Origin of the sequence: Enterobacter sp. GER_MD16_1505_Eko_090, from assembly GCF_003331015.1 — a bacterium.
Classification (GTDB): domain Bacteria; phylum Pseudomonadota; class Gammaproteobacteria; order Enterobacterales; family Enterobacteriaceae; genus Enterobacter; species Enterobacter roggenkampii.
In genome coordinates, this window is the sequence record NZ_PUQF01000008.1 from 1 (window position 1) to 57671 (window position 57671).

50 protein-coding genes, 5 tRNA genes and 1 pseudogene (1 of these 56 running past the window's edge) are annotated in these 57671 nt (G+C 54.6%); 22 read left to right on the forward strand and 34 right to left on the reverse strand.

The window, feature by feature from the left end:
- The 11 genes and pseudogenes from vgrG to tssB form a co-directional block, all read right to left on the reverse strand.
- On the reverse strand, positions 1 to 1781 hold a 1781-nt coding region (gene vgrG, locus C6A40_RS10690; protein ID WP_114191280.1), incomplete at its 3' end, for a type VI secretion system tip protein VgrG.
- 671 nt (positions 1782 to 2452) lie between these two features.
- Positions 2453 to 2758, reverse strand: a complete 306-nt coding sequence (locus C6A40_RS24920) for a hypothetical protein (protein ID WP_129694129.1) — start codon at positions 2756 to 2758, stop codon at positions 2453 to 2455.
- A 93-nt stretch (positions 2759 to 2851) separates the two neighbouring features.
- Complete coding sequence (locus C6A40_RS10695; protein ID WP_058657739.1) at positions 2852 to 4066, reverse strand: hypothetical protein; 1215 nt, start codon at positions 4064 to 4066, stop codon at positions 2852 to 2854.
- On the reverse strand, positions 4059 to 6578 hold the full coding sequence (locus C6A40_RS10700) for a type VI secretion system Vgr family protein (RefSeq protein WP_045334235.1): 2520 nt from the start codon (positions 6576 to 6578) through the stop codon (positions 4059 to 4061). Before C6A40_RS10700 ends, C6A40_RS10695 begins: the two co-directional genes overlap by 8 nt.
- On the reverse strand, positions 6575 to 9229 hold the full coding sequence (gene tssH / locus C6A40_RS10705; protein ID WP_045334233.1) for a type VI secretion system ATPase TssH: 2655 nt from the start codon (positions 9227 to 9229) through the stop codon (positions 6575 to 6577). The genes C6A40_RS10700 and tssH overlap by 4 nt, the downstream gene beginning before the upstream one ends.
- 158 nt (positions 9230 to 9387) lie before the next feature.
- Positions 9388 to 9879, reverse strand: a complete 492-nt coding sequence (gene hcp, locus C6A40_RS10710) for a type VI secretion system effector Hcp (protein ID WP_023325816.1) — start codon at positions 9877 to 9879, stop codon at positions 9388 to 9390.
- A 5-nt stretch (positions 9880 to 9884) separates the two neighbouring features.
- Positions 9885 to 11591, reverse strand: a complete 1707-nt coding sequence (locus C6A40_RS10715; protein WP_045334231.1) for an OmpA family protein — start codon at positions 11589 to 11591, stop codon at positions 9885 to 9887.
- The gene (gene tssL, locus C6A40_RS10720) at positions 11588 to 12277 is read right to left on the reverse strand and encodes a type VI secretion system protein TssL, short form (protein WP_045334230.1); all 690 of its coding nucleotides are present in this window, start codon (positions 12275 to 12277) and stop codon (positions 11588 to 11590) included. Before tssL ends, C6A40_RS10715 begins: the two co-directional genes overlap by 4 nt.
- Positions 12274 to 13614 (reverse strand): type VI secretion system baseplate subunit TssK, encoded by a 1341-nt coding sequence (gene tssK, locus C6A40_RS10725; RefSeq protein ID WP_025912766.1) that lies wholly within the window; start codon positions 13612 to 13614, stop codon positions 12274 to 12276. The genes tssL and tssK overlap by 4 nt, the downstream gene beginning before the upstream one ends.
- 17 nt (positions 13615 to 13631) lie before the next feature.
- Positions 13632 to 15175 (reverse strand): annotated as a pseudogene (gene tssC, locus C6A40_RS10730) (type VI secretion system contractile sheath large subunit).
- Positions 15176 to 15207: 32 nt separating this feature from the next.
- On the reverse strand, positions 15208 to 15705 hold the full coding sequence (gene tssB, locus C6A40_RS10735; protein WP_008501580.1) for a type VI secretion system contractile sheath small subunit: 498 nt from the start codon (positions 15703 to 15705) through the stop codon (positions 15208 to 15210).
- A 789-nt stretch (positions 15706 to 16494) separates the two neighbouring features.
- Here tssB and lpxP point away from each other — a divergent pair.
- Positions 16495 to 17415 (forward strand): kdo(2)-lipid IV(A) palmitoleoyltransferase, encoded by a 921-nt coding sequence (gene lpxP, locus C6A40_RS10740; RefSeq protein ID WP_025912768.1) that lies wholly within the window; start codon positions 16495 to 16497, stop codon positions 17413 to 17415.
- Positions 17416 to 17772: 357 nt separating this feature from the next.
- The gene (gene ypdK, locus C6A40_RS10745) at positions 17773 to 17844 is read left to right on the forward strand and encodes a membrane protein YpdK (RefSeq protein WP_099458937.1); all 72 of its coding nucleotides are present in this window, start codon (positions 17773 to 17775) and stop codon (positions 17842 to 17844) included.
- A gap of 52 nt (positions 17845 to 17896) precedes the next feature.
- Here the strand turns inward: ypdK and alaC are convergent, their stop codons facing one another.
- Positions 17897 to 19135 carry an alanine transaminase gene (gene alaC, locus C6A40_RS10750; protein WP_008501582.1) on the reverse strand — a complete coding sequence of 413 codons (1239 nt, stop codon included), beginning with the start codon at positions 19133 to 19135 and terminating at the stop codon, positions 17897 to 17899.
- A 386-nt stretch (positions 19136 to 19521) separates the two neighbouring features.
- Here alaC and C6A40_RS10755 point away from each other — a divergent pair, with 386 nt between their 5' ends.
- Both C6A40_RS10755 and C6A40_RS10760 read left to right on the forward strand, forming a co-directional pair.
- Positions 19522 to 21228 (forward strand): sensor histidine kinase, encoded by a 1707-nt coding sequence (locus C6A40_RS10755; protein ID WP_023325822.1) that lies wholly within the window; start codon positions 19522 to 19524, stop codon positions 21226 to 21228.
- Positions 21229 to 21231: 3 nt separating this feature from the next.
- Positions 21232 to 21963 (forward strand): LytR/AlgR family response regulator transcription factor, encoded by a 732-nt coding sequence (locus C6A40_RS10760; protein ID WP_021241782.1) that lies wholly within the window; start codon positions 21232 to 21234, stop codon positions 21961 to 21963.
- Positions 21964 to 21998: 35 nt separating this feature from the next.
- On the opposite strand, the gene glk is transcribed toward C6A40_RS10760, so the two are convergent.
- Complete coding sequence (gene glk, locus C6A40_RS10765) at positions 21999 to 22964, reverse strand: glucokinase (protein WP_045334229.1); 966 nt, start codon at positions 22962 to 22964, stop codon at positions 21999 to 22001.
- Positions 22965 to 23169: 205 nt separating this feature from the next.
- On the opposite strand from glk, the gene C6A40_RS10770 reads away from it, so the two are divergent.
- Complete coding sequence (locus C6A40_RS10770) at positions 23170 to 24405, forward strand: ion channel protein (RefSeq protein WP_008501586.1); 1236 nt, start codon at positions 23170 to 23172, stop codon at positions 24403 to 24405.
- On the opposite strand, the gene ipdC is transcribed toward C6A40_RS10770, so the two are convergent.
- On the reverse strand, positions 24406 to 26064 hold the full coding sequence (gene ipdC, locus C6A40_RS10775) for an indolepyruvate decarboxylase (RefSeq protein WP_045334228.1): 1659 nt from the start codon (positions 26062 to 26064) through the stop codon (positions 24406 to 24408). It lies immediately after the preceding gene.
- Between the two features lie 185 nt (positions 26065 to 26249).
- Between ipdC and mgrA the strand changes: the two genes are divergently transcribed.
- Together mgrA and C6A40_RS10785 are read left to right on the forward strand one after the other, a co-directional pair.
- Complete coding sequence (mgrA, locus tag C6A40_RS10780; protein ID WP_045334227.1) at positions 26250 to 27248, forward strand: L-glyceraldehyde 3-phosphate reductase; 999 nt, start codon at positions 26250 to 26252, stop codon at positions 27246 to 27248.
- Between the two features lie 127 nt (positions 27249 to 27375).
- A complete protein-coding gene (locus C6A40_RS10785; protein ID WP_008501589.1) occupies positions 27376 to 27717 on the forward strand; it encodes a DUF2502 domain-containing protein in 342 nt (113 codons plus the stop codon).
- 32 nt (positions 27718 to 27749) lie between these two features.
- Here C6A40_RS10785 and C6A40_RS10790 read toward each other — a convergent pair whose 3' ends face one another.
- Positions 27750 to 28988: an Nramp family divalent metal transporter gene (locus C6A40_RS10790; RefSeq protein ID WP_008501590.1), complete on the reverse strand. Its 1239-nt coding sequence runs from the start codon at positions 28986 to 28988 to the stop codon at positions 27750 to 27752.
- A 348-nt stretch (positions 28989 to 29336) separates the two neighbouring features.
- Between C6A40_RS10790 and C6A40_RS10795 the strand changes: the two genes are divergently transcribed.
- Positions 29337 to 30524: a NupC/NupG family nucleoside CNT transporter gene (locus C6A40_RS10795; RefSeq protein ID WP_008501591.1), complete on the forward strand. Its 1188-nt coding sequence runs from the start codon at positions 29337 to 29339 to the stop codon at positions 30522 to 30524.
- 44 nt (positions 30525 to 30568) lie between these two features.
- Here C6A40_RS10795 and C6A40_RS10800 read toward each other — a convergent pair whose 3' ends face one another.
- From C6A40_RS10800 to C6A40_RS10810, 3 genes are all read right to left on the reverse strand, one after another.
- On the reverse strand, positions 30569 to 32758 hold the full coding sequence (locus C6A40_RS10800) for a sensor domain-containing phosphodiesterase (protein WP_032675286.1): 2190 nt from the start codon (positions 32756 to 32758) through the stop codon (positions 30569 to 30571).
- A gap of 215 nt (positions 32759 to 32973) precedes the next feature.
- Positions 32974 to 33049 (reverse strand) — tRNA-Ala (locus C6A40_RS10805).
- A gap of 41 nt (positions 33050 to 33090) precedes the next feature.
- A tRNA-Ala gene (locus C6A40_RS10810) sits at positions 33091 to 33166 on the reverse strand.
- Positions 33167 to 33383: 217 nt separating this feature from the next.
- Here C6A40_RS10810 and C6A40_RS10815 point away from each other — a divergent pair.
- Together C6A40_RS10815 and C6A40_RS10820 are read left to right on the forward strand one after the other, a co-directional pair.
- A complete protein-coding gene (locus tag C6A40_RS10815; protein WP_045334226.1) occupies positions 33384 to 33746 on the forward strand; it encodes a YfeC-like transcriptional regulator in 363 nt (120 codons plus the stop codon).
- Position 33747: 1 nt separating this feature from the next.
- On the forward strand, positions 33748 to 34140 hold the full coding sequence (locus tag C6A40_RS10820) for a YfeC-like transcriptional regulator (RefSeq protein ID WP_045334224.1): 393 nt from the start codon (positions 33748 to 33750) through the stop codon (positions 34138 to 34140).
- A 45-nt stretch (positions 34141 to 34185) separates the two neighbouring features.
- Here C6A40_RS10820 and gltX read toward each other — a convergent pair whose 3' ends face one another.
- Positions 34186 to 35601, reverse strand: a complete 1416-nt coding sequence (gene gltX, locus C6A40_RS10825; RefSeq protein WP_045334222.1) for a glutamate--tRNA ligase — start codon at positions 35599 to 35601, stop codon at positions 34186 to 34188.
- A gap of 257 nt (positions 35602 to 35858) precedes the next feature.
- Here gltX and C6A40_RS10830 point away from each other — a divergent pair.
- From C6A40_RS10830 to C6A40_RS10845, 4 genes are all read left to right on the forward strand, one after another.
- Positions 35859 to 35934: transfer RNA gene (locus C6A40_RS10830), tRNA-Val, on the forward strand.
- A 29-nt stretch (positions 35935 to 35963) separates the two neighbouring features.
- Positions 35964 to 36039, forward strand: a tRNA-Val gene (locus tag C6A40_RS10835).
- A gap of 4 nt (positions 36040 to 36043) precedes the next feature.
- A tRNA-Lys gene (locus C6A40_RS10840) sits at positions 36044 to 36119 on the forward strand.
- A gap of 126 nt (positions 36120 to 36245) precedes the next feature.
- Complete coding sequence (locus C6A40_RS10845; protein WP_039024777.1) at positions 36246 to 36587, forward strand: FlxA-like family protein; 342 nt, start codon at positions 36246 to 36248, stop codon at positions 36585 to 36587.
- Here the strand turns inward: C6A40_RS10845 and C6A40_RS10850 are convergent.
- Entirely contained in the window at positions 36584 to 37519 is a 936-nt protein-coding gene (locus tag C6A40_RS10850) for a LysR family transcriptional regulator (RefSeq protein ID WP_023294241.1), read from the reverse strand. The two genes, C6A40_RS10845 and C6A40_RS10850, sit on opposite strands and share 4 nt — an antisense overlap.
- An 89-nt stretch (positions 37520 to 37608) precedes the next feature.
- Here C6A40_RS10850 and C6A40_RS10855 point away from each other — a divergent pair, with 89 nt between their 5' ends.
- A complete protein-coding gene (locus tag C6A40_RS10855) occupies positions 37609 to 38604 on the forward strand; it encodes a bile acid:sodium symporter family protein (RefSeq protein WP_008501598.1) in 996 nt (331 codons plus the stop codon).
- On the opposite strand, the gene C6A40_RS10860 is transcribed toward C6A40_RS10855, so the two are convergent.
- From C6A40_RS10860 to zipA, 3 genes are all read right to left on the reverse strand, one after another.
- A complete protein-coding gene (locus C6A40_RS10860) occupies positions 38601 to 38816 on the reverse strand; it encodes a DUF3820 family protein (protein WP_045335284.1) in 216 nt (71 codons plus the stop codon). The two genes, C6A40_RS10855 and C6A40_RS10860, sit on opposite strands and share 4 nt — an antisense overlap.
- A gap of 1 nt (position 38817) precedes the next feature.
- Entirely contained in the window at positions 38818 to 40833 is a 2016-nt protein-coding gene (gene ligA / locus C6A40_RS10865; protein WP_045335286.1) for an NAD-dependent DNA ligase LigA, read from the reverse strand.
- 69 nt (positions 40834 to 40902) lie between these two features.
- Positions 40903 to 41886 carry a cell division protein ZipA gene (gene zipA / locus C6A40_RS10870; RefSeq protein WP_021241791.1) on the reverse strand — a complete coding sequence of 328 codons (984 nt, stop codon included), beginning with the start codon at positions 41884 to 41886 and terminating at the stop codon, positions 40903 to 40905.
- 230 nt (positions 41887 to 42116) lie between these two features.
- Here zipA and cysZ point away from each other — a divergent pair, with 230 nt between their 5' ends.
- From cysZ to crr, 5 genes are all read left to right on the forward strand, one after another.
- Positions 42117 to 42878 carry a sulfate transporter CysZ gene (gene cysZ / locus C6A40_RS10875; protein WP_008501602.1) on the forward strand — a complete coding sequence of 254 codons (762 nt, stop codon included), beginning with the start codon at positions 42117 to 42119 and terminating at the stop codon, positions 42876 to 42878.
- Positions 42879 to 43041: 163 nt separating this feature from the next.
- Entirely contained in the window at positions 43042 to 44013 is a 972-nt protein-coding gene (gene cysK / locus C6A40_RS10880) for a cysteine synthase A (protein ID WP_014884739.1), read from the forward strand.
- Positions 44014 to 44330: 317 nt separating this feature from the next.
- Complete coding sequence (gene ptsH / locus C6A40_RS10895; protein ID WP_000487600.1) at positions 44331 to 44588, forward strand: phosphocarrier protein Hpr; 258 nt, start codon at positions 44331 to 44333, stop codon at positions 44586 to 44588.
- A gap of 44 nt (positions 44589 to 44632) precedes the next feature.
- Positions 44633 to 46360, forward strand: a complete 1728-nt coding sequence (gene ptsI, locus C6A40_RS10900; protein WP_008501604.1) for a phosphoenolpyruvate-protein phosphotransferase PtsI — start codon at positions 44633 to 44635, stop codon at positions 46358 to 46360.
- Between the two features lie 40 nt (positions 46361 to 46400).
- A complete protein-coding gene (gene crr / locus C6A40_RS10905) occupies positions 46401 to 46910 on the forward strand; it encodes a PTS glucose transporter subunit IIA (RefSeq protein ID WP_003861316.1) in 510 nt (169 codons plus the stop codon).
- A gap of 44 nt (positions 46911 to 46954) precedes the next feature.
- On the opposite strand, the gene pdxK is transcribed toward crr, so the two are convergent.
- From pdxK to C6A40_RS10955, 10 genes are all read right to left on the reverse strand, one after another.
- Positions 46955 to 47791: a pyridoxine/pyridoxal/pyridoxamine kinase gene (gene pdxK, locus C6A40_RS10910; RefSeq protein WP_008501605.1), complete on the reverse strand. Its 837-nt coding sequence runs from the start codon at positions 47789 to 47791 to the stop codon at positions 46955 to 46957.
- Positions 47792 to 47796: 5 nt separating this feature from the next.
- Positions 47797 to 48708 carry a cysteine synthase CysM gene (cysM, locus tag C6A40_RS10915; RefSeq protein ID WP_021241793.1) on the reverse strand — a complete coding sequence of 304 codons (912 nt, stop codon included), beginning with the start codon at positions 48706 to 48708 and terminating at the stop codon, positions 47797 to 47799.
- A 118-nt stretch (positions 48709 to 48826) separates the two neighbouring features.
- Positions 48827 to 49921, reverse strand: coding sequence for a sulfate/thiosulfate ABC transporter ATP-binding protein CysA (gene cysA / locus C6A40_RS10920; RefSeq protein WP_008501607.1), 1095 nt, complete (start codon positions 49919 to 49921; stop codon positions 48827 to 48829).
- Positions 49911 to 50786 (reverse strand): sulfate/thiosulfate ABC transporter permease CysW, encoded by an 876-nt coding sequence (gene cysW / locus C6A40_RS10925; protein WP_008501608.1) that lies wholly within the window; start codon positions 50784 to 50786, stop codon positions 49911 to 49913. The genes cysA and cysW overlap by 11 nt, the downstream gene beginning before the upstream one ends.
- Positions 50786 to 51619 carry a sulfate/thiosulfate ABC transporter permease CysT gene (cysT, locus tag C6A40_RS10930; protein ID WP_008501609.1) on the reverse strand — a complete coding sequence of 278 codons (834 nt, stop codon included), beginning with the start codon at positions 51617 to 51619 and terminating at the stop codon, positions 50786 to 50788. The genes cysW and cysT overlap by 1 nt, the downstream gene beginning before the upstream one ends.
- Positions 51619 to 52632 (reverse strand): sulfate ABC transporter substrate-binding protein, encoded by a 1014-nt coding sequence (locus tag C6A40_RS10935; RefSeq protein WP_045335288.1) that lies wholly within the window; start codon positions 52630 to 52632, stop codon positions 51619 to 51621. The genes cysT and C6A40_RS10935 overlap by 1 nt, the downstream gene beginning before the upstream one ends.
- 174 nt (positions 52633 to 52806) lie before the next feature.
- Positions 52807 to 53706 (reverse strand): Dyp-type peroxidase, encoded by a 900-nt coding sequence (locus C6A40_RS10940; RefSeq protein ID WP_008501611.1) that lies wholly within the window; start codon positions 53704 to 53706, stop codon positions 52807 to 52809.
- Positions 53707 to 53798: 92 nt separating this feature from the next.
- Entirely contained in the window at positions 53799 to 54374 is a 576-nt protein-coding gene (locus C6A40_RS10945) for an RpoE-regulated lipoprotein (protein WP_045335290.1), read from the reverse strand.
- 63 nt (positions 54375 to 54437) lie between these two features.
- A complete protein-coding gene (locus tag C6A40_RS10950; RefSeq protein ID WP_045335291.1) occupies positions 54438 to 54887 on the reverse strand; it encodes a DUF2919 domain-containing protein in 450 nt (149 codons plus the stop codon).
- A complete protein-coding gene (locus tag C6A40_RS10955; protein WP_008501614.1) occupies positions 54874 to 55299 on the reverse strand; it encodes a GNAT family acetyltransferase in 426 nt (141 codons plus the stop codon). Before C6A40_RS10955 ends, C6A40_RS10950 begins: the two co-directional genes overlap by 14 nt.
- Positions 55300 to 55511: 212 nt before the next feature.
- Between C6A40_RS10955 and amiA the strand changes: the two genes are divergently transcribed.
- Together amiA and hemF are read left to right on the forward strand one after the other, a co-directional pair.
- Positions 55512 to 56387 (forward strand): N-acetylmuramoyl-L-alanine amidase AmiA, encoded by an 876-nt coding sequence (gene amiA, locus C6A40_RS10960; protein WP_008501615.1) that lies wholly within the window; start codon positions 55512 to 55514, stop codon positions 56385 to 56387.
- The gene (gene hemF / locus C6A40_RS10965; RefSeq protein ID WP_045335292.1) at positions 56387 to 57286 is read left to right on the forward strand and encodes an oxygen-dependent coproporphyrinogen oxidase; all 900 of its coding nucleotides are present in this window, start codon (positions 56387 to 56389) and stop codon (positions 57284 to 57286) included. The genes amiA and hemF overlap by 1 nt, the downstream gene beginning before the upstream one ends.
- A 79-nt stretch (positions 57287 to 57365) precedes the next feature.
- Here the strand turns inward: hemF and maeB are convergent, their stop codons facing one another.
- On the reverse strand, positions 57366 to 57671 hold the 3' end of the coding sequence (gene maeB, locus C6A40_RS10970) for an NADP-dependent oxaloacetate-decarboxylating malate dehydrogenase (RefSeq protein WP_114191281.1). The gene runs 1974 nt beyond the window's last position; 306 of the gene's 2280 nt are visible here — the last part of the coding sequence; its start codon lies off the right edge, out of view — the gene reads right to left on this strand; it ends in the stop codon at positions 57366 to 57368.

The window sequence follows — 57671 nt, forward strand, 5'->3', positions numbered from 1 at the left end:
GCATCATCGGAGATGGACGTCATCTGCTCCCGGGCATCACCCAGATTGCTGACCGCTGGCTGCATCTCCAGAACCTGGCCCTGTGCTTTCGTCTGGCCATCAGCGCTGATGAACATCCCTTTCTGTGCCCGGATGGCTCCCCAGCTGTCCGTTCTGAGCTCAAAACCCTCACCGCGCTGCTGTTTCTCGCTGTCGACCAGATGCCCGAGGTTCAGCTGGCTCTTGCCGCCGTACTCCGTGCTGACCTTGATATGCTCTTTCCCGCGCTCATCATCCAGGCGGATTTTGTTATTCGCCGGGGTGCGCAGGACGTTACGTTTGTAGTTGCGGATGGTGACGTGGTCGCCGTGCGCCGAGTCGTGCAGCACGCCGGCAATGTACGGCCGGTCCGGGTTACCGTCCTCAAAACCAATCGCCACTTCGGTTCCCGCCAGCAGCGGCAGGTGCAGGCCGTAGGTATCTCCTGCGTACGGGCGGGACTGGCGCACCCACAGGCTTTCGAATCCGGTTTCCCAGTTATCCCGGTCAAACAGCATGTTGACGCGGTAGCGCCCGTCCTTATCGATATGCCCGTAGGTGTCATTTTCGGTGGTACTGGTGATGCGTGCCGGTAAGGTGCCGGCCATCACCGGGCGCGAGCCAGGCTCCGGGCGGAAGCTGAAATCCGGGCTGTCCGGGATACCGTCAAACCTGACGCCGAAGTCCTTATCACGCCGCGCATGGCTGTGCATTGCCGTGACGACCACCCCCTGCGCAAACACGTCCGCCACTTCATACCCGCCGGTGACTTTCAGCCGCATCCCCGGAGAGAGCGTCGGACAGCTGGTGACGGCCCGGGTCTGCGTCTGGCCATTCAGGTAGCACTCATGACGGATGCGGGCATAAAACGCCCCGGACTCCGGCGCCGGGTTGCGGTCGTGGGAATTCCCCGCGGTCAGGTAGTTATCCGCCCAGTGATAGGCATCACCATACGTGGTGGCATCCCCGCGGGTCGCATCCACCAGGGTATTCATGTCCTCCGTGGCCTGACGGTAGTTGTAGTCCCGGGTGCTGACCTGCTTCTGCACCACGTTATGGTGGCTCTCCATCTCCCACACCGAGTCCACACCCTTCGAGTGCTGCCCTGACGGCGGCACCGACGGCAGCGTCAGACCGTTCTCATACCCCTGCTGGCTGTCGTAAAACTCCACCACGTCGATGTTCAGCCGTGTGTCGGTGGTAAAGCGGAACCAGATACCGACCTCGCCCAGCAGGCGGGTGATAAAGTGCAGGTCGTTCTCACCGTACTGCATCACCTGCTCGCGGCGCGGGTACTCTTTTGACAGCGAGAACAGAAAATCCTGGCCGCGCATGCCGTGGCGCTCGCGCAGGATTTTTTCCACGATTTGCGGGACAGCCATGTCCTGATAAATGGCGTTCTGGTGCGAACGGTCAAGCAGCGCCAGGCGTGGCTGGAGGGTCAGGGCGTAATGCGTTTCGTCTTTTGACGTGCCCAGGCGCTCAAAACCGGTCACCACCCCCTGAATCACCCGCACCGGCTGCTGGACTTTGATGCCGTAACCCTGGTCAACCGGGGCCTGCAGCGTCAGCGAGCCGGGCTTCATCAGCATCATCTCCCTGCTGATGGCGTGGTTACCGCTGGTGAACTCAATACGGTAGCTGAAAGGCGTGCTCAGGGCTTCATCACCTTCAAACGCCAGCACATCGGACTCTGCGTCACAGCCCTTCACCGAAAGCAGGTGGTGGTTATGACTGAATCTTAACGGAGGATTGTTGCTCATTGTATTCCTTCACATCGGCAGAGAAATTATGTTCTGAAAGACCAGACATGCATTAAGTGAGTTAGTCACCGACTGATCTTTTAGCGCTCATGAAGAAAGATCATGACTCTTTAAAATTGTTTAATATACAAGGTAAGATCTTATTATTAGTTTATTTCTGAACATTAATCTCATATTTTTTTTGAAAATACTGCCCAGCACTAGCAACAACCCCCCTAATATTGATGGTTACAATTCCTTGTAACTTAGGCTTTCCTTCTATAGTAAAATTATCATATATATGTTTGGTGTAATATTTTTTTCAGCGAACACCAGTTTCAGTCCAGAATCTGATGGATGAATTTCATAACTTAAATCAACAACCGGTCCTGTACCTCCAGAGATGGTGATTGGGACATAATACTCCTGACCTATATATCCATCTGGCAACTTGTTGGGTTCAAATCTAAGGTGATTGCTACACCCAGTCAAAAACAAAGAAATTACAAAAGCTGTTAGACAATGATTCATTTTTGATTATGGTATTTTTTTAAATACCATTCCCCCAAAAGTATGGCTTAGAAATTCACCTAATGTTAATGATACTAGAAGAGAATTATCTTTAACTTCATCCCAAGAAAAAAGCTTCAGTTCAATTAAAACATCACTAATCGATCGAGCTGGTCTTGAATTTATTTAATCTCTAATGAATAGGTTTTATCAATTCTACTAGTTTTCGTGTACATAGAGCCATAAGTATAGCCAGATATAGAAACCTTCACCTCACCTGATTTTAATGGCACCCCAGTAATAATAATATGATTGTATATAGGCAATCCATCTTTTCTTTTATTTGTAGTTACTACATACAATCCTATATCAGAGGGATAGATATTTACGCTTGCATTTTTATCAGTCAGAAATGCTGGATTATCCTCTAGACCAGCTCCGATAGTAATCTCTTGTTTATAAATCACACCGACTTTTCCATTCGGCAAGGAATCTCCAGGTGGATTATAATCAACATGAGATGAAGAGCATGATGCACTCAATAAAATAATGGAACATATAACCATTTTATAAAGCATATATTATTTAATTGGTCTAAAAACCAACCCTCCAAATGTATGTTTTATAAAAGAATCCAAACTAATGTTATTCTTCAGTTGACTTCCAACAGTCCCCCACGAGAATAGATTTAAATCCACAACATCTTCACTGGAGGTGCGTTCAGATATAACTACTCCATTACTGCACTTCACTTGTTCAGTCCAAACTATCCAATGATTCTTTGATGAGCTATCACCAGGAAAATCCGATAGCATGCCAGCAGAGATTAAGCTTACAACTTTATATCCTTTGCCAATAAAGTTATTCATATTTATAATATCTTTTAGATTTGAATGCGAGAGACTTATATTGTCGAATATTTTCTCATATCCTGCTTTCTCAAACCATTCACTCAATTTCCCCCACATAGTTATTCCTGCGACCTGATCATTCACTTCATCATAACTCATTAGTGAATTTTCAGAATCCCTCAAGCTAGCCAATGTAATCCAGTCCAGGCCTGATACTGTCTCTCTACCGTAATCATCATAAAAACAACCTTTGGGATGCCTACATCCGTCTCCTGGCAAGATCTCCAATGCGCTTATTTTTGTTTTCCCATGCAACCAAAGTTCAATAGCTGCTTGTTTATAAACATCCGGCCTATCCATCTGCAGACAATAAAAAAATGATGCAGGTCCGCACAAGCTAGTCCCCCCTTGATTAGGATAACTGACATAATTCATTCTTGATGCAATCTGGCTCTCGATCTTTTTTCTATCGAATGGATCATCAGCACTACCGATAGGATGTTCTTTTGCTATAAATGCTCTTTCCAGACAAGTTATCTGTACGCTATGGATATTGTCATCTTCGTTATCATTAACCGGCTTTGTCTGCGCTTTAGTCTCAAAATAGCAGACGTTTTCGCGTTTATTTTTAGAGTACGCTTGCCCTGATGCCATTTCACCAAGTGTGTACATTTTTTTCGCAGGCGATGAAAGCACAGAAACCAACTTACCGCCGTGCTTGCGATACAAGTTCATTTCCATAATGTAGATTACAGACAGATCATCCTCAGTTTCATTCGTTTCATGGGACTGAGTTTGATAATTTGGGGTTACTGGTTGTTGCGCCACTGACAGTAGCATATGTTTTTTATTATTGGCATCAGTTCTATACACATTGAGATCATAAAAAAGGTCGACTGCTGAAACATTCGATTCAATTTTTGTATAAATATTATACTTAGGCATTAATAGCCTCCGGCATCATATGTAGCAGAACATCCTGAGTCTGTGCAGACGTAAACAACTTCGTATACCCCTCACCATCACTAACACCCTCTATTACTGAACCATCAGCCAGAAATGCCTTGTATGGGGTATTAAGCATCGGTACTCCATTATCATCTACACACAAATAACGAATATTATGGCTGCCATCATCTATAGCATTGGCTAAAGGTGAAATATCAGGCTTATGCTGCGCTCTCGTCTGTCTCGCGTAATGCCCTGCTCTTGTCCTGAAATCTCCCATAGTGGCTGATTCAATAGCATTGACATCCAGAGTTATGTAACTCCCCCCACCGTTTACCGTCAGCTTCTTCTTCGCGATGATTTTGATTTCATCTTCCGTGCTGACGATGCTGATTTCTTTTCGTGCCAGCAATGCCATCAGATCGTTCTGGGCCTGTACCTGCACCGGCCCCTGGTTCGCGATGAGCTTGATCCCCAGCTTACGAACAAACACGCTCAGGGCATTGCCCACCCCGATGAACAGATTTTTCACCACGCTGACGTCTGCATTTTTTCCGGCAGTGGCTATCAGGTTCTGCCCGGCAGATACCTGCAGATGCTGTCCGCTGGTCAGTGCCATTCCATCCGGCGCGCTGAGCAGCAGCACTGATTTTTTGAGATCCGTCAGTTGCTGTTCCAGCAGCTTGATTTGCGCCTGGAGATCGGCCGGGTTTGCGGTCGCCTTCTGCGCATCATCGGAGATGGACGTCATCTGCTCCCGGGCATCACCCAGATTGCTGACCGCTGGCTGCATCTCCAGAACCTGGCCCTGTGCTTTCGTCTGGCCATCAGCGCTGATGAACATCCCTTTCTGTGCCCGGATGGCTCCCCAGCTGTCCGTTCTGAGCTCAAACCCCTCACCGCGCTGCTGTTTCTCGCTGTCGACCAGGTGGCCGAGGTTCAGCTGGCTCTTCCCGCCGTACTCCGTGCTGACCTTGATATGCTCTTTTCCGCGCTCGTCATCGAGGCGGATTTTGTTGTTCGCCGGGGTACGCAGGACGTTACGTTTGTAGTTGCGGATGGTAACGTGGTCGCCGTGCGCCGAGTCGTGCAGCACGCCGGCAATGTACGGCCGGTCCGGGTTACCGTCCTCAAAGCCAATCGCCACCTCGGTGCCCGCCAGCAGCGGCAGGTGCAGGCCGTAGGTGTCGCCGGCGTACGGGCGCGACTGGCGTACCCACAGGCTCTCGAACCCGGTTTCCCAGTTATCACGGTCAAACAGCATGTTGACGCGGTAACGACCGTCTTTATCGATATGCCCGTAGGTGTCATTTTCGGTGGTGCTGGTGACGCGGGCCGGTAAGGTGCCAGCCATCACCGGGCGTGAGCCAGGTTCCGGGCGGAAACCAAAATCGGTGCTGTCCGGGATGCCGTCAAAACCAACCGCAAAGTCCTTATCACGGCGGGCATACGTATGCATCGCCGTGATGACCACGCCCTGCGCAAACACGTCGGCCACTTCATACCCGCCGGTGACTTTCAGTACCTGACCCGGCGAGAGGGTCGGACAGCTGGTGATGCCCTGCGCCCGGGTCTGACCATTCAGGTAGCGTTCGTGACGAAGGCGGGCATAAAACGCCCCGGACTCCGGGGCCGGGTTGCGGTCATAGGTGCTGCCCGGCGTCAGGTAGTTATCCGCCCAGTGATAGGCATCACCGTACGTGGTGACATCCCCGCGGGTCGCATCCACCAGGGTGTTCATGTCCTGCGTGGCCTGACGGTAGTTGTAGTCCCGGGTGCTGACCTGCTTCTGCACCACGTTGTGATGGCTCTCCATCCCCCACACCGAATCCACGCCATGCGAGTGCTGGCCTGACGGCGGTACCGACGGCAGCGTCAGACCTTTTTCATACCCCTGCTGGCTGTCGTAAAACTCCACCACGTCAATGTTGAGGCGCGTGTCGGTGGTGAAGCGAAACCAGATGCCGACCTCACCCAGCAGGCGGGTGATAAAGTGCAGGTCGTCCTCACCGTACTGCATCACCTGTTCACGGCGCGGGTATTCTTTTGACAGCGAGAACAGAAAATCCTGACCGCGCATACCGTGGCGCTCGCGCAGGATTTTTTCCACGATTTGCGGAACCGACATGTCCTGGTAAATGGCGTTCTGGTGCGAGCGGTCGAGCAGTGCCAGACGTGGCCGGAGCGTCAGGGCGTAGCGGGTTTCATCTTTTGACGTGCTGAGGCGTTCAAAACCGGTCACCACGGCCTGAATGGTGCGCACGGCCTGCTGCACTTTAATGCCGTAACCCTGGTCTACCGGGGCCTGCAGCGTCAGCGAACCGGGCTTCATCAGCATCGCCTCTCTGGCGATAGCGTGGTCACTGCTGGTGAATTCAATACGGTAACGGAACGGCGTGCTCAGGGCTTCATCGCCTTCAAACGCCAGCACGTCGAGCGCGGACTCACATCCTTTCACCGCCAGCAGGTGGTGGTTATGGCTGTATCTTAATGGTGGATTATTACTCATGCGTCCACTCCCTGTTTCACATCAAATTCCAGCCCGATCCCCTCTTCCTCACTCCAGCTAAAGCGTAATGACTGTGGTTTCAGTTTTGCGGCCATGTGGGTCAACAGTTGCTGACTGAGCACCGGCAGAATTTGCTGATTGAGCAGGCTGTCGACGTTGCGCGCGCCGGTGTCCGGCAGCAGGCAGGCGGCGGTCAGCGCGTCATACAGGCTCTCATCAATATGCGTGGTCAGGCCGTAGTGTCGATGCAGGCGCTTGCTAACCTGTAACAGCTTCATTTCCACGATGGTACGCATGGCTGCTTCCGCCAGAGGACGATAAATCACGGTCTGGAAGCGGGCCAGCAGCGCCGGCTGGAAGTGATCGCGCAGTATCGGACGCAGCAGCTCGTGAAGATCGCCTTCGCTAGCCTCCGGCTGTTCGTCGAGCAGTTGGAGCAGGTGGTCGCTGCCAAGATTAGAGGTCATCAGAATGACGGTGTTGCGGAAGTCGATTTCACGCCCTTCACCGTCGCGCATAAAGCCGCGGTCAAACACCTGATAGAACAGATTCAAGACGTCGCGGTGAGCTTTCTCCACTTCATCCAGCAGCACCACGCTGTACGGACGCTTGCGTACCGCTTCGGTAAGAATACCGCCCTGACCGTAACCCACGTAACCCGGAGGGGAGCCCTTCAGCTGGGAAACCGTATGCGGCTCCTGGTATTCGGAGAGGTTAATCGTAATGAGTGACTTTTCACCGCCGTACATGACATCGGCCAGCGCAAGCGCGGTTTCGGTTTTCCCCACCCCGCTCGGTCCCACCAGCAGAAACACGCCCTGCGGACCATTCTCGGAGGTGAGCCCCGTTTTTGCCGCACGCAGACGCTGGGCGATGGCCTCGAGCGCCACATCCTGCCCGACCACACGTTTACCCATTTCATTTTCGAGGGTCAGCAGTTCGGTCTGCTCATCTTTCATCAGCGATGACAGCGGAACGCCTGTCCAGTCAGCAATCACGTTGGCAACGGTGCGTACATCAACATCCAGAGAGAGCAGCGGATTGCTGTGCTGCATGCCGTTCAGTTCCTGCTGCAGCGCGTGCGTCTCGCTTTGACGGGAGATGTCCTGGCGGCTTTCCAGCAGTTGTTCGGTGAGCTTCAGTTCCTGCCCGTACTGCGTTTCAAGCTCGTCGAGAGCAACGATAAGAGCGTTCTCTTCCTGCTCAATGACGGTCAGGCGTTCACCATGGCTCTGATTGCCGACAGCAATATCTTCCAGCAGCGCCTGCTTCTCCATTTCAAGAGAGGTAATCTGCGAGCGAATGCAGGTCAGCTGTTCCGGCACCGTGTCGAGGCTCATCCGGACGCGCGCTGCGGCGGTGTCGAGCAGATCAACCGCTTTGTCCGGCAACTGGCGGCCCGTCAGATAGCGGCGGGAAAGCGTAACAGCAGCGCGCACAGCATCGTCGGTAATGTGCACGTTATGGTGCTCGGCGTAACGGGATTTCAAACCACGGAGCATCAGACAGGCGGTGTCGTCGTCAGGCTCATCGACTTTTACCATCTGGAAACGACGCTCCAGGGCCGCGTCGCGTTCGAAGTACTGCTTGTACTCGCTCCAGGTAGTGGCCGCAATGGTACGCAGTTCACCACGCGCCAGCGCCGGTTTCAGAAGGTTCGCTGCATCGGCGCCCCCCGCCTGGTTGCCCGCGCCGATGATGGTATGCGCTTCATCAATAAATAGCAGGACCGGGGACGGGGATTGCTGCACCGCATCGATGACGTTTTTCAGCCGCTGTTCGAACTCGCCTTTCACGCCTGCACCGGCCTGCAGCAGGCCCAGGTCAAGGGTACGCAGAGTGACCGTTTTCAGTGATTCAGGCACATTACCCTCGGCAATACGCAATGCCAGACCTTCAACCAGTGCGGTTTTCCCTACGCCCGGCTCGCCGACCAGGATCGGGTTGTTTTTGCGGCGACGGGAGAGGATATCCACCATCTGACGGATTTCTGTGTCACGGCCAAACACCGGATCGATCTTCCCTTCCTTCGCTTTGGCGGTGACATCGAGGGTGAATTTATCCAGCGTGTTCTGCAGCGCAGGGCTCAGTTCCCCTTCTTTCATTTCCACACCAGCCGGACGCCCGACAAACTCCACCTCACCACCGTGATTCTGTGCCAGCTCGGCTTCGCGCTGCATTTCCGGACGTTCATCCGATTGCGCATCCAGCAACGGTCGCAGGCGCTCCAGCTGGCTCTGAGCAAGCGTTAACAACGGCCAAAGGCCGTCACAACGTGCCAGTTTTGGTTTTTCCACCAGAGCCATCAGCAGATGGATGCTGCGAATGTGCTCTTCGCCATTGAGTGAGGCAAGTAGCCAGGCTTGCTGCATCAGAGTCTGGATGTCATCAGAGAGCTGGGGCCGATGGCGCACGGATCGAGGTTGTCTGTCGAGCCAGCCAAGTAAATCCTGCCAGATGCCATCCATATCCCATTCATAGCGACGCGCCAGCACCGTCAGGTCACCCTCCCCCTGCTCCAGCAGCTTCAGCAGCCAGTGCTCCGGCAGAATTTCGGCATGGGCACGGGTCTGACAAAGCGAAGCTGCGCCTTCCATCGCTCGGGCACAGTAAGGGTTCAGACGACGTAACAGGATGGCTGGATTTTCCATGAGATTCTCTCTTTGTCGGTTCCTGGACACGCTACCGCCCCTCGCTGTTCACCAAAGCGCATAAGGTCAGGCAGGCAGATTGTTTTTTCTTTGCTGAGTGCCCGCATATCAGGCACTCAGCAAAAAACTGCGGACAGGAAAACCTGCCCGCATCAGGATTACGCCGTGGCGCGTTCGTTCCAGGAATCGGAATGAATGATGTTGCCGTCTTTGTAGGTCCAGGTGATTTTTTCGTAACGCAGTTCAACGCGTTCAAGGTGGTTGTGCTTCTCTTTAGAAGGATCCTTGATGTCATACATTTCAGGATTCACCTTCACTACCTTCACGTTTTCCAGTTTGGTGTTGAAGTACTCCACTTCCTGGCCCGCGTCGTTGATTTTGTACCACTTGAACTCAGCGGATTTCAGGGTCTGACCGGTGGTCACCGCCTTGTACAGGTACGGGCTGGAGGAATCGATTTCCTTCGTGAACAGGAACGGCGTGTGGATGCGGGTGCCAGTCAGCTTGCCGGTGTTGTTGTCGGTCGGGATGTACAGGTTATGCTCCTGTGCAACCACTTCGATGCTGCCTTCACGATCCTGAACGTCAACAGACCCTTTGATGTCCGCGCCGCCGTCGTCCTTCAGCCAAAGATAAACAGGAATTGCCATGTTAATTACTCCGTTTTATTTTCTGAGACGCCATCATCCTGCGATGGCGCCGGGTGTTTGCCGGGTATCTGACAGGCATTCGCCTGCGGTACCAGACTGATTTCGACACGGCGGTTGAGCGCACGCCCTTCCAGGGTGTCGTTGGTTGCGACAGGACGGCTTTCGCCATAGCCCTGCACCGCAAAACAGCTTTCGGGCACGTCGCCCGTGTCCCGCATCCAGTTGCGTACCGCTTCGGCGCGTTTCAGAGACAGCGTCTGGTTAAGTTGCGGATTGCCGGTGTTATCGGTATGCCCAGACACGACAATCAGCCAGCCCGGTTTCGCTTTGATGCCAACCAGTGAATTCACCAGCATCCTGGTGGAACCCGCTTTCAGCACGGACTTGCCGGAATCGAACAGCGACATGCTGTCGAGCCTCACTATTTTCGGTACTGGTTTTGGGGTTGGCTGCGGTTTAGGAGGCGGCGGCATATACGAGCGGATCGCTTCCAGTAGGGGTATCCGTAGACGTTCCCCCTGATAAAGCCCGAGGCCCAGCCGGATCGGTACACCGTTACGTGCATAGTCATCCAGCAGCGCCGCATTCTCACGAAGGGCCGCAACGGCGCTAGCCTTCGGGCCGTAGTCATCCATGGAGAGACTGTCGTAACGGGCTATATCGAAGCTCACGCGATGCAGCAACTGGCGATTGTTCCAGCCACTGCTCAGCAGCGCGGCGATGGCCGCCAGGGTGAAAAGACCAAGGGCACAGCGCCAGGTGCGGGCGCGGGGAGTAAGTCCACTTCCTTCCGGTAGCAGCGGCAGGATGAAATCCGGGAAGGGTGATATCACCGTGCTGTCCGTCCCTACCGGTTGCCAGCCGGCTACCTGCTGCATGGCAGTATGACGCGATAACCATGCTGTCCAGGCAGAGGACGCAAGGCTTCCGGCAAGAATCGGTCCCATTCCCCACAGCAGCGCTGCAGGTGCAATGACCGGAACATCAGGATTCTCATCGATGAATACCGCCTGGACATGCTGATGGAACCAGCTCATCAGGCTGTTCATCAGCACCTGCTGCTGCATCACAGGCGCACCGCCAGTGGTGACCCACGCGGCGATCGAACAAGGCGCATTCGACTCACGCCAGACAGTCCACCCTTCACCCGGAATAGCGGCCTGCCAGAGCATGTCATCCGTCATCGCGCTGCCAATCTGACCATTCAGAATGAGTGGCACAGACTGTCCCGTTTCTTTACGCAACTGGCTGATTTGCCAGCGCAGAGCCAGCAGACGACTTGTCAGGGCTTCGCTGTCGACATGTTTCTGCGGGCAGACACTGACCATCACCGACAGCTGACGCCCCCAGTCCGGGCGCTGCCACAGAATCTGACGGGCAACCTGCTCCAGATCCTGATGGTCCTCAACGCGGATCCAGCATCCCTGCGTGACGATCAGTACTGGTGACTGCTGCGGCCAGGTCAAAGGCATATCGCCACAAACCAGCACCACAGGTTGACGGTAAGTAGTTTCAGGAAGGTCATCCAGACGCAGGTTGACGTCATGCTCCGCACGAGGTCTGGCGATATACCAGAACGCGACGATAACCCCGATCATCGCCAGCAGAACGAGCACTGAAGCCAGCCGGGTTAACGGCAGAAAAGCCAGACAGACCACAGCACTCAGCAGGGCAGCCCACAGCGCAAGCCCGCGCTGTTGTACAGGACTCATTTTACGACTCCCGGCAACAGGGTCAGCAGCATATGATCGAGCCAGCGATCCAGTCCCCACCAGAGTGCGGCAAGAACAATCACGCTCAGGCCGATACGCGCGGGCCATGACGCCAGCCAGCCTCCCGCTCCCCGTCCGCTGCGGCTCTCTGCCAGAACGGGATGGGTCTGCGGGTAGCTGAACGGTGTAACGCGCTCATTGAGGGCGCTGACCAGCTTCTGGCGTTCCGGATCGTTTAGCGCACGAAAGTTTCCCAGGAATCCGAGCATCATTACCCTCTGGAAGCAGGTCACGACTGCGTGGTCTGGAGCCGGTTCACGCAGCACATCGCGCATCCGATCGCACAGCGTGTCGCCGGCATCCATGGTACCGAGGAAGTGCCCCTGCAGGGGAATGTCATACCACTGCACACAGGCGTCATCTTCCACACCGCGACCTTTGACCGCTTCATCCAGCAGCGCACACTGTGCTGTGAGGATATGCTTACAGCTGGCTTCATCGAGTTCGCTCGCTTTCAGTTCATGCTGAACGCGTTCAACTTCAGCGATACAGCGTTCCCACAAGAGCCGACCTTCGCCTTCCTGAAACTGCGGGCCATAGCGAAGGCTGATGACCTGAAGCCAGGTATCCTGCAGCAGTGCGTCAATATCAACAGACACGACAGCGCCGTGTTTACGTTCACTCATGTTCTCAATACCGCAAAGAGTTCAAGTTCAGGCTCGCCGAGCATGCCCGGGACGTAAAACATACATGTCCCACTCTGGAGCATTTCAGTCGCCAGAGGATGGGAGAGATCGAGACTGAAATACTGATTTTCCAGGCGCAGTGGAATGGCGGCTGGCACATGGCGCAGCGGCGTGAGCGGCACGCCCACGCGGGAAGAGTTGACGATCCCCCGCACATGGTCAGGGCTGCCCACCTTACACTGGCGCGGAAACTGCTCCTGCAGTTGCGCCACCGGAATCGGTGAGCGCACAGAAAGATAGTAATCAGCCCCCTCGCGCAGACGCGGGTCATGCAGGCGAGCCTGCCAGAAATGCAGCCGTGGGTCATAGTCGAGTGCCAGGGCCACCACGCGTGACGGCAGGCTGGCTTCAAGCAGATCGCCAAGCAAATCAAACAGCGGTGGAAATACCGCATTGAGTTGCTCGTGATGCCAGGCCGGTATGGCGCTCACCTGATGTTCCAGGGAAAAGGTCAGCAGGCTCCCCGCAAGGCGAGAAAGTTCCGGATACAGACGTTCCGGTGGGCTTTGAAGATTACGCTGGAACTGACCCAGCACGGGCTCGGCACTGTTCAGCGCGTTGAGCAGCCAGAACAGTGATACATCTGCCACGGCGAAATCAGCCATGCGCTCATTGCTTTCACGCCGCATTGCCATCAGACGGCACAGTCGCGCCCGCAGTTGTGTCAGTAGTTGTTCCAGTTGGGTAACCAGCCAACGGCTGCCCTGGAGGGTCAACAGCGGAGGAAGAAATGTTTCATCCAATAGCCATGTACCCTGCGAGTCTTGCTGCAGGCGGGTGACCGGACAAGTCAGATAATCGCTGTTGTTCTGATGGGCAAAACGCAGCGTCAGTTCAGGCTGCATCACGGCAATCTGACGAGTATCTTCCCCAAAGGTATTGCGTACATCCCGCCAGCGCTGACGATATCGCACCGGACGCTCGGCCACCTCATCGGGTTTCAGGCAGTTTCCGCCATTCGCCCGCAGTAGCGGAAGCGCCAGCACCACCGTCACCTCCTGCGATTCGCTTTCAAGCGACAGTACCGGAGGCAGCGAATCAGCATTGTCTGTATCAATCAGCGTACCGTCCTGAAAACGGACATGCAGATGACGGGCCTGAAGACGACCAAGCCTGAGCGCTTCCGGCTCGAAGGTAGCATTTATCACCCCCCACGGGCAGGAGAGGCCCAGCCGGGCAATACACTCGGCAGACCAGGCCGCATACGCGACCTGTTGCTGAAAATGCTGGGGAGCGACCATAATGCCCCTACCCCATAACGGTTGTTCCGTTTTCATCGGCTTCCTGCCTGTTATTACGATTTCGCTTTTGGCATCTGGGAAACCAGCGACAGGTTGACGTCCATCCCTTCCACCTGGAAGTGCGGAATCGCATACAGTTTCACGCGGAAGAAGCCCGGGTTATCTTCAATATCTTCCACCACCACTTTTGCATCACGCAGTGGATGAGATGCCTGAAGCTCGTCACCCGGATCGGTCATTTCGGTTACCAGAGTGCGGACCCAGGTGTTCAGCTCCAGCTCCAGCAGTCGGCGATCCTTGGTGGTACCGATGTTCTCGCGCTGAATCAGCTTCAGGTAGTGGGCGATACGCGACAGCAGGAAGATGTACGGCAGACGCGCGTTGATGCGGCTGTTGGCCGTTGCATCTGCGGTGTCATACAGAGCCGGTTTCTGGGCGGAGTTGGCTGAGAAGAAGCAGGCGTAGTCGCGGTTTTTGTAGTAGGACAACGGAATAAAGCCCAGATTCGCGAATTCGAATTCGCGCGTTTCAGGGATCATGACCTCAGACGGGATTTTTACCTGATTGCCGGTACCCAGGTCATACAGATGGATAGGCAGATCCTGAACCGCACCGCCGGCCTGCGGGCCACGGATCTGTACACACCAGCCATTATTGATAAAGCTACGCACCATGTTGGACGCGAAGGCAAACGACGCATTCGTCCACAGGTATTTGTCGTGATCCGGACCTTTGACTTCTTCGACATAGTTGAAGCTGCGAACCGGAACGGTATCCGGGCCATATGGCAGGCGTCCCAGTACGGGGGCATCACCAGACCGATGTAGCGAGCGTCGTCCGTATCGCGGAACGATTTCCACTTGATGTACTCTGCGCGATCAAAATAGTTGCCAATATCTTTAATCGCAGCGACGTCTTCCATTGACTCCTTGAGGAAGAATTTCGGGCCTGCTGAGCCGATAAACGGCATATGTGCAGCCGCAGATACTTTTGAGATGTTGCGCAGCAGAGCGACATCCTGCGCTGAAGCATCGAACTCATAAGCGGAAATCAGCGCCGCAATCGGCTCGCCGCCAGGGGTATCATATTCATCAATATAGGCGTGTTTATACAGGCCACTCTGGATGATTTCCGGGCTGTCTTCAAAGTCCTGGCGCAGCTCTTCTTTAGACATGCTCAGAAGCTCAATTTTCACGTTCTGGCGAAAATCCGTTTTATCAACCAGCGACTTCACGCCGCGCCACAGGCTCTCAACCGCCTGAAACTCTTCATGGTGCATAACGGCGTCGAGCTGGCGGCTTATCTGGTAATCGAGCTCAGCGATGTGATGATCGATCAGGCTTTTATCCAGTTTTTCGACTTTCGAGCCTGCCTTGGTCAGGCATTCCAGAAAGACCTGCATACCTGCTGTCAGACGCTCGTCAGCGGTCGCATCGGACATCGCCTGTGCATCTTGCCAGATGTCCAGCGCACTCAGCTCGGAGACAGGATTCAGATTGATTTTCTCAAACAGTGAGGCGTATACACCACCCACAGCAGGACGTTCCAGCACCACGCTTTCCCCGCCAGCAATATTATTTTGTACAGACATGAGCATTCCTTGATTAATCCGTTAAAACAGCATGATGGTTAAGGTTGTTTTGAAGCCAGTGCGGACAGTTCATTTCGCAACTCAGCACTAAGCGACTGGTCAACAACGATTTTTTCCAGCTCTTTTCGGAAAGTCTGGTTATCCAACAGGTTAGCTTTGAGATCGCGAAGCAAGTTGCGCATCGCCAGCATCGCCTTCAGCTGCGGAATTTGGGCAGCCACCTGCTCTGGCGTGAAATCTTTCATGCTCTGGAAAGTCAGCTGAATGTTGTCTTCACCACCATCGTCAGACAGTGTATTTTTTACGGCCAGGTTAACTTTTGGGGAATATTCGGAAAGAACGCTATCAAAATTATTTTTGGTGATGTTAATCTTTTCACGCTCAGAAATTGTCGCAGATTCCTGCCCGTTGCTGAAATCACCCGTAACAAGCAATTTCAAGGGTAATTCCATTTTCTTGCTTGCTCCGCCAGTATGCAGGTCAAGCTTCAGGTTAATACGTGCCTTAGGCACCTCGTTCTGAAAACTGTCAGCCATCTAATCATCCCTCTTTGTTTTGCTATGCCAACTTCACGGTATCGTTCTTGATGCGCAATAATAGAATAATGATCGGAACAAAATCAAATACACAGATCATTTATCCGATACAAGAATTTTCTTAAGAATTTTCCACTAAGACATTATCACAAATTGCTCAATCAACTCAGAAAAAGAAACTACTCTTTTCTCACAAATCGAATATTTGTATCGCCGAAGGGATTGCAGCCAGAGAGATATTAATAAAAACATCTTATTTTGATTTGCATCACGGCACTATGTCAAAAAACAAGAAAGAACTGCAATATTTTATTGCAGTACGATTAAAAGAAGAGAAAAGTGGGTGATAAAAGACGACTATTCTATTGAGGATATGAATAATAAATAAGATTTTTCACAAAGAAAATTCTTATTTATTAGGTAAGGAAGAAATAAACGAGAAATAATTAATTTGCCGTAACTCAACAATGCCATTCTTTTTCGTTACGTCTTCCATCCGATCGCCAGGGCTTCTGCTCTCCGCTCAGTCAGGAAAAACGCTTTCAATGCGACTTTCTATAAAATCTGTAAAATCAAGCACCTCCTTAACTGCCGCTTTTTTAATCAAAAACGAGTAATAGCACATATCGTATAACGGTGCTACATTACGCCGCCCGCCCAAATCAGCAGTGGCCAGGCAACGCCGTAAAGTTCGGTAAAGCCTGCAACCATCACCTTGAAGAACGGTCTTATCGGCACGTCGTATCGCAAACTCTGCGCTACCTTTACAGGCTTCACATAGGTTTTACTATTTTGTCTCAATCCAAATTTCAACGCGCGTTTTTACACCCGCGTTACTGGTTTACATGGTTTGGTCTTGGCGTTCTCTGGCTGCTGGTTCAACTTCCGTACCCTGTCCTGCGTTTGCTGGGGTCGAAACTGGGCAGCGCTTCCCGCTTCTTCCTGAAACGCCGCGAATCCATCGCGCGTAAAAATATTGAGCTTTGCTTTCCGCATTACAATGCCGAAGAGCGCGAGAAACTCATCGCTGAAAACTTCAAGTCTATCGGCATGGCACTGCTTGAAACCGGCATGGCCTGGTTCTGGCCGGATGAGCGCGTCCGCAAGTGGTTTGACGTGGAAGGGCTGGATAACCTTAAACGCGCACAGATGCAAAAACGCGGCGTGATGGTCGTCGGCGTTCACTTTATGTCGCTGGAACTGGGTGGCCGCGTGATGGGCCTGTGCCAGCCAATGATGGCGACCTATCGACCGCACAACAGTCCGCTGATGGAGTGGGTACAAACGCGTGGCCGCATGCGTTCGAATAAGGCGATGATCAGCCGTAATAACCTGCGCGGTATGGTCGGGGCTCTGAAGAAAGGTGAAGCCGTCTGGTTTGCCCCCGATCAGGATTATGGACGTAAAGGCAGCAGCTTTGCGCCTTTCTTTGCGGTTAAAGATGTTGCGACGACCAACGGCACCTTTGTCATTTCTCGTTTGTCGGGCGCTTCCATGCTGACCGTGACGATGGTGAGAAAAGCAGATAAATCAGGCTATCGTCTGCACATCTCTCCTGAGATGGCTAACTATCCTGAAAACGAGTGCGAAGCCGCGGCGTTTATCAATAAAGTCATCGAAACTGAAATCATGCGTGCGCCAGAGCAGTATCTGTGGATGCATCGTCGTTTCAAAACCCGCCCTATTGGCGAAGCCTCGCTCTATATTTAAGCTCTTCAGAAAGGTTAGTTTCGCTAAGAAACTAACCTTTTCAATCACCTGTCATCCGTTAAGAAACCGTTTTTCATTGCGTCGCCCAAAGTGAATTTATTGCGATGCGAAATCAAACTGTCGCCGTTCCACGACACTCGTAAGTGACGGAAATTATTTAAAAAAATCCCTCTTGTCACCCCTCATTTTTAGGCGTACATTAGCGCCGTCTGGCAACAGGAAAGCACAGAATTCTGAGCTGAAGTCAGCGGCGAAACGGGAAAATTCTCATTTCCGCTTTGACCGGATTTCAGTTCTCTATAATCAGGTGGACTCTGTTTTTAAATGCGTACCACAAGATACGCGGAGCGATGAAACGTGAAATATTTCTTTATGGGCATTTCGGTGATTGTTTTAGTCTGGGCCGGAACCTTTGCCCTGATGATCTAGTGAAGAACATGCAGTCAAAAAAACAGGAGCCATTGGCTCCTGTTTTTTTATGTCATGATGACGCGGGATTTTCAGCCACGCTCTTCGAGGAGAGAAGCCCGTCGGCCCGGAACATACTCTTGATGCCCCTCACCGCCTGACGAATGCGGTCGCTATTTTCAATCAGGGCAAATCGCACATGGGTGTCGCCATAATCACCAAAGCCAATGCCCGGTGATACGCACACCTTCGCATCCTGGAGCAGCTTTTTGGCAAACTCCAGGGATCCCATCGCCGCGTACGGTTCCGGAATTTTCGCCCAGACGTACATGGACGCCTTCGGCATTTCCACCATCCAGCCCGCTTCATGCAAGCCTTTTACCAGCACGTCGCGACGGCGCTTATACTGAGCGGCAATCTCGTGGACGCACTGCTGGTCGCCCTCAAGAGCAGCGATAGCCGCAACCTGCAGCGGCGTGAAGGTGCCGTAGTCGTGGTAACTCTTAATACGCGCCAGTGCGCTCACCAGCGTTTTGTTACCCACCATAAAGCCAATACGCCAGCCTGCCATGTTGTAGCTTTTTGACAGCGTAAAGAACTCGACCGCCACGTCACGCGCGCCCGGAACCTGCATGATGGAAGGCGCTTTCCAGCCGTCATAGACGATGTCAGCGTAGGCTAAATCATGAACCACCAGCACGTCATAACGCTTCGCCAGCGCGACCACTTTCTCGAAGAAATCGAGCTCCACGCACTGGGCCGTTGGGTTCGACGGGAAACCGAGGATCATCATCTTCGGTTTCGGATAGCTTTCGCGAATCGCACGTTCCAGTTCGTTAAAGAAATCGACCCCTTCCACCAGCGGAACCGAACGGACCTGCGCCCCGGCAATCACCGCACCGTAGATGTGGATGGGGTAGCTGGGATTCGGTACCAGCACCGTATCGCCATGATCCAGCGTAGCCAGCATCAGGTGTGCCAGCCCCTCTTTCGAGCCGATGGTGACAATCGCTTCACTTTCCGGATCGATATCAACCTGATAGCGATCCTGATACCAGCGCGAGATCGCGCGACGTAATCTGGGAATACCGCGGGAGGTCGAGTAGCCGTGCGTATCCGGACGCTGGGCAACCGTGCAGAGTTTTTCAACGATATGCGGTGGCGTTGGGCCGTCAGGGTTACCCATGCTGAAATCAATAATATCTTCGCCGCGCCGACGCGCAGCCATCTTCAGTTCAGCGGTGATATTGAAAACATAAGGGGGGAGACGATCGATACGCGTAAAACGGCGTTCAGGACTGAATTCAGCCATAGATTCCTCAGATTAACGTTAGCGCCCGGACCGTCCGAGCGACGCTGCCACCGATGTGGCGTGCTTAGAAAATAACCTGAAAAAAATCACGCTGTCGAGAGGGAAGTGAAAAAAAAGCGATCGCCTGAAAACCGGAACCCGGCGGTGCCGAAAAGCGGAAGCCCCTGTTTCAGGATTGGCTTTCTGATAGCTGTTATTTAACAGGATGATATCAAAACAGTTACCTGACGATACGCAGGCTATAAAAAATCAGGACGTGTCCGTTACCGACAGATAATCCCCTTTAGAAATTATGGTTTTTCCTCATTTGATAAACCTGACGGATAGCTGGTCAACACGCGTCAGGTTTTTTATCATGGTTCTTTCCCGTTTTCCCAGGTCTACTCGTGCACGAAATATTCACTATGCTGCTGGCGGTTTTTGACCGTGCAGCATTAATGCTGATTTGCCTGTTTTTCCTCATTCGCATTCGCCTGTTTCGCGAGCTATTGCACAAATCCGCACACTCGCCAAAAGAGCTGTTGGCCGTTACCGCCATCTTTTCGCTGTTCGCCCTGTTCAGCACCTGGTCTGGCGTGCCGGTAGAGGGTTCGCTGGTTAACGTGCGCATTATCGCCGTGATGTCCGGCGGAATTTTGTTTGGCCCGTGGGTGGGTGTCATTACCGGCGTGATTGCCGGAACCCATCGCTACCTGATTGATATCGGCGGCGTCACGGCGGTGCCCTGCTTTATTACCAGCATTATCGCCGGGGTGCTCTCCGGCTGGATCAGCCGCAAAATCCCGAAAAAACAGCGCTGGCGCGCAGGGATCGTGGCGGGCATGGTGTGCGAAACGCTGACCATGATCCTGGTCGTCGTCTGGGCCCCGACCACCGAACTTGGGCTGGATATCGTCTCGAAAATCGGTATTCCGATGATCCTGGGCAGCGTGTGCATCGGCTTTATCGTGCTGCTGGTGCAAAGCGTTGAAGGGGAAAAAGAGGCCAGCGCCGCCCGTCAGGCCAAGCTGGCGCTGGATATCGCCAACAAAACGCTACCGCTCTTCCGCCACGTTAACGCGGAGTCGTTGCGTCAGGTCTGCGAAATCATTCGCCATGACATCCACGCTGACGCTGTCGCCATCACCAATATTGACCACGTGCTGGCCTACGTTGGCGTCGGGGAGCACAACTATCGCGATAATGATGACACCATCAGCCCAACCACCCGACAGGCGATTAACTACGGTAAAATCATCATTAAAAACAATGATGAAGCCCACCGAACGCCGGAAATCCACTCCATGCTGGTGATTCCGCTGTGGGAGAAAGGCGTCGTGACGGGCACGCTGAAAATTTATTACTGCCACGCGCATCAGATCACCTCCACGCTGCAGGAGATGGCCATCGGCCTGTCGCAGATTATCTCCACCCAGCTTGAGGTTTCGCGGGCGGAACAGCTGCGTGAGATGGCAAATAAGGCAGAGCTGCGCGCGCTGCAGAGCAAAATCAATCCCCATTTCCTGTTTAACGCGCTGAACGCGATCTCCTCGTCCATTCGTCTTAATCCGGACACCGCGCGCCAGCTGATTTTTAACCTGTCGCGCTATCTGCGCTACAACATCGAGCTGAAAGATGACGAGCAGATCGACATCAAAAAAGAGCTGTATCAGATTAAAGACTACATCGCGATTGAGCAGGCGCGCTTTGGTGACAAGCTCACGGTCATTTACGATATTGATGAAGAGGTCAACTGCGTGATCCCAAGCCTGCTTATCCAGCCGCTGGTCGAAAACGCGATTGTTCACGGCATTCAGCCGTGTAAAGGCAAAGGCGTCGTCACCATCAGCGTCACCGAAAGCGGCAACCGCGTACGTATTGCCGTGCGCGATACCGGCCACGGAATTGATCCAAAAGTCATTGAGCGGGTGGAGTCTAACGAGATGCCTGGAAATAAAATCGGCCTGCTGAACGTGCACCACCGGGTCAAGCTGCTTTACGGCGACGGGCTGCATATTCAGCGTCTTGAACCGGGCACCGAAATTGCTTTTTACGTCCCGAACGAGCGCTCTCCCGTTCATTCGGCAACATCACTGTTGCCCCAGGTGGAGTAACCCATGAAAGTCATCATCGTAGAAGATGAAATTCTGGCTCAACAGGAGCTAACCTGGCTTATCAACACCCACAGCCAGATGGAAATTGTGGGTACCTTTGATGACGGTCTGGACGTGCTGAAGTTTCTGCAGCATAACCGGGTCGATGCCATCTTCCTGGACATCAATATTCCGTCGCTGGATGGCGTATTGCTGGCGCAAAACATCAATCAGTTTGCCCATAAGCCGTTTATTGTTTTCGTTACCGCCTGGAAAGAGCACGCCGTAGAGGCCTTCGAGCTGGAGGCGTTTGACTATATCCTTAAGCCTTACCAGGAGTCGCGGATTGTCAGCATGCTGCAAAAGCTGGAGGCCGCGTGGCAGCAGCAGACCGCCCCTGCAAACGCCAGCCCAACGGTACGGGAAAACGACACCATTAATTTGGTCAAAGATGAGCGCATCATCGTGACGCCGGTCAATGATATCTACTATGCCGAAGCCCATGAAAAGATGACGTTTGTCTATACGCGACGGGAATCTTACGTGATGGCGATGAACATCACCGAGTTTTGCAGCAAGCTGCCTGCGTCGCACTTTTTCCGCTGCCACCGCTCGTTCTGCGTCAATTTAAACAAGATCCGCGAGATCGAACCCTGGTTTAACAACACCTACATTTTGCGTCTGAAGGATCTGGATTTTCAGGTGCCGGTGAGCCGCAGCAAGGTAAAAGAGTTCCGCCAGCTCATGCACCTGTAACAAAAAAGCCCTCTCCTGCGGGAGAGGGCTATGCGTCAGAGGATTTGACCGAGAACCTGACGCAGGTGGGCACCCGACCCCAGCAGGCCTGGGTTATCATGCACGATCAGATAAACCGGAATGTCCTGCACGTAGCTTCTGAAGCGCCCTTTATCCTCAAACCCGCCGCGGAAGCCGGAGGCTTTAAAGAACTCCAGGAAGCGCGGCACAATGCCGCCCGCGATATAAACGCCCCCGAAGGTACCCAGCGTCAGCGCCAGGTTGCCGCCGAAGCGCCCCATGATCACGCAGAACAGCGACAGGGCACGACGGCAGTCAATGCAGCTGTCCGCCAGCGCGCGTTCGGTGACGTCTTTCGGCTGCAGATTTTCCGGCAGTCGACCGTCCGATTTCACAATCGCCCGGTACAGGTTCACCAGCCCCGGTCCTGACAGCACGCGCTCGGCGGAGACGTGGCCGATCTCCGCGCGTAATTCTTCGAGGATAATGCCCTCTTCTTCGCTGTTTGGCGCAAAGTCCACGTGACCACCTTCACCCGGCAGGCTCACCCAGCGCTGAGCGACATGCACCAGATGTGAAACGCCCAGCCCGGTACCGGCCCCGTAAACCGCAATCGGCTTACCTTCGACCGGTTCAGCGCCGCCAAACTGGATCAGATGCTCAAGCTTCAGCATCGGGATCGCCATGGACACCGCGGTAAAGTCATTGATGATTTCAAGATGCGCAAAGCCGAGGTTTTTTTTCATCTCGGCGATGGAGAATGCCCAGGTATGGTTGGTCATGGCGACCCAGTCGCCGGTTATCGGGCAGGCAATGGCGATGCAGCCATCTTCGACGCTTATCTGATGCTCCTCCAGATAGACGCGGACAACGGCCTCAAGGCTTGGATAATCGAGACCGGAATAGGTTTTCGCCCGGGAAATTTCACCGCTATTTACATCGCATAATGCAAGGCGCGCATTCGTGCCGCCCACATCGCCTACCAAAGCATACTTTGTCATTCTTCTACTGCTCCGCTAAAGTCAGAATAAATCTTTGGGACACTGTAAATTCAAGGCGTGATAACAACAACGACCGGAAGGTGAATGCCCATGGATTATCGATCTTCGTCACAGAATAACTTTACCGTTTCAGCACCTTTTGCACTATTGCCATAAGGCTTAATGTGCAAAGTAACGTAATACCGTTTTGTACAAGGAAATCATCATGCTTCACCCGCGAGCCAGAACCATGCTGTTGCTGGCAATTCCGGCGCTCATCATTGGCGTGGTTTCAAGTCTGGTCCTTATTGTCGTGATGAAAGTCGCGTCGGTGCTGCAAACACTATTATGGAACGCGCTTCCTGCAGGGCTGGGCGTCACCGCTGACTCTCCTGCGTGGATCGTTGGGATGCTGACGTTAACCGGTATTGCGGTGGGCCTGGTGATCCGTTTTAGTCCCGGCCATGCTGGCCCCGATCCGGCACTGGAACCGTTGATTGGTGCCCCGGTAGCCCCCTCGGCGTTGCCAGGGCTAATTATTGCGCTGATTATCGGTCTGGCCGGCGGCGTTAGTCTGGGACCTGAGCATCCGATTATGGCCGTGAACATTGGCCTGGCGGTTTTTCTTGGTTCACGCATTTTGCCCCGCGTTGGCGCGCTGGACTGGACTATTCTCGCCTCCGCAGGCACCATCGGGGCGCTCTTCGGCACGCCCGTTGCGGCGGCACTGATCTTTTCTCAGACGCTCAGCAGTAACAACGACGTCCCGCTGTGGGACAAGCTCTTTGCCCCACTGATGGCCGCAGCCGCCGGAGCGTTGACGACCAGCCTGTTTTTCCATCCCCATTTTTCACTCTCTCTCCCCCACTACGGCCAGATGCAAATCGCCGATATTTTCAGCGGTGCCATCGTCGCCGCCATCGCCATTGCGCTGGGCATGGTGGCAGTATGGTGTCTTCCACGCCTTCACCGGCTGATGCACAGACTCAAACACCCGGTGCTGATTCTGGGGGCTGGCGGTTTGATTCTGGGTATTTTAGGTACGATCGGCGGGCCGGTGACGCTGTTTAAAGGACTGGACGAGATGCAGCAGCTGGCCTTCAGCCAGGTGTTTAGCGTCTCCGACTATCTGCTGTTTGCCGTGATCAAGCTGGCAGCGCTGGTGGTGGCGGCCGCCTGCGGTTTCCGCGGTGGACGCATCTTCCCGGCGGTCTTTGTCGGCGTCGCGCTGGGGCTGATGCTGCACGAGCATGTCGATGCCGTTCCGGCTGCGATTACCGTTTCCTGCTCGATTCTGGGGCTGGTGCTGGTGGTCACGCGCGATGCCTGGCTGAGCCTCTTCATGGCCGCCGTGGTGGTACCGGATACCACCCTCATCCCGTTACTTTGCATCGTGATGTTGCCCGCCTGGCTCCTGCTGGCGGGCAAACCGATGATGATGGCCTGGCGAAACGACAAATAATCAGGCGCTGTTGCGCGCTTCCAGCGCTTTGGTGATCGCCCCCAGCAGCGGAGGGATATCGGCTTTCGGCAGCATCACCTCAATCAGCGAGAGCCGCTCGTGGTGTGCCACCTTTTCAAGGACGTCCGCCAGCTGCTCCGCTTCACTGACCCGCCAGCACTGGGCCTGAGGATCAAGGCTCAGGGCCTGCGGGATTTGCGTCCAGTTCCATAGCGCAATGTCGTTGTAACGCTGCTCAGGCCCGTGGATCGCTCTTTCCACCGTGTACCCTTCGTTGTTCAGGACCAGAATGATGGGGTGTTGTTTATCCCGCAGCATCGAGCCAAGTTCCTGGATAGTAAGTTGCGCCGCGCCATCCCCCGTCAGGACAATCACGCGCCGGTTCGGGCAGGCCGTTTGCGCGCCAAATGCTGCCGCCAGCGTATAGCCAATCGATCCCCACAGCGGCTGGACGATAAAATTTACGTCAGCCGGCAGACGAAGGTCGATCGCGCCGAAGGCCGAGGTGCCCTGATCCGCAAGAATGATGTCTCCCGGACGAATAAATGTCTGCAACGTTTGCCAGAAATTCGCCTGCGTCAGCGAGCCATCCGGCTGCGGGTAGGCCATCGCGCTTTGAGAAGACTGCGCGGGTGTCTCGTGCACGTGCTGTTTGCACAGTTCCACCAGCGTTTCGATTGCCTGAAGCATAGGGATGCCGGTAAACCAGAGATCACCAACGCGTGAGGCATGAGGCTGAACTTCTATCGTTTGTGCCGGGGTGAGCTGATGCGTGAAGCCGGCGGTCAGGGTATCGGTAAATCGCGTGCCGATGCACAGTACGGTATCCGCCCCTTCAATCGCCTCTTTTACCGCACCGGCGCTCGCTGAACCGCTGTAGGTGCCATAAAATCCGGCGTGACGTTCGTCAAAGATCCCTTTGCCCATCAGCATGGTGGCGTGTGCCATCGGCACGTCTTTGACCCATTTTTGTAGCGCATGCTTCAGGCCGTGGCGCAGGACAAGGAAATCGGCCAGCAGCGCAGTACGCTTGCTCCTGGCAAGCTTGTTTTCTGCGGCGTCCCGGAACGCTTTCAGGCAGGCACTATCGGCATGTGGATGCCTGAGCGTGAGAGCGTTTACAGGGGGAGTGGCGGCCTTTTTCGCCACGTCGGCAGGCAACATCAGATAGCCGGGGCGACGCTCCCGTAGCATTGTCGTTAACACCCGGTCGATTTCATAACAGGCGTTTTGTTCGGTCAGGATCGCCTGTGCAGCAGTGATCGGCTCGCTCATATGATAAAAATGACGAAACTCACCGTCGCCAAGCGTGTGGTGCAGCAGCTCCCCTCTTTGCTGTGATGCCGTACCCGGTGCCCCCACAATATGCAAGACCGGAACGTGCTCGGCGAAGCTGCCCGCAATGCCGTTCATGGCGCTTAACTCTCCTACGCCAAATGTCGTCAGCAGCGCGGCAAAGCCCTTACATCGGGCGTATCCGTCAGCGGCATAAGAAGCGTTTAACTCGTTGGCACAGCCCACCCAGCAGATATCCGGGCTGTCTATCACATGGTCGAGAAACTGCAGGTTATAGTCGCCCGGCACGCCAAACAGATGATCGGCTCCACAATCATTAAGACGGTCCAGCAGGTAATCGGCGACGCAGTATGGGGTACGCATGAACAGGTATCCTTCTAATGTTGACCTCACCTTGAGTATTAAATAAGCGTGATGGCTGTCCAGAATTGGTGATAAGAAGGGCATGGAAAGAATGCTTTACAAAAAAGGCTGCGCTATGCTGCTTTTTTTCACGAAAATGTAAACGCATACACTGATTTTTCACTTCAGCGCCAGAGGTCACGAAAATGGGTTATCAGCCGGACAAAAATCGTTACTGGACAATGGAGTATCGCCGCTGCGGGCGAAGCGGACTCAGGTTGCCTGCCATCTCGCTTGGGCTGTGGCATAACTTTGGTGACACCACCCTTATCGAAAACAGCCGTCAACTTTTACAGCGTGCGTTCGATCTGGGCATTACGCATTTCGACCTTGCCAACAACTATGGCCCGCCCCCCGGATCGGCCGAACGTAATTTCGGACGTATTTTGCAGGAGGATTTCCTGCCCTGGCGCGACGAGCTAATCATCTCCACCAAAGCGGGTTATACCATGTGGGAGGGGCCTTACGGCGACTGGGGGTCACGTAAATATCTGCTGGCAAGCCTCGATCAAAGCCTGAAGCGCACGGGGCTGGAGTATGTGGATATCTTCTATCATCACCGGCCAGATCCTCAAACGCCGCTGCAGGAAACCATGAAAGCGCTTGACCATGTGGTGCGTCAGGGGAAGGCTTTGTATGTCGGATTATCCAACTACCCGGCTGTTCTGGCTCGCCAGGCGATTGATATCCTTAATGACCTCGGGACGCCCTGCCTGATCCACCAGCCGAAATATTCCCTCTTTGAACGTGCGCCGGAAGCGGGGCTGCTGGACGTGTTGCAGGAAAAAGGAGTCGGCTGTATTCCCTTCTCGCCGCTGGCCGGCGGGCAACTGACCAATCGCTATCTGAACGGCATCCCCGCAGACTCACGCGCGGCAAGCGGCAGTCAGTTCCTTAAACCCGATCAGCTCACCGAAGAGAAGCTGGAGAAAGTCAGGAAGCTGAATGCCCTGGCAGAAAGTCGCGGCCAGAAGCTGTCCCAGATGGCGCTGGCCTGGGTATTACGCCATGAGGACGTGACGTCGGTGCTGATTGGGGCAAGTAAAGCGGCTCAGATTGATGACGCCGTGGGGATGCTGGCAAACCGCCATTTCTCTGCAGAAGAGTTGGCCCGTATAGACGCGATCCTGAGCAGCTCAATATAACATCACTTTTAGCAAAAAGTGCTCTCACCCAGGAATTCGGAGTTGAGGCGATGATACGGCGCTTTACCAACTCATAAAATTGCGTTAACAGGCCCAACAAAGGCCCCGATCGTGAAGGAGAAAGAGTATGTTCAGGTCACTGATTCTTGCAGCGGTATTACTGGCTTCGGCGCCGCTGATCGCCACTGCGGGCGAAATCACCCTGTTGCCATCAGTAAAATTACAAATTGGCGATCGTGACGACTACGGCAGATACTGGGACGGCGGCTACTGGCGCGACCGTGATTACTGGCATCGTCACTATGAGTGGCGCGGCGATCGCTGGTGGAAACATGATAACGGCAGACACCGCGGCTGGTATAAAGACAGCGCCTATGAGCGCGGTTACCGTGAAGGCTGGAACGATCGTGACGACCGTCGCGGCGGCTGGGGTCGCGGCAAAGGTCATGGTCACGGCCATCATCACTAATCAAAAAGGAGCCTCCACGGCTCCTTTTTTTGTTAAAGACCCAGCGCGGTTCCCACTAACAACCACAGGTTCAGCGCAACGACCACCACCACGATGGCCCACCCGGTTCGTTTCACCAGCGTTGAGTTGACCAGCTCGCCCATCAGAGTTTTGTTGCTGGTAAAGATCAGCAGCGGCACCAGCGCCAGCGCAATACCAAAACTCAGCAGCACCTGGCTCATGACCAGAATTCGCGTTGGGTCGAGTCCCATCAGAATCACCACAAAAGACGGCAGCATGGTGACGGAACGACGAACCCACAGCGGAATATGGAACCGGACAAACCCCTGCATCACCACCTGGCCTGCCAGCGTGCCCACCACCGTAGAAGAGAGACCAGCAGCCACCAGGCTAAGGCCAAATATCGTGGCGGCAGCATGGCTCAGCAACGGCTCCAGCGTGAGATACGCCTGGTCGAGATCGGCAATACCGGTATGACCGTTAAAGTGGAAAGCTGCGGCTGCAGTAGCCATCATCGCCAGATTGACAAACCCCGCGATGGTCATGGCGATCGCCACGTCCCACTTGGTGGCGGAGTAACGTTCTTTACGCGTCCCACCGTGGAGATGCTGAGTCAGCGAGGAGTGGAGATAGATCACATGCGGCATGATGGTCGCCCCCAGCACCCCGGCGGCCAGGAACACCGCTTCCGAGGTCGGCAGGCTTGGGATCGCCATTCCTTTACCGAGCTGCGCCAGATTCGGCTGTGAGAAGATTAGCTCAACGATATAGGCCGCCGCGACAAACAGCAGCAGACCGCCAATGACCTTCTCCAGCGGCTTTTGACCCCGACGCTGCAGCATCAGGATCAGGAACGTGGCAATCCCGGTGAGGACCGCCCCCTGCAACAGCGACACACCCAGAATCAGCTTAAAGCCGATCGCTGCGCCGATAAATTCAGCAAGGTCAGTGGCCATGGCGATGATTTCAGCCTGAACCCAGTAGAGCCAGACCGCGGGACGCGGATAATGGTCGCGAATTTGCTCCGCCAGGTTTTTGCCCGTCGCAATCCCCAGCTTTGCGGAGAGCATCTGAATCAGCATTGCCATCAGGTTTGCCCAGACGACCACCCAGAGCAGCTTATAACCGAAGCTGGCCCCGGCCTGAATATTGGTCGCAAAGTTACCTGGATCGATATAACCAATGGCAGCGATGAACGCAGGTCCCATTAATGCGAACCGCAACTTGCGCGCTGCTCTGCCACTGCTACCCTCTACGCGACTGTTTGTCATTTCTGCCTCTGAAATATAGCCTTTGCTATGTTTAATGCTATCAAAATGAGAATGATTATCAAGATCATTTATAAAGTTTGCAGTGATTTCTCTGATAGCTTTGAACGATAGACGGGCGGGTAAGTGGGGCGATCTAACTGAAACTGAAATCGCGCATGCTTTTGTGAAGACTAGCACACAAACTTAACTTTTCACTCATTTACCTAACATAACAAAAATGTATTGTGGATCACTATTTTTGAGACTCGTCACAGGATGTAACTATAGTGTGTCCTCGATCTCGTTTTCTTTTCGCTTGTTACATAGAATGTGCACGAAAATTAAACCTGCCTCATATTTGGAGCAAATATGGACCGCGTCCTTCATTTTGTCCTGGCACTTGTTGTCGTTACTGCACTCGCATTGCTGGTCAGCACAGACCGCAAAAAAATTCGTATTCGTTATGTTGTCCAACTGCTGGTCATTGAAGTTTTACTTGCGTGGTTCTTCCTGAACTCCAACGTAGGCCTCGGCTTCGTGAAAGGCTTCTCCGAAATGTTCGAAAAACTGCTCGGATTCGCCAATGAAGGGACCAACTTTGTCTTCGGTAAAATGAACGACGAAGGTCTGGCGTTCTTCTTCCTGAAGGTTCTCTGCCCTATCGTCTTCATCTCCGCGCTGATCGGTATTCTGCAGCACATCCGCGTTCTGCCGTTCGTGATTCGTGGAATTGGTTTCCTGTTATCCAAAGTGAACGGCATGGGTAAGCTGGAATCCTTCAACGCCGTCAGTTCCCTGATCCTCGGTCAGTCTGAGAACTTCATCGCGTATAAAGATATTCTCGGCAAGATGTCCCGCAACCGTATGTACACCATGGCGGCAACCGCAATGTCTACCGTTTCCATGTCTATCGTGGGCGCGTATATGACCATGCTGGAACCAAAATACGTGGTGGCTGCGCTGGTACTGAACATGTTCAGCACCTTTATCGTTCTGTCGCTGATCAACCCGTACCGCGTTGACGCCAGCGAAGAGAACATCCAGATGTCTAACCTGCACGAAGGCCAGAGCTTCTTCGAAATGCTGGGTGAATACATCCTGGCCGGTTTCAAAGTCGCGATTATCGTTGCCGCCATGCTGATCGGCTTCATTGCGCTGATTTCTGCACTGAATGCCCTGTTCGCCGCGGTGCTGGGTATCTCCTTCCAGGGCATTCTGGGCTACATCTTCTACCCTGTTGCATGGGTGATGGGTGTTCCGGCTCACGAAGCGCTGCAGGTGGGCAGTATCATGGCAACCAAACTGGTTTCTAACGAATTCGTTGCGATGATGGATCTGCAGAAAATTGCCAGCACGCTTTCTCCGCGCGCGGAAGGGATTCTCTCCGTGTTCCTGGTCTCCTTCGCGAACTTCTCGTCTATCGGTATCATCGCCGGTGCGATTAAGGGTCTGAACGAAGAGCAGGGTAACGTGGTTTCTCGCTTTGGCCTGAAGCTGGTTTACGGCTCTACGCTGGTGAGCGTCCTGTCCGCATCCATCGCGGCACTGGTTCTGTAACGTTTACCGTTAAACAAAAACCGGGAGCCTGGCTCCCGGTTTTTTTATGCCCGCAATTCTTCCAGCGGTTTGGGTTTGCCTATCAGGTATCCCTGCAGGTAATCCACACCAAAGCGAAGCAGCATCTCCCGCTGGGCCGGCGTTTCGACGTATTCCGCGACGACGCACAGCGATTTCGCCTTCGCCAGATTACACATCGACTGGACGATCATTGCATCCATGTCGTCTGTACAAATGTCTTTCACAAAGCAGCCGTCAATTTTAATGATGTCCGCCTGCAGGCGTCTGAGGCGCTCGTAGTTGGCGTAGCCAGTACCAAAATCATCTATGGCAATTCGGAAACCGTAATCCCGCAGCTGCTGAATATTGTTGATACTTGTGCCTGAATTTGAAAAAGCCTGCTCCTCGGTGATCTCAATCACGACGGCCTGAGGTGCCACGCCGTACCGTTCAAACAGCGCGCAAATCTCAGTCGCCACCTCTTTTTGCATCAGCGTGAGCGGCATCAGATTGACGGAGAAACGGGTGCCAGCCTGTGTTGAAGGGTGATCGCGCAGCCACAGCAGTAATTTCTCCATAATGCACATATCAAACCGATGGCTGAGGTTGAACTGGGCAATCAGCGGAATAAAGCGGTCAGGGGTGAAGATCTCGCCCTCGCTCTCCATACGCGCCAGGATTTCGTAATACCCGCTCCCGTCCGCCTTCTGGATCGGTTGCGCGTATAAATGGAACTGCCCCGCCTCAAGGGCATGCTTAATCCGCGCCAGCATCAGGACACGCTCTGTCGTTTGTCCTGATGCCGCCTCAAGGCTATTCGTGAGCGCGAGAACGTTTTGCTCTCCGCAGGCCTGCTCTGCCAGCCAGCTCAGCTGTCCCAGCGTGTGATGAAGCTTTTCGCCGTTTTCGACCATTCCCCAGGATGCGCCAAATTCAATATCCAGCCCGGTGTTGTTCCAGAAAATCTTACGGCTGTTCAGCCGATCGACCATATGCTGGAGACGCTCGGCGGTTCCCGGCCCCAGTAATACCAGCACCAGTTCGCTTCCCGGAAGCTGGAAGAGCGTCTCATCTTTCTGCAAAAGTGGCTGTAGCGACGTGGCGATCGTACGTTTGCAGTGGACCCGCATGATAATCCCGTAGTGGCGGCTCAAAAACTCCAGGTTATCCATGCGCAGAATGCACACTTTGGCATCCGGGTGAATCTCAAGATAATCTTCCAGCGCACGAATATTGGGCAAACCGGTAAGGGGATCGGTAAGCGCCCTGCCCTGCCAGCCCCGCTTCAGCCACTCGCTGCGCTGGTAAATGCGCGACATGTAAAGCAAGCAGATAGCGAAAGAAATCAGCACGGAGAGGATAAAGGAGAGTGAATGGCCCGACTCGACCCCGTTCAGGAAGTTGTAGTTGTAGGTCAACAGCAGGAGCGCTGAGGTGGCCCACAGCAGAGAAATCAACGCATAGGTCAGGCGGCTTATTGCCAGGGTAAAAAGAATAAAAATCAGCGGCATCAAATAGCCCGCAATGACCGGTGATTCAAAAGGACCACATAAAATGATGAGAATGGCGCCTAAAAGCATCAGCCAGACAAAAATATATAATGGATTCTTGTGATAAAACACGGGCTTCACGCTTCGCCGCCAGAAGGTGACGGCATAACGAGGATTAATTATCATTCTTAATGGGTAATAGAACATCATGGTAAAAATCAGCCCCGCGCATATCAGGCTTTGAATATCCACAACATTATAAATTACCGTTCCTTCGCCGAAATAGGTTGAGATAGTCACCGGAAAATCAAACAAATAGCCTGCCATATACATCGACAGCTTAATACCAAATGGCACAATAAAACCGAGCCAGAATATACGTAGCCCGATGTGCTTGTTAGGGATGGAGTGGCGCCAGCGCTTGCCCAGCATGAGGCGTAGCAGACCGCAGGCCGCGAACAACGCAAAGGTCTGACAGAACAGCAAAACTGAATATTGTAGCGGTGCTAAATTAATATAGAATAAATTAGTGACAGTAAAACCTAACAAAATGGGAAGAATAGCCCTGCGCCCAAATAGCAGAATTACCGCCAGCATCACGCTGAGCGGCAGCCATGCTAAATAAACGTCATGACCATTAACAATTGCGCGTGGAGAGAGATAACGGGAGACAGGTACCGCAATCAGACAAAGTGTCAGGGCAATTATAAATATCTTTACATTATTGTACGTTTTTCTATTCATTAAGCTGATGAGTATATTATCCGTCTGAATCATTGACCGGATGGATAATAGGTTTATTAATTGCACGAATCAAGTTCAAGTCTATTTATAGACACGTTTATTGATTTCGATTGAGGTGAGGTATGGGAATACCTTCTTTTTGATAACAAAAACCAGTGACGGGCGTTACAAACAGATAAAAAAAACCCTCGTCATTTGACGAGGGTTTACAATTTTGGTGGAGCTAAGCGGGATCGAACCGCTGACCTCTTGCATGCCATGCAAGCGCTCTCCCAGCTGAGCTATAGCCCCACATGTGACTTTACTGACCGCACTCTGTTGGGTTCAGAGTTTGGTGGAGCTAAGCGGGATCGAACCGCTGACCTCTTGCATGCCATGCAAGCGCTCTCCCAGCTGAGCTATAGCCCCATCGTAAAGCTGTCATGTTGACGGGCGGCATAATATGAATTCCGCTGCGGAGTGTCAACGGCAAAATCAATGACCGCCGTTCGATCGCCGAAAAATCATGCAAATGAATCACTTTGCGAGCGTGCTCGTAATCAGGAGTTAAGCCTGTCACGTTTTCATGTAAAACGGTGCTATAAAATGAGCCGTTAATTAACCCCACTGATATTCAGGAAATTGCATGATCAAGGAACGAATGACGCCAGAAGAGTTAGCCCTGCTCACTGGCTATAGCCGACAGACCATCAATAAATGGGTACGCAAAGAGGGTTGGATTACGTCACCAAAACCTGGCGTTCAGGGCGGGAAAGCGCGACTGGTACATGTGAACGAAAAAGTCCGCGACTTTATCCGCAGCGCACGTCGGGCAAGCGAAACGTCCGATATGGCAGAAGGTACCAGCCATAACAGTTCGCTTCACACCCTACTCCTGACGCTGGCTGATGAAATGACGCCGGAAGAGCAGAAACAGATGACATCGCTGTTACTGCGGGAAGGGATCACCGGATTGTTGCAACGTTTAGGGATTCGCGAGCGGGACTGATATGAAAAGATTACGGAGTAAAATGACCACGGAAGAGCTGGCGCAGAGTTTGGGCGTTGCCAGACAAACGGTTAATCGCTGGATACGTCAGCAGGGGTGGAAAACCGAAGGGCTCAACGGCGTGAAAGGCGGCCGCGCGCGGCTCATTCATGTCGATACGCGCGTGAAGGAACACATTATGAGTCTCCCGGCGATCCGCAACCGTCAGGCGGTTTACCATCTCGCGGAGGCCACTTCCGCCTACAATGCCCCCTCTGCAAACCTGTTTCCGGGCATAATTGAGACGCTGGAGAATATGACTGCAGCAGAGCAGAAGCGTCTGGACACCTTCCTGAAGCGCGAAGGCATTCACGGCTTTCTTAAGCGTCTGGGTATTGCAGAAGAAGAAGCATAAAAAAACGGCAGGTTCCCCCTGCCGTTTGTTTTATCTGAGACGTTATTACTGCTGATTTTCTCGTTCAGCGATAAAGTCCAGAGCCTTGTTAATGCGCGCTACGCTGCGTGATTTGCCGATAGCATGAACCGTTACGTCCAGCGCCGGAGACTGACCCGCACCGGTCACCGCAACGCGCAGTGGCATACCGACTTTACCCATGCCGACTTCCAGCTCGTCCGCCGTCGCCTGAATGGCGTGATGCACATTCTCTGCGGTCCACTCGGTAATGGCAGCCAGCTTGTCACGCACCACTTCCAGCGGCTGACGCGCAACCGGGCGAAGGTGTTTCTTCGCGGCGTCCGCATCAAACGCATCAAACTCTTCATAGAAGTAGCGGCAGCTTTCAGCAATCTCTTTCAGCGTTTTGCAGCGCTCGCCGAGCAGTTTCACCAGATCCGCCAGCTCAGGGCCTGTGCGGGTATCAATATTTGCCTGCTCAATGTGCCACTGCAGATACGTCGCCACATATTCTGGCGGCATGGTATTGATGTAGTGATGGTTCAGCCACAGGAGCTTGTCGGTGTTAAACGCGCTGGCGGATTTGCTGACAGAGCTCAGAGAGAACAGTTCGATCATCTCTTCGCGGCTGAAGATCTCCTGGTCACCGTGAGCCCAGCCCAGACGCACCAGATAGTTCAGCAGCGCTTCTGGCAGATAGCCGTCGTCGCGATACTGCATCACGCTCACCGCACCGTGACGTTTAGACAGCTTTTTCCCGTCGTCGCCGTTGATCATGGAGACGTGGGCATAGACAGGCACAGGGGCGTTCAGCGCCTTCAGGATGTTGATCTGACGTGGCGTGTTGTTGATATGGTCTTCACCGCGCACAACGTGGGTAATTTCCATATCCCAGTCGTCCACCACCACGCAGAAGTTGTAGGTTGGAGAACCATCGGTACGACGGATGATCAGATCGTCGAGCTCCTGGTTGCTGAATTCGATCGGGCCACGGATCTGATCGTCAAAGATCACAGACCCCTCTTGCGGGTTAGCAAAACGCACAACACAAGGCTCATCTGCAGCATGCTCGCTGTGGTCGTGGCGGCAGCGGCCGTCATAACGCGGCTTTTCACCGTTCGCCATCTGCTCTTCACGCAGCGCATCCAGACGCTCTTTGGAGCAGTAGCACTTATACGCCGTGCCCGCGACCAGCATCTCATCAATGACGGAGTTATAGCGGTCAAAGCGTTTGGTCTGGAAGTAGGGACCTTCATCCCATTCCAGGTTCAGCCAGTTCATCCCATCCATAATGGCTTCAATTGCTTCTGGCGTGGAGCGCTCAAGATCGGTGTCTTCAATACGCAGCACGAACTCACCTTTGTTGTGGCGTGCGAAAAGCCAGGAATAGAGAGCGGTACGTGCACCACCGACATGCAGATAGCCTGTCGGGCTCGGCGCGAAGCGAGTTTTGATTTTCATGAAATGGCCTTACGTTATAAAGATGCCGGCAATCGGCAAATCCTGGGAAAAAACAATGGGCAATATTCTATCACTGTGCGGCGATTCCTCAATGTTGTTCCCTGAATCGGGCCCGAGTTTGCGATTTTTGTTTAGAAATCATGCGCCACTGCCCGTTTCGCGATCGTTTTGCTTAATTTTACGACGAACGAATAAAAACTTTAGAAAATGCGTTGACTCATTTTCAACTCTCCCTATAATGCGACTCCACACAGCGGGGGTGATTAGCTCAGTTGGTAGAGCATCTCCTTTACACGGAGGGGGTCGGCGGTTCGAGCCCGTCATCGCCCACCATTCTCATCTTATCGCAGCAGTTCCGAAATGGGCGATTAGCTCAGTTGGTAGAGCATCTCCTTTACACGGAGGGGGTCGGCGGTTCGAGCCCGTCATCGCCCACCATTTCGGGTCGTTAGCTCAGTTGGTAGAGCAGTTGACTTTTAATCAATTGGTCGCAGGTTCGAATCCTGCACGACCCACCAATGTAAAAAAGCGCCCTAAAGGCGCTTTTTTGCTATCTGCGATATAAAAAATGTGAACCTGCCCCATTTTCCTCAAGCTAATCCCGCCGGTGCCGATACCTCTGTTTTATAACGCGAGGAAAAAATATGACGACCATTCAGGCATCAACCCAACCTATTCAAACCAGCAGTGGCGGGAATGGGGCTTCTGGCGGTAACGATATCTCTGCGCAAATCACCCGCATTCTCGACAAAATCCAAAAGCTGACTCAGCAGTTAAACGAGCTGGCGAACAGTCCCGGCAGCACGGAAGAGAAGAAAAAGCAGCAGGAACTGATTCAGACCCAGATCAAAGTGCTGCAGGCGCAGCTCGCCGCACTGCAGCGCCAGCAGGCCGAAGAGGCCCAGAAAAAGCAGGATCAAAAATTGGGCAAAGTGGAAGGTGTGAATAGCCCAACAGACAATAATCAGATTGATATCTACATCTAATCTTCTGAAGCGTTAAACAGTGGATCGCGTATGCGGGCCTCGGTCAATCGCTGTGCCTGGATACGCACCACTTCCCAGATAGCCTGCGCCGCCCCCGAGAGTGAACGATTTTTTCGCCGCACCAGCATTAGCTTTCGTTCGACAACGGGCGTCAACCGCTTCACGGCCAGTCGACTTCCCTGAGGCAGGGGAAGCGCCAGGGCGGGCAACACGCTGATGCCGATCCCGGCTTCCACCATGGGAAACAGCGTTGCCGGGTGACCAATCTCCTGCACGATCGCTGCCTTTACCCCCTGATTCATCAGTGCGGAATCAATCAGCGGGCGGCTGCCCGAGGCATAATCTTGTAAAACCAGGTTTGCGCCCTGAAGTGACTGCCACCTGACGTCAGGCAACGCGGCCAGCGGATCGTCGTCACGGCAGAGCAGCAAAAAGGGCTCCGAAAGTACGCTTTCGCACTCCAGATCGCTCACCTGGCCGGGATCGATAACAATACCAAAATCGACATCCCCCTGGCGGATGCTCTCCAGTACCCACTGCTGTGGCCGGTCATGCAGGACAAAGTCAATGTCCGGGTAGCGATGGTTCCCCTCGGCAATACACTGCGGGATAAGGTGTGCAGATATCGTCTGGCTGGCCGCGACCCGCACGGTACCCGAAAGCTGCTGCCCCAGCCTCCCCACGTCTCTGAGCGTGCTGTTCAGCTCATCCAGCAGCCGTTCAAGGCGCAGAGCAAGCTGCTGCCCGGCTTCGGTCAACACCACTTCGCGCGTGGTGCGGTCAAGCAACCGGACGCCGGTCTGATTTTCCAGTTCTTTCACGCTGTGGCTGACCGCCGACTGGCTCAGGCCAATCATCTCCCCTGCCCGGCTAAAGCTGCGGGCATTGGCGACGGTAACGAAAATGCGGAGCTGGCGTAAGGAATAATTCATCTGTTTAATTCATGAATGGATGCAATAAATCAATTTTATTTCTCAAATGGAAAAAAGCACAATAGCGACATCTGTTTTCAGGAGTCATTATGAAACTATTTCGTATTGTTGATCCGTTTACGCTCACCCTGGTCGTTACCGTTTTACTGGCCTCGTTCTTTCCCGCTCGCGGCGGGTTCGTTCCGTTCTTTGAAGGGCTGACGACGGCCGCCATTGCACTGCTGTTTTTTATGCACGGCGCGAAGCTGTCCCGTGAAGCGATTATCGCAGGGGGGAGCCACTGGCGGCTGCATCTCTGGGTAATGTGCAGCACGTTCATTCTCTTCCCGATCCTCGGCGTGCTGTTTGCCTGGTGGGCACCGGTTAACGTCGACCCGGCACTCTATACCGGTTTTCTGTATCTCTGCATTCTTCCGGCTACCGTGCAATCCGCCATTGCCTTTACCTCTCTGGCGGGAGGGAACGTTGCGGCCGCCGTCTGCTCGGCATCGGCATCCAGCCTGCTGGGGATTTTCGTCTCGCCGCTGCTGGTGGGCCTGCTAATGAACATGCACGGCGCGGAAGGTAACCTTGAGCAGGTCGGCAAAATCTGTTTGCAGCTGCTGCTGCCGTTTGTGCTGGGGCATCTCTCGCGTCCGTGGACGGGCGCATTTGTGGCAAAGCACAAGAAATGGATTTCAAAAACCGACCAGTCGTCGATCCTGCTGGTGGTCTATTCCGCCTTCAGCGAAGCGGTCGTGAACGGGATCTGGCATAAGGTGGGCGCCGGTTCGCTGCTCTTTATCGTGGTGGTCAGCCTCATCCTGCTGGCAATTGTCATTGCAGTAAACGTCTTTGTGGCACGCAAGTGCGGCTTCAACAAAGCGGATGAAATTACGATTGTGTTCTGCGGTTCGAAGAAGAGTCTGGCAAACGGTATCCCGATGGCCAACATTCTGTTCCCGACCTCGGTGATTGGAATGATGGTGCTGCCGCTAATGATTTTCCATCAGATCCAGTTGATGGTCTGCGCGGTGCTGGCGCGTCGCTACAAGCGCCAGACGGAAAAACTGGCGCAGGAAGGGACCCGCGCCGCGAAGGCTTAAGGACGTTTCAGGGGCTGCACCAGCTGGGTCAGCCCCTCGGTTTTGATCAGTAACGTGATAGCCATCAGCTCGCCCAGTCGCCCTGCCGGGAATTCATCCTTACGGGCAAACCACAGCAGATACTCCTCCGGCAAATCAATCAGCCTGCGGCCCTTGTATTTACCGAACAGCATCTCCGTATTGGCGATCTCAACGAGCTGCTCTTTCTCCACGTTACTCTCCTAACAGACGCATCATTTCCGCTTCGTCGATAACCTCAATCCCCAGCTCCTGGGCTTTCGCCAGCTTGGAACCGGCGGCCTCCCCGGCGATCACCAGGTCGGTTTTCTTCGACACGCTGCCCGCCACTTTGGCTCCCAGCGCCACCAGACGTGCCTTTGCATCATCACGGGATAGCTGGCTCAGGCTGCCGGTCAGCACTACCGTTTTACCGGCGAACGGGCTGTCGATCTCTTCGGCATTGACGACGACCGGCGCAGGCCATTTGATGCCCTCTGCCAGCAGTTGGCCGATGACCTCACGGTTGCTCTCTTCAGCAAAGAAGTTAAAGACGTGCGTGGCGACGACGATGCCGACATCCGGAACTTTCTGTAGCTCCTCAATGCTTGCCTTTTCCAGCGCCTCCAGCGTACCAAAGTACGCCGCCAGCCCTGCTGCCGTCGCTTCACCCACTTCACGAATGCCGAGCGCATAAAGGAAACGGGCGAAGGTGGACTCTTTAGCCGCTTCCAGGGCGTTAACCACGTTCTGGGCTGACTTTGGCCCCATGCGATCCAGACCGGTTAGTTTACCTGCGGTCAGCCTGAAGAGATCCGCTGGCGTGTGGACGTACTCTTTCTCAACCAGCTGATCGATAATCTTGTCGCCCATGCCGTCAACGTCCATTGCGCGACGGGAGACAAAGTGCTTCAGTGACTCTTTACGCTGTGCGCCACAGATTAAGCCGCCCGTACAGCGGGCCACTGCTTCACCTTCTACGCGCTCAACGTCCGAGCCGCACACCGGACAATGGGTCGGGAAGACAACCTCGCGCGTATCGTCAGGACGTTCTGACTCCACGACGTTAACCACCTGCGGGATCACGTCCCCCGCGCGGCGAATTACCACTTTGTCACCAATACGCAGGCCCAGGCGGTCGATTTCATCTGCGTTATGCAGCGTGGCGTTACTCACCAGCACGCCGGCCACCTGTACGGGCTCCAGACGAGCGACCGGGGTAATGGCCCCCGTACGTCCCACCTGGAACTCCACGTCGCGGACGAAGGTCATCTGCTCCTGAGCCGGGAACTTAAACGCCACCGCCCAGCGCGGCGCGCGCGCCACAAAGCCCAGCTGCTCCTGCAGCGCCAGCGAGTTCACCTTGATGACCACGCCATCAATATCAAAGCCGAGCGTCGGACGGTCCGCTTCCACCTTGTGGTAGAACGCCAGCACCGCTTCCGGCGAGTCGCAGAGCTGAACGCGGTTGCTCACCGGCAGGCCCCACGCCTTAAACTGCAGCAGACGCCCGAGATGGGTATCCGGCAGCTCGCCGCCCTCCAGAATACCGACGCCGTAGCAGAAGAACGTAAGCGGTCGCTTCGCGGTGATGCGCGGATCAAGCTGTCGCAGCGAGCCCGCCGCCGCGTTACGCGGGTTAGCAAACACCTTACCGCCGGTGCGACGTGCCTCTTCGTTAATTTTCTCGAAGCCCGCCTGGGGCAGAAACACCTCGCCGCGCACTTCCAGACGTGCAGGAATATTGTCACCCTGCAGCTTCAGCGGGATCGCGCGGATGGTACGCACGTTGGTGGTGATGTCTTCGCCCGTCGTACCGTCGCCACGCGTCGCGGCACGCACCAGCACGCCGTTTTCATAGAGAAGACTGACCGCCAGGCCATCCAGCTTCAGTTCGCAGCACCAGGTGAGAGCGTCGCTGCTTTTCAGGCGATCCTGCACGCGCTTGTTAAACGCGAGAAAGCTCTCTTCATCGAAGACGTTATCCAGCGACAGCATCGGTACTTCATGACGCACCTGGCTGAAAGCGCCCAGCGGCTCAGCGCCGACGCGCTGGGTGGGGGAATCCGGTGTAATGAGTTCAGGATGCTGCGCCTCTAATTCGCGCAGCTCGCGCATCAGGCGGTCATACTCCGCATCCGGGACTTCCGGCGCGTCCATAACATGATAGAGATATTCATGATGGCGAAGCGTGGTTCGCAGTTCAGTGAGTTGTTGTTCGATTGAGTCCATATCACACCATCAATGAGAAAAAACCCCCGACATGCGGGGGTTGAGGAGGAGTTGAAGATAACGCGTCGGTTACGCGTTGGCTTCCTTAACTTCGCGGATGCGGTCCTGATACTCACGCAGCTTCTGCGGGGTCATCATGCGACGCTGATCGTCGAGCACCACACCACCCACTTCGTCAGCGATGTGCTGAGCGGATTGCAGCATCAGCTTAAAGTTTTGCAGTTCGTCGCCGTAGGACGGCACCTGCATAAAGATAGTGACACCCGGCGTCACGAAATCGCCCGTCATTTCTGGGTCGAATGTGCCAGGGTTAACCATATTGGCCAGGCTAAATAGCGCCGGGCCGCTACCGTCCGGGCTCAGGTGACGATGGAAGATATTCATATCACCAAACTTGAAGCCGGCCTGTTGAATACTGTTCAGCAGTACGTCACCGTTCAGATGGCTGCCGTGATGGGCGGCCACGTTCATGATGATCACCGCTTCTTTACGCTGCGGTTTTTCAACAACCGGCTCTGGCTCTACAACGGGCTCAGGCTCAACGTGCGGGGCAGGAGCGGGCTGCGGCGCAGGTTGAACATGAACAGGCTGCTGCGGTTGATGTACCGGTTGCGCAGGCTGCTGTTGCACAGGCTGCTGCACGGGTTGTTGTTGAACCGGCTGTGGCGCAGCAGGCTGCTGATACACAGGCTGTTGCGGCGGCTGGCGCACCGGTTCTTCCACAGGCTGTGGCGCTGGCTGGCGCGGCTGTGCAGAAGCATACGGCGGTTGATACTGGTGCTGCGAAGGACGAGGTGCTTCATGCTCCCCATGGCCTACGCCGGGCGCAGTATTGACCCGATGAACACGAACTTCACCCACGCCGTCATCGTCACTTCCATCGATGTCATCTTCACTGTCATCGTCGTCACGACTGGACTTCATGCGCTTCAGTGGGCGATCGCGAAACATCGAGGAACGCTCTTTACGGCTGGTCCAGAAACCATGTACCAGTAAAGCGATTATGGCGATCGCGCCAACAATGATTAATATCAGACGCAAATCCTGCATCATTATATTCTCTGTTGTTCTAACACCTTGCCACCACGGCAAACATTTACTCACTAAGAGTATTTGCCGTTTACGTCAAGTGCAAGTGTGTGCAGAGCATTCACAGCATAAAGATGAAGGAAATCGTGCTTTTTGCTGGTTTTTCGAACATTTCCGAACTGGTCATTGGTCCGTAAGTGGATAATATAGGCGGGCAATTCCACTGGTTGTGTAAAAAGGAGTACAGCCTGGCTATGGTTTCAACATCTTCTTCTCCCCCGCGCAGCGGCGTCTGGTATTTTTCTCAGGGCTGGAAACTGGTCTCTCTGCCGGGTATTCGACGCTTCGTCATTCTGCCGCTGTTGATCAACATTATTCTGATGGGCGGCGCGTTCTGGTGGCTGTTCACAAAACTGGAAAGCTGGATCCCATCGCTGATGAGCTACGTGCCGGACTGGCTGCAGTGGCTTAACTACCTGCTCTGGCCGGTGGCGGTGATCTCCGTTTTGCTGGTATTTGGCTACTTCTTCTCGACGATTGCCAACTGGATAGCCGCGCCGTTTAACGGTTTGCTGGCGGAACAGCTGGAAGCGCGCCTTACCGGCGCAACACCGCCGGACACGGGCATCCTGGGGATCATGAAAGACCTCCCTCGCATTATGAAGCGTGAATGGCAGAAGTTTGCCTGGTACCTGCCCCGCGCGGTTGTGCTGCTTATCCTCTATTTTGTGCCCGGCATTGGCCAGACGGTGGCACCGGTGCTGTGGTTCCTGTTCAGCGCCTGGATGCTGGCCATCCAGTACTGCGACTATCCGTTCGATAACCACAAGGTGCCGTTTAAAGAGATGCGCACCGCCCTGCGCAGCCAGAAGATCGCCAATATGCAGTTTGGCGCGCTGACCAGCCTGTTCACTATGATTCCGTTCCTGAATCTGTTCATCATGCCGGTTGCCGTTTGCGGCGCGACCGCCATGTGGGTCGACTGCTACCGTGCTAAGCACGCGTTATGGAAATAATGCAAAAATGTGTAAAGCAGGGGTGGCTTATGCCGCCCCTTATTCCATACTGATCCCCATTATTTCCTTGCAGTATATAGATATGCGAATTCCTTACTTCCCCCTACCTGCTTAGCAGGTATGCTGGGTCGGTATCCCAATTTCATACAGTTAAGGACAGGCCATGAGTAAGATTTATGAAGACAACTCGCTGACTATCGGTCATACGCCCCTGGTTCGACTGAACCGTATCGGTAATGGACGCATCCTGGCGAAGGTCGAATCACGTAACCCGAGCTTCAGCGTAAAATGCCGTATCGGTGCAAACATGATTTGGGATGCTGAAAAACGTGGCGTACTGAAGCCGGGCGTTGAGTTGGTGGAACCCACCAGCGGCAATACCGGGATCGCTCTGGCCTATGTTGCTGCCGCGCGCGGCTACAAGCTGACGCTGACCATGCCTGAAACCATGAGCATCGAGCGTCGTAAGCTGCTTAAAGCGCTGGGCGCGAACCTGGTGCTGACCGAAGGCGCGAAGGGCATGAAAGGTGCCATTCAGAAAGCCGAAGAGATTGTGGCCAGCGATCCGGCGAAATACCTGCTGCTGCAGCAGTTCAGCAACCCGGCAAACCCGGAAATTCACGAGAAGACCACCGGCCCGGAAATCTGGGAAGATACTGACGGCCAGGTTGACGTCTTTATCTCCGGCGTGGGTACCGGCGGTACGCTGACCGGCGTGTCACGCTATATTAAAGGCACGAAGGGTAAAAAAGACCTGATTACCGTTGCCGTTGAGCCGACTGACTCACCGGTTATCACCCAGGCGCTGGCGGGGGAAGAGCTCAAACCCGGCCCGCACAAAATTCAGGGGATTGGCGCAGGCTTCATTCCGGGTAACCTGGATCTGAAGCTGATTGATAAAGTGGTCACTATCACGAACGAAGAAGCCATCTCTACCGCGCGCCGCCTGATGGATGAAGAAGGCATTCTGGCAGGTATCTCTTCCGGTGCGGCCGTTGCGGCAGCGCTTAAACTTCAGGAAGATGAGGCCTTTACCAATAAGAATATTGTGGTTATCCTTCCTTCCTCGGGTGAGCGTTACTTGAGCACCGCACTGTTTGCCGATCTGTTCACTGAAAAAGAGCTGCAACAGTAGTGCCACTATGTTAATAACGCGTAAAAAAGCACCTTTTCAGGTGCTTTTTTGTGGCCTGCTTCAAACTTTTGCCCCTCCTGGCATTGCTTCACCCCGTTGGGTCTGGTATTTAAACCAGCAATTATTTTGATGCGTGAAATTAATCAGCGAACGAAATAGCCTTGCTGAATCGATTTTATGATTTGGTTCAAGTCTTGCTTTCGCTGCATAATGTTTAATGACGATCGAAACGTCAGCGCTAACAATACAGGCTAAAGTTCAGTCGCCAGGCTAGACTTTAGTTCCACAACACTAAACCTATAAGTTGGGGAAATACAATGTTCCAGCAAGAAGTTACCATTACCGCTCCGAACGGTCTGCACACCCGCCCTGCTGCTCAGTTTGTTAAAGAAGCGAAAGGCTTCACTTCTGAAATCACTGTGACTTCCAACGGCAAAAGCGCCAGCGCAAAAAGCCTGTTCAAACTGCAGACTCTGGGCCTGACTCAGGGCACCGTAGTCACCATCTCTGCGGAAGGTGAAGACGAGCAGAAAGCAGTTGAGCATCTGGTAAAACTGATGGCTGAGCTCGAGTAAGTTTCCGGGTTCTTTTAAATATCAGTCACAAGTAAGGTAGGGTTATGATTTCAGGCATTTTAGCATCCCCGGGTATCGCTTTCGGCAAAGCACTGCTGCTGAAAGAAGACGAGATCGTCATTGACCGGAAAAAAATTTCTGCCGACAAGGTTGATCAGGAAGTTGAACGTTTTCTGAGCGGTCGTGCCAAGGCATCTGCGCAACTGGAAGCAATCAAAACTAAAGCTGGCGAAACTTTCGGTGAAGAAAAAGAAGCCATCTTCGAAGGGCACATCATGCTGCTCGAAGATGAGGAGCTGGAGCAGGAAATCATAGCCCTGATTAAAGATAAAGGCATGACGGCCGACGCGGCTGCGCATGAAGTTATCGAAGGTCAGGCAACTGCCCTGGAAGAACTGGATGATGAATACCTGAAAGAGCGTGCGGCTGACGTACGTGACATCGGTAAGCGCCTGCTGCGCAACATCCTGGGTCTGGCCATTATCGACCTGAGCGCCATTCAGGATGAAGTGATCCTGGTTGCCGCTGACCTCACCCCGTCTGAAACCGCACAGCTGAACCTGAAAAAGGTCCTCGGTTTCATCACCGATGCGGGCGGCCGTACCTCCCACACCTCTATCATGGCGCGTTCTCTGGAACTGCCTGCCATCGTGGGTACCGGTAGCGTCACCTCTCAGGTGAAAAACGGCGATTATCTGATTCTGGATGCCGTAAACAATCTGGTTTACGTCAACCCAACTAACGAAGAGATCGAAAAACTGCGCGCGGTTCAGGAGCAGGTTGCGACTGAAAAAGCGGAACTCGCTAAGCTGAAAGACCTGCCAGCCATCACTCTGGACGGCCATCAGGTAGAAGTGTGCGCAAACATCGGTACCGTCCGCGACGTTGATGGCGCTGAGCGCAACGGTGCGGAAGGTGTTGGTCTCTATCGTACAGAATTCCTGTTCATGGACCGCGACGCGCTGCCAACGGAAGAAGAGCAGTTTGCTGCGTATAAAGCCGTTGCTGAAGCCTGTGGCTCTCAGGCGGTTATCGTCCGTACCATGGACATCGGTGGCGACAAAGAGCTGCCGTACATGAACTTCCCGAAAGAAGAGAACCCGTTCCTGGGCTGGCGTGCCGTGCGTATTGCGATGGATCGTAAAGAGATCCTGCGTGACCAGGTTCGCGCAATCCTGCGTGCCTCCGCGTTCGGTAAGCTGCGCATCATGTTCCCAATGATCATCTCTGTTGAAGAAGTGCGTGCACTGAAGAAAGAGATCGAAATCTACAAACAGGAACTGCGCGACGAAGGTAAAGCATTTGACGAGTCAATCGAGATCGGCGTGATGGTGGAAACACCTGCGGCGGCGACCATTGCGCGTCATTTAGCCAAAGAAGTTGATTTCTTTAGTATCGGCACCAATGATTTAACGCAGTACACCCTGGCAGTTGACCGTGGTAATGATATGATTTCACATCTCTACCAGCCAATGTCACCGTCCGTACTGAACTTGATCAAGCAAGTTATTGATGCTTCTCATGCAGAAGGTAAATGGACTGGCATGTGTGGTGAGCTTGCAGGCGACGAACGTGCTACACTTCTGTTGCTGGGTATGGGTCTGGACGAATTCTCTATGAGCGCCATTTCCATCCCGCGCATTAAGAAGATTATCCGTAACACGAACTTCGAAGATGCGAAGGTGTTAGCAGAGCAGGCTCTTGCTCAACCGACAACGGACGAGTTAATGACGCTGGTTAACAAGTTCATTGAAGAAAAAACAATCTGCTAATCCACGAGATGCGGCCCAAATTACTGCTTAGGAGAAGATCATGGGTTTGTTCGATAAACTGAAATCTCTGGTTTCTGATGATAAGAAAGACTCCGGAACTATTGAGATTGTTGCTCCGCTCTCCGGCGAGATCGTCAACATCGAAGACGTGCCGGATGTAGTGTTTGCTGAGAAAATCGTTGGTGATGGCATTGCTATCAAACCAACTGGCAACAAAATGGTTGCTCCAGTTGACGGCACCATCGGTAAAATTTTTGAAACCAACCATGCGTTCTCTATCGAATCTGATAGCGGTATCGAACTGTTCGTTCACTTCGGTATCGACACCGTTGAACTGAAAGGCGAAGGCTTCAAACGTATCGCGGAAGAAGGCCAGCGTGTGAAAGTTGGCGACCCGGTGATTGAATTCGATCTGCCACTGCTGGAAGAAAAAGCCAAGTCTACCCTGACGCCGGTTGTTATCTCCAACATGGACGAAATCAAAGAACTGATCAAACTGTCTGGCAGCGTCACCGTGGGTGAAACCCCGGTTATCCGCATCAAGAAGTAATTCTTGCCGCACAGAAAAATGGCGCCTTCGGGCGCCATTTTTGTTTATGCCGGGAGGATAAGCTCGTCGTAGCCTTTCGACTGGGTATACAGCATGACGTCAGTCACCCGATCGCCGGCCATGCGAATGGCATCGGCAACGGTTTTCCCCTCAACAATGCCGCTCACCAGCTCTGAACAGAACAGATCGCCCGTTCCCTTCAGATCGGTCTCTACGCGCGGATGCGCGCTGACGGTGACGCCCTCGCGTGAAACCAGCACCACGTGGATGTTTTGCGGATCGTCGGCAACCGGCGCACTGGTGATCGCCACCCATTTCAGGCTGTCGGAGAGCAGTCCCTGTGCCGCCGCGATGGCGCTTTCCGGCGTGCGGCACGGCTTGCCGCTTAACACTTCCAGCTCGTAGACGTTGGGCGTGATCCCCTGCGCCAGCGGCAGCAGGTGCTCCCGATACGCTTCGGGGATCTCAGGCTTCACGTACATCCCGCTGTCGATATCGCCGATAACCGGATCGACCAGCACCAGCAGGTCAGGATGCTGCGCTTTGACCGCCTTCAGCCACTGCGCCAGCAGGACAATCTGGCTGGCACTGCCCATATAGCCGGTGGTGACCGCCTTAAGCTCGCGCAGGATCTCGCGCTCTTCCAGCGCCTTCAGGTAGCCGCTGAACCACTCGTCGGGGATCACGCCGCCGTAGAAGGTGTCATAGTGGGGTGTGTTGCTGAACAGTACCGTCGGCACGGCGGTAACGTTCAGCCTGTGGGTACGAATATTCGGTACCGCAATGCTGTTCCCCACGCTGCCGTACACCACCTGAGACTGCACCGCGACAATATCGGTTTGCTGCGCCCGGGTATTATCCCGGAATAGAATCATCTCCATGACGCTTAAATCCCCGCCCCCTGCGAATAACTCTCTTCACCAAAGACGCCGGTAGAGAGATAGCGATCGCCGCGATCGCAAATAATCGCCACCACTACCGCACCCGGGTTTGCCTGCGCCACCCGAATCGCACCCGCTACCGCGCCGCCCGAGCTGACGCCGCAGAAGATACCTTCGCGCACGGCCAGCTCACGCATGGTATTTTCCGCCTCGCGCTGGTGAAGATCCAGCACCTGGTCCACAAGCTGTGCATTAAAAATGCCGGGCATATACTCCGCCGGCCAGCGGCGAATGCCCGGAATGCTGCTCCCCTCTTCCGGCTGCAGGCCAACGATGGTGACGGTTTTCGCCTGCTCGCGCAGAAAACGGGATACGCCGGTAATGGTTCCCGTGGTGCCCATGCTGGAGACAAAATGGGTAATGCGCCCGTCGGTTTGCTGCCAGATTTCCGGGCCGGTGGTGGTGTAGTGCGCGTAAGGGTTGTCCGGGTTGTTAAACTGATCGAGCAGTTTACCTTCGCCGCGCTCGGCCATTTCTAACGCCAGGTCGCGCGCGCCTTCCATCCCCTGCTCTTTGGTCACCAGAATCAGCTCGGCTCCGTAGGCACGCATCGCGGCGCGACGCTCCTGACTCATATTGTCCGGCATCAGCAGCTTCATGCGATAGCCTTTCAGCGCCGCAATCATCGCCAGGGCGATACCGGTGTTGCCGCTGGTGGCTTCAATCAGCACGTCGCCCGGCTTAATCTCGCCGCGCTTTTCAGCCTGGACGATCATCGACAGTGCGGCCCGGTCTTTCACCGACCCCGCCGGGTTATTGCCTTCGAGTTTGACCCAGATTTCGCTGCCGTTATCCGGCCCCATACGCTGAAGCTTGACCAGAGGGGTATTGCCGATGGTGTGTTCGAGTGTATTCACGATTTTTACTCAATAAAAAAGCCGGGTTGCGCGCAGCGATCCCGGCCTACAAGACGCAGTTTTAGCTGTAGGCCCGGTCAGCGCAGCGCCACCGGGCGATAAACATCCTAATAACCTATCAGGCTGACTCCGCCAGAGCAATATCCTCGCGCGTCTCGATGCGTTCCTTGCCGTGATAAATACGGGCATGCTGAAGACCGACAAACAGGCGCTCTCCCCGATGCGGCGGGACGTCGTCGCGCATGACCACGGTCAGCGGCTCGGTATACCAGCCCAGCGGCTGAACCACCAGTTGGGTGTAGTGCCCTTTAGGGCTCGCTTCCAGCACCTGTACCGGCAGCGGTGAGTCCAGACTGGTTCGACGGCTCACGTCCACTTCCCACGGACGCAGGAACAGATCGACCGGGCCCTGGTGCGCGGAGGTATAGCCCAGCGGCCAGCGGTGCGCGCCAACGTGGAACTGACCGCCGCGAATGGTGCCCTGCAGGCGGTTCACCTCGCCCATAAACTCCAGCACGAAGCGGGTCGCCGGTTCACGCCAGAGCTGCTCCGGCTCGTCAACCTGCTCAATGTTGCCCTGACTCATGACCACCACGCGATCCGCGACTTCCATCGCCTCTTCCTGGTCGTGGGTCACGAAGACGCTGGTGAATTTCAGCTCTTCATGCAGCTGACGCAGCCAGCGGCGCAGCTCTTTACGCACCTGCGCATCCAGCGCGCCGAAGGGTTCGTCCAGCAGCAGAATTTGCGGCTCAACGGCCAGCGCGCGCGCCAGCGCCACGCGCTGTTTCTGCCCGCCGGACAGCTGGGCCGGGAAACGATCCGCCAGATGCGCCAGCTGCACCATCTCCAGCAGTTTGGTCACTTTCGCCTTTATGGTTGCCGCATCCGGGCGCTCACGACGCGGCAGCACGGTCAGGCCAAACGCAATGTTGTCGAACACGGTCATGTGGCGGAACAGCGCGTAATGCTGAAACACAAAGCCCACCTTACGATCGCGGGCGTGCAGGCGGCTCACGTCGGTGCCGTGGAAGCGGATATGCCCGCTGGTCTGGTGCTCAAGCCCGGCGATAATGCGCAGCAGCGTGGTTTTGCCCGAGCCAGACGGCCCCAGCAGCGCCACCATTTGTCCGGAAGGGATATCCAGCGAGATATCATTCAGCACCTGGGTGCGACCAAAAGACTTCTTAATATTGGCAATCTCAATGCTCATGATTTCCCTCCTGATGCTGACGTTTTTCCTGATTTTCTAAACGCCACTGCACCACACTCTTCAAAAACAGGGTCAAAATCGCCATCAGCGTCAGCAACGCTGCGGCAGTAAAGGCGCCGATGGTGTTGTAGTCCTGCTGCAGGAGTTCAATCTGCAGCGGCAGCGACAGGGTTTCACCCCGAATGGAGCCAGAGACGACGGAAACGGCACCGAATTCACCAATCGCGCGGGCATTGGTCAGCACCACGCCATAAAGCAGCGCCCAGCGGATGTTCGGCAGGGTCACGCGGCGGAACATCTGCCAGCCCGACGCACCCAGCAGCACCGCCGCTTCGTCTTCGTTGCTCCCCTGGCTTAACATCACCGGCACCAGCTCGCGCACCACAAACGGACAGGTCACGAAGATGGTGACCAGCACCATACCCGGCCAGGCGAACATGATCTGCAGGTTATGTGCATCCAGCCAGCCGCCCAGCGGGCCGTTGGAGCCGTAAAAGAGCAGATACACCAGACCCGCCACCACCGGCGATACGGCGAAGGGAATATCCAGCAGGGTCAACAGCAGCTGACGTCCCGGGAAATTAAAGCGCGTCACCAGCCACGCCAGCAGGGTACCGAACACCAGGTTCACCGGAACGGTGATCAGGGCAATCAGCACGGTCAGCCAGATGGCGTGCAGCATGTCCGGGTTCGCCAGGTTTTCCAGCGCGGGCATCAGGCCCTTGCTGAACGCCTGAACGAAGATATAAATCGTCGGCACGACGAGAATGAGGGCGGAAACCAGCACGCCCGCCCCAATCAGAAACCATTTACCCCAGTTGATGCGGGGCGCATCGTATCGCTTCAATTGCGTAACTTCCGCCATCAGTGACCTACCACACGTCGACCAAAGCGACTTTGCAGAGTGTTAATCGAGTACAGCAGCAGCAGCGATGCCGCGAGGATCACCGAAGCGATCGCGCTCGCCGCCGGATAATCAAACTCCTGCAGGCGAATGAAAATCATCAGCGAGGTCACTTCCGTTTTCCAGGCGATGTTCCCGGCGATAAAAATCACCGCACCGAACTCGCCGAGGCTGCGGGTAAACGACAGCGCGACGCCCGCCATCAGCGCCGGAGACAGCTCCGGCAGCACCACTTTGCGGAAGCTCTGCCAGCGCGTGGCGCCCAGCGTTTCCGCCGCTTCTTCGTATTCCGGACCTAACTCTTCCAGCACCGGCTGCACGGTACGCACCACAAACGGGATGCTGGTAAAGGCCATCGCCACCGCGATACCAAGCCAGGTGTAGGTCACCTTGATGTCAAATTTCGCCAGCCACTCGCCGTACAGCCCGTTCACGGAGAAGAGCGACGCGAGGGTTAAGCCCGCGACCGCCGTCGGCAGCGCAAACGGCAGATCCATCAGGGCGTCAAGCAGCGTGCGGCCCGGGAAGCGATAGCGGGTCAAAATCCACGCCATCAGCAGGCCAAACACGCCGTTAAAAATGGAGGCGACAAACGCCGACAGCAGCGTCACCTTATAGGCCGCCACCACCTGCGGGTTGGTGATCACGTCCCAGTACTGCGCCCAGCTCATCTGCGCAAGCTGCATCACCAGCGCGCTGAGCGGCAACAGCAGAATGAGGCAGACGAACAGCAGGCTGGTCCCGAGGCTTAAGGTAAAGCCCGGCAGCACGCGTTTGGTCGAGACTGCAAACATTACTTATGCCCCGCCGCCAGCAGTTTGTCTAACTCACCGCCGCTGGCAAAATGCGTTTTCATCACGTCTGGCCAGGAGCCAAAATGGTCTTCCACGCGGAACAGCGCGGTCTGCGGGAACTTATCTTTCAGCTTGTTCATCACGTCCGGGTTGTTCACGCGGTAGTAGTAATCGGTAATGATGGTCTGCGCCTGAGGGCTGTACAGGTAATTGAGATAGGCTTTTGCCGCTTTCTCGGTACCGTTTGCCTGCACGTTTTTATCCACCCATGCGACCGGGAATTCGGCCAGAATATTGGTTTTCGGGATAACCACCTCAAAGCCCTGCGCTTCATACTGTTTGCGGATGTTGTTCACTTCCGACTCGAAGCTGATCAGCACATCGCCCAGGCCGCGCTCTGCGAAGGTCGTGGTCGCCCCGCGGCCGCCGGTATCGAACACTTCGACGTTTTTCAGGAACTGGGTCATGAACTGCTCGGTTTTGGCTTTATCGTTGCCGTCAGCCTTGTCCGCCGCGCCCCACGCCGCTAAATAGGTGTAACGCGCGTTACCGGAGGTTTTTGGGTTCGGGAAAATCAGCTTCACGTCGGAACGCACCAGGTCGCTCCAGTCGCGGATATTCTTCGGATTGCCCTTGCGCACCAGGAAGCCCATGGTGGAGTAGAACGGCGAGCTGTTGTTCGGCAGACGGCTTTGCCAGTCCGCCGGGATCAGCTTGCCTTTGTCGTGCAGGATCTGCACGTCAGTCACCTGGTTGTAGGTCACGACGTCCGCTTTCAGGCCCTGGAGGATGGCCAGCGCCTGCTTGGATGAACCGGCGTGAGACTGCTTGATGGTCAGCTTGTCGCCGTTATTGTCTTTCGCCCACTGCTGTTCGAACGGGGGGTTAAGGGCGGCAAACAGCTCGCGGGAGACGTCATACGAACTGTTCAACAGTTCAGTCGCCTGCGCCTGTGCCACCAGCAGTAAACCTGCCAGCGCCAGAGTTCCTTTTTTCAGTACAGTAACGGCCATTGCGCACCCTTATAAATGTGATGACTATCTTATAGTCATAATATTTATAACGGTGATGAAAGCAGTAACGGTTTTATATACCGTTTGGTGATTTAGAAGCAGAAAAGGGAATAAGGCGCGGGGAAAATTGCCGGGTGGCGCTAACGCTTACCCGGCCTACGTATGGAAAGCGGTTTACAGCGCCAGCAGACGCTCGACGGACGGCGCGAAGTAGTAGCCGCCGGTCACCGGTTTGGTGAAGCGCAGCATGGCGTCGCGCTTGCCGTCGGTATCGCCGAACATGCTCAGCAGCTGCTGTTCAATGTTATGCAGGCGCGCGCAGTAGGCGCAGAAGTAGAGGCCGTGCGTGCCGCTTGCGGTACCGTACGGCAGGCTCTGGCGGACAATCTTCAGCCCTTTGCCGTCTTCTTTGAGGTCAACGCGGCTCAGGTGCGAGGTGACCGGACGGTCATCGCCGTCGATCTCTTCGTTAGCTTCTTTGGTGCGGCCAATCATCATCTCCTGGTCATGCACGCTCATGCGGTTAAGCTGCTTGAGGTTATGCTCCCAGCGCTGCACGAACACGTAGCTTCCGCCCGCGTCCACGCCGTCTTTGATTACCGCGACTTCACGACGCGTCTCTTCACCCGCCGGGTTTTCGGTTCCGTCGACAAAGCCGCTCAGATCGCGCTCTTCGACCCAGCGGAAACCGTGAACCTCTTCCTGCACCTCGATGCTGTCGCCAAAGGCCGCCACCGCCGCCTGCGCAACCGAGAAGTTCACGTCGTGACGCAGAGAAAGGATGTGGATCAGCACGTCGTACTGGGTCGCAGGTGCCAGGCCTTTGCCGTAAGGAATGAAGTCCTTCAGCTCTTCTGCCCCTTCACCGCCGCTCAGCTGACGCCAGACGTTATTGCCAAACGCAACAACGGCGCCGAGGTGGGCTTCCGGGAATTTGGCCTGGAAGGTCGCCAGTTTATCAATAAACGCTTTGCTGGCCGCACGCAGGGCATCCACGTCCCCTTTGACATTGGCTTCAATCCAAATCGCCGCGCGGCAATGTTCTGGCAAAATGCCACTCTGAACCTGAGACATCGCTCCTCCTGAAATAAAGATGCCACGTCAGCGTGGCATTGATGGCGGCTATTATACCCGGATTTCAGCGAGGCGGTTTGTTCAGACGCAAATTACTGCTTCCAGAGTATTTTGCTCACCTTCCAGCTCTTCAGGGTGTCGTCAGACGGCATCAACCCTTCCGGGCCGCTCCAGGTGCCGGTAAAAACATAGCTGATGTGCTGGCTGCCTTCCGCCTTACACTCCACCGCCACTTCATCGTCGGATGGCACGCTGGTGCAGTTGCCAAAGGCCTGCTTATAAAGATCGCTAAACGGCGTCCCGACCTTCACGCCGCTGGCGGTCGGAATATCTTCATCCATCACCGCGATCCGGTTTACCGTGCCTTTGTCACCGTTGATCACCAGCGCCAGCTTGTCGCCCTTCAGCGCCTCGTAATAGCGAACAATATTGCCATTCTCTGTTTTCATGCCGCTGCGCAGGCGGTAGTCACTGCTGAGCGCATCCTGAATAGCATTCTGATCCAGCGCCGTCGCGGCGGTAATTTTACCCACGCCCTGCTCGGTCACTTCCGTTGATGAACCAAACCAGTTCCACGGATACGCGGCAGACCAGTTAATGGAGGAGAGCGTCGAACAGCCGGTCAATGCCAGCGGAAGAGCGCATAAAACTAAACGCAGCGATTTCATTGAAACGTCCTTACGTGTTAAATCAACGCTTGTTGGAGTGCGACATCGGCAAAAAGTGCCGGATTAATCATCCTGAGGCACAAAACAGGCGCGAAGGCGCGGGTTGGTCACTAGCCACATCAGCACCACGATATCGGCAACCACCAGCGCAACGCCGATGCCCGTCAGCGGTTCACCGTACCACCAGAGTACCGGCTGCCAGAAGAGCAGCGCAATCTGGGCAAGGATCAGCAGCCCGCGAAGCGCGCGCCACAAACGCGGGATCGTATGCCGTCGGCCGCTGCATAAGAAAGCCACCACCGCCGGTACGCCCGGCAGCAAGCCGAGCCAGAAGGCATCGTGATCGGGATAAAAGAGCGTCAGCAGCGTGTCGCCCTGCCCGCGCGACGCGGCGGCCATCACGAACAGCACCCAGGTCCGAGCCTGAAGCAGCAGAACGCACCAGAATAAAAAGGGCAGCCTGACGCGCCCCTGAGCGTCATAGTCTGCCGGATGGATCTCAGTACTCTTCATCTTCGATGAGACGCTTTCCTAAATTCAGCACGTCAGCGTGTACGTAGCCCAGGCGTTCATACATGCCCAGCACCACGTCGTTATCTTCCCGCACCATGATCTGGATTTTCGGACAGCCGCGGGCGATCAGCTTCTTCTCGAGCCGGTTGAGCAGCGCATTGGCAATACCGCGACCACGGTATTCCGGATGGACGCCCAGATAATAGGCCGAGCCGCGATGGCCGTCATAACCGCCCATCACCGTCCCCACAACCTCGCCATTGACTTCCGCAACCAGAAACAGACTGACGTCGTGATTCACCTTACGCTCGATATCCATTTCCGGATCGTTCCACGGACGCAGCAGATCGCAGCGCTCCCAAAGGGTGATCACCTCTTCGAAATCTTCCTGGCGAAAAACGCGTATCTCCATGGTATTAACCGCCTTTTCGGGTTTAAAAACAGTGATTATGGCGCGAACCACGCCTTTAGCCAATAACCGGGGAAAATCTCGCCAAAATTTGGCATAATGTCACTTTGTCACGTATTGAAATGAAAAGTAAAACAATTCTCAATAAGGACTGTCGTAACGCTAAACGCGATACGATATAACACCAGGACCCCATTTTTTAGTATTCAGGCCGCATGAGCACATTCAAACCATTAAAAGCACTCACATCGCGTCGTCAGGTTCTCAAAGCGGGGCTGGCGGCCTTAACGTTAACGGGCATCGCAAAGCAGGCTCAGGCAAAAGACGAGAGCACGCTTAAAACCAGTAACGGACACAGCAAACCGAAAACCAAAAAGCCGGGCGCAAAGCGCCTGGTGATGCTCGACCCGGGCCACGGCGGTATTGATACCGGCGCCATCGGCAAAAACGGGTCGAAAGAAAAACACGTCGTGCTGGCGATTGCAAAAAATGTGCGGGCGATTTTACGCAGCAACGGCATTGACGCGCGTCTGACGCGCTCTGGCGACACCTTTATTCCGCTGTACGATCGCGTAGAGATCGCCCACCAGCACGGGGCGGATCTGTTTATGTCGATTCACGCGGACGGCTTTACCAACCCGTCTGCCGCTGGTGCCTCGGTGTTTGCGCTGTCCAACCGCGGCGCCAGTAGCGCCATGGCAAAATACCTCTCCGACCGCGAAAACCGGGCGGATGAAGTCGCCGGGAAAAAAGCCACCGACAAAGACCACCTGCTACAGCAGGTGCTGTTCGACCTCGTGCAGACGGATACGATCAAAAACAGCCTGACGCTCGGCTCGCACATCCTGAAAAAGATTAAGCCAGTGCATCGCCTGCACAGCAGGAGCACCGAACAGGCGGCGTTTGTGGTGTTGAAATCACCGTCTATCCCGTCCGTGCTGGTGGAAACCTCGTTCATTACCAACCCGGAAGAGGAGCGACTCCTCGGCACTACGGCGTTTCGTCAGAAGATCGCCAACGCCATCGCCTCCGGCATTATCAGTTACTTCAACTGGTTTGATAACCAAAAAGCGCACTCCAGGAAACGCTGATGAAACCCAATGCTCAACTGGTCAAAACCTTCCTGCTGCAGTTACAGGATGAGATTTGCCAGAAACTGGCCGCCGCTGACGGCGGAGAATTTCAGGAAGACAACTGGCAGCGCGAAGCCGGCGGCGGCGGGCGTAGCCGCGTGCTGCGTAACGGCGGCATCTTCGAACAGGCGGGCGTGAATTTTTCCCACGTTCATGGCGACGCGATGCCCGCGTCTGCGACGGCACACCGTCCTGAACTTGCGGGCCGCAGCTTCGAAGCGATGGGCGTTTCGCTGGTGGTGCATCCGCACAATCCGTTTGTGCCGACCAGCCACGCCAACGTGCGCTTTTTCATTGCGGAAAAAGCGGGGGCCGATCCGGTCTGGTGGTTTGGCGGCGGTTTCGATATGACGCCCTACTACGGCGTCGAAGAGGATGCCGTGCACTGGCACACCACCGCGCGGGATCTTTGCCTGCCGTTTGGCGAAGACATTTACCCGAAATTTAAAAAGTGGTGCGATGACTACTTTTACCTGAAGCACCGCGACGAGCAGCGCGGCATCGGCGGGCTGTTCTTTGACGATCTCAACACGCCTGATTTTGATACCGCATTCAGCTTTATGCGCGCGGTGGGCGAAGGCTATACCGACGCGTACCTGCCCATCGTCGAACGCCGTAAAGACACCAGCTATGGCGTGCGCGAGCGCGAGTTCCAGCTCTACCGTCGCGGGCGCTACGTGGAGTTCAACCTGGTATGGGATCGCGGGACGCTGTTTGGCCTGCAGACCGGCGGGCGCACGGAGTCGATTCTGATGTCGATGCCGCCGCTGGTGCGCTGGGAGTACTGCTACGAGCCAAAAGAAGGCAGCCCGGAGGCTGCCTTGAGTGAGTTCCTTAAAGTACGCGACTGGGTTTAACTGCCGGATGGCGCTGCGCTTATCCGGCCTGCTCAACCCGTAGGTCGGGTAAGCGAACGCGCCACCCGACTCACAATGCTTACAGCGGCTGCGTCTGCGCCTCAACCACCGCCAGCGCCACCATATTCACGATACGGCGCACGGAGGCAATCGGCGTTAACACATGCACCGGCTTCGCCACGCCCATCAGCACCGGTCCTACGGTCACCCCTTCAGAGCTGGAGACGCGCAGCAGGTTATAGCTGATACGCGCCGCTTCCACGTTCGGCATAATCAGGATGTTTGCCGATCCCTTCAGCGGGCTGTCAGGCATACGTTCGTTACGGATGCTCTCCACCAGCGCCGCATCGCCGTGCATTTCCCCGTCAATCATCAGCTCCGGCGC

Coding starts and splice junctions, on each gene's coding strand:
- C6A40_RS10955 (WP_008501614.1), bottom strand. CDS start 55,299: ATGGAGATACGCGTTTTTCGCCAGGAAGATTTCGAAGAGGTGATCACC.
- tssK (WP_025912766.1), bottom strand. CDS start 13,614: ATGAAAACGGAACAACCGTTATGGGGTAGGGGCATTATGGTCGCTCCC.
- C6A40_RS10700 (WP_045334235.1), bottom strand. CDS start 6,578: ATGAGTAATAATCCACCATTAAGATACAGCCATAACCACCACCTGCTG.
- C6A40_RS10770 (WP_008501586.1), top strand. CDS start 23,170: ATGCTTCACCCGCGAGCCAGAACCATGCTGTTGCTGGCAATTCCGGCG.
- C6A40_RS10855 (WP_008501598.1), top strand. CDS start 37,609: ATGAAACTATTTCGTATTGTTGATCCGTTTACGCTCACCCTGGTCGTT.
- C6A40_RS10790 (WP_008501590.1), bottom strand. CDS start 28,988: ATGACAAACAGTCGCGTAGAGGGTAGCAGTGGCAGAGCAGCGCGCAAG.
- gltX (WP_045334222.1), bottom strand. CDS start 35,601: ATGAAAATCAAAACTCGCTTCGCGCCGAGCCCGACAGGCTATCTGCAT.
- tssB (WP_008501580.1), bottom strand. CDS start 15,705: ATGGCTGACAGTTTTCAGAACGAGGTGCCTAAGGCACGTATTAACCTG.
- C6A40_RS10760 (WP_021241782.1), top strand. CDS start 21,232: ATGAAAGTCATCATCGTAGAAGATGAAATTCTGGCTCAACAGGAGCTA.
- C6A40_RS10935 (WP_045335288.1), bottom strand. CDS start 52,632: ATGGCCGTTACTGTACTGAAAAAAGGAACTCTGGCGCTGGCAGGTTTA.
- glk (WP_045334229.1), bottom strand. CDS start 22,964: ATGACAAAGTATGCTTTGGTAGGCGATGTGGGCGGCACGAATGCGCGC.
- cysW (WP_008501608.1), bottom strand. CDS start 50,786: ATGGCGGAAGTTACGCAATTGAAGCGATACGATGCGCCCCGCATCAAC.
- cysK (WP_014884739.1), top strand. CDS start 43,042: ATGAGTAAGATTTATGAAGACAACTCGCTGACTATCGGTCATACGCCC.
- C6A40_RS10940 (WP_008501611.1), bottom strand. CDS start 53,706: ATGTCTCAGGTTCAGAGTGGCATTTTGCCAGAACATTGCCGCGCGGCG.
- C6A40_RS10695 (WP_058657739.1), bottom strand. CDS start 4,066: ATGCCTAAGTATAATATTTATACAAAAATTGAATCGAATGTTTCAGCA.
- ligA (WP_045335286.1), bottom strand. CDS start 40,833: ATGGACTCAATCGAACAACAACTCACTGAACTGCGAACCACGCTTCGC.
- C6A40_RS10820 (WP_045334224.1), top strand. CDS start 33,748: ATGAAAAGATTACGGAGTAAAATGACCACGGAAGAGCTGGCGCAGAGT.
- amiA (WP_008501615.1), top strand. CDS start 55,512: ATGAGCACATTCAAACCATTAAAAGCACTCACATCGCGTCGTCAGGTT.
- crr (WP_003861316.1), top strand. CDS start 46,401: ATGGGTTTGTTCGATAAACTGAAATCTCTGGTTTCTGATGATAAGAAA.
- cysT (WP_008501609.1), bottom strand. CDS start 51,619: ATGTTTGCAGTCTCGACCAAACGCGTGCTGCCGGGCTTTACCTTAAGC.
- hemF (WP_045335292.1), top strand. CDS start 56,387: ATGAAACCCAATGCTCAACTGGTCAAAACCTTCCTGCTGCAGTTACAG.
- zipA (WP_021241791.1), bottom strand. CDS start 41,886: ATGATGCAGGATTTGCGTCTGATATTAATCATTGTTGGCGCGATCGCC.
- hcp (WP_023325816.1), bottom strand. CDS start 9,879: ATGGCAATTCCTGTTTATCTTTGGCTGAAGGACGACGGCGGCGCGGAC.
- C6A40_RS10845 (WP_039024777.1), top strand. CDS start 36,246: ATGACGACCATTCAGGCATCAACCCAACCTATTCAAACCAGCAGTGGC.
- tssH (WP_045334233.1), bottom strand. CDS start 9,229: ATGGAAAATCCAGCCATCCTGTTACGTCGTCTGAACCCTTACTGTGCC.
- ptsI (WP_008501604.1), top strand. CDS start 44,633: ATGATTTCAGGCATTTTAGCATCCCCGGGTATCGCTTTCGGCAAAGCA.
- C6A40_RS10785 (WP_008501589.1), top strand. CDS start 27,376: ATGTTCAGGTCACTGATTCTTGCAGCGGTATTACTGGCTTCGGCGCCG.
- C6A40_RS10815 (WP_045334226.1), top strand. CDS start 33,384: ATGATCAAGGAACGAATGACGCCAGAAGAGTTAGCCCTGCTCACTGGC.
- ipdC (WP_045334228.1), bottom strand. CDS start 26,064: ATGCGTACCCCATACTGCGTCGCCGATTACCTGCTGGACCGTCTTAAT.
- mgrA (WP_045334227.1), top strand. CDS start 26,250: ATGGGTTATCAGCCGGACAAAAATCGTTACTGGACAATGGAGTATCGC.
- pdxK (WP_008501605.1), bottom strand. CDS start 47,791: ATGGAGATGATTCTATTCCGGGATAATACCCGGGCGCAGCAAACCGAT.
- C6A40_RS10715 (WP_045334231.1), bottom strand. CDS start 11,591: ATGAGTCCTGTACAACAGCGCGGGCTTGCGCTGTGGGCTGCCCTGCTG.
- cysA (WP_008501607.1), bottom strand. CDS start 49,921: ATGAGCATTGAGATTGCCAATATTAAGAAGTCTTTTGGTCGCACCCAG.
- C6A40_RS10850 (WP_023294241.1), bottom strand. CDS start 37,519: ATGAATTATTCCTTACGCCAGCTCCGCATTTTCGTTACCGTCGCCAAT.
- tssL (WP_045334230.1), bottom strand. CDS start 12,277: ATGAGTGAACGTAAACACGGCGCTGTCGTGTCTGTTGATATTGACGCA.
- ptsH (WP_000487600.1), top strand. CDS start 44,331: ATGTTCCAGCAAGAAGTTACCATTACCGCTCCGAACGGTCTGCACACC.
- cysZ (WP_008501602.1), top strand. CDS start 42,117: ATGGTTTCAACATCTTCTTCTCCCCCGCGCAGCGGCGTCTGGTATTTT.
- C6A40_RS10795 (WP_008501591.1), top strand. CDS start 29,337: ATGGACCGCGTCCTTCATTTTGTCCTGGCACTTGTTGTCGTTACTGCA.
- alaC (WP_008501582.1), bottom strand. CDS start 19,135: ATGGCTGAATTCAGTCCTGAACGCCGTTTTACGCGTATCGATCGTCTC.
- C6A40_RS10800 (WP_032675286.1), bottom strand. CDS start 32,758: ATGAATAGAAAAACGTACAATAATGTAAAGATATTTATAATTGCCCTG.
- C6A40_RS10950 (WP_045335291.1), bottom strand. CDS start 54,887: ATGAAGAGTACTGAGATCCATCCGGCAGACTATGACGCTCAGGGGCGC.
- C6A40_RS10945 (WP_045335290.1), bottom strand. CDS start 54,374: ATGAAATCGCTGCGTTTAGTTTTATGCGCTCTTCCGCTGGCATTGACC.